The sequence below is a fragment of the Coriobacteriia bacterium genome, assembly GCA_031292615.1.
In the GTDB taxonomy this organism is placed as follows: domain Bacteria; phylum Actinomycetota; class Coriobacteriia; order Anaerosomatales; family JAAXUF01; genus JARLGT01.
Genome location: JARLGT010000102.1, coordinates 1 through 44,256, shown reverse-complemented (window position 1 = coordinate 44,256; position 44,256 = coordinate 1). Strand labels below are relative to the sequence as shown.

Here is a 44,256-nt window from a genome sequence, read left to right as displayed (position 1 = left end):
CGCACCAGGTCCGCCATCCCGTGCTGGACACCTATCACATCGCCGAGGAACCGGCCGAGCCGGTCGGGACCTTCCACCGCGCGCTGACAGACGGCGATGCCGCGCTGGCCGACTCGTTGTTCGAGTCCGACGGCGTCGTTCGCGAGCCCTCGGGCTCGACGTACTCGCATACGGGCGCCGATCGCACCGCCTGGTACGAGAAGATCCTCTCCGACGGCGGAATCAAGCTGCACCTCGGCTCGATCACCGACGACGGAGAGACGGTGGTCTTCGAGTTCCTGGTCGATCAGTGGGGCAGCGAACACCTGACCCCGCAGGCCGGCGCCGCCGCCTACTCGCGCGGCCCGAGCGGCAAGATCGCCTCGGCGCGCATCTACGATGACGTGACGCCGCCAGCGGCGATTGCGGGGTAGGAACCAGGTCGCCGCCGGCCTCTTCGTCCTGAAGGACTGCCTCCGCGCTCAGAGGGGACTCCACACAATCCCCACGCCTGACCCCGTTTCGTCGGCGCTTTGTTCGGGAATTGACTTGACGTCAAGATAAACGCCCGGGCCGAATCGACATAGACGGAGGCGAGAGAGATGGCGCGCACGCCGAGCGGCCCCACACTGTGGCTCTCGCTGTTCCGTACCACCGAGGCCATGCATCGAGTGGCCGCCCGCAGCATGGCCAACGCTGGCTTGGGCTTCAGCGACTTCACCCTGCTCGAGGTGCTGCTTCACATCGGTCCGCTCACTCCCAGCGCTCTTGCCGAGAAGCTCGGGCTGACGAGTGGCTCGATCACGGCCGCGCTCGACCGGCTGGAGTCGCGCGGGTTGATTGGGCGTGGCGTAAACCCTGCCGATCAACGCAGCCGCATCATCGAGCTGACCGACGCGGGGCGCGCGCTGATCGGACCTGCTTACACCGCACACGCCGCCGACATCGAGGCGCTTGTGCGGCGGGCACTGACCGCCGAGCAACGCCGCGAGCTGTTTGGCCTGCTCGGCGCGGTGCGCAAGACGGCCCGAGAGAACACGCCGTGACTGCCGAGGAAGGCGAGCGATTCATGCCTGGTGAAACTGCTTGGCCCGAACTGAACTACGCCGATTGGGCTCCAACCAAGAAGACTCTGCAGATGGTCTTGCAGATGCTTGGCAAGGCTCGGCTGGCGCTAGCACCTTCGCAGCCGGAGTGGCTCAACGCCGCGCTGTATTTGGATGCCCGCGGCTTCGTCACTGGCGCGGTCCCCGTCGGCGAGCGCCTCGTCTCGATGGGCGTCGACGTCTTCGACGGCGTCCTGTGGGTCTCGGCAAGCGACGGCCGAAGCGAGCTCATCACTCTGGGCGGGCGCTGCGTCGCCGAGATATGGCAGCTGTTCTCGGCCGCGCTGACGAAGCTGGGGGTGGAAGCCGATATCTGGACGAAGCCTCAGGAGCTTGCCGACACCACGTCCTTCGCCGAGAACACCCACGACTGCACCTTCGTGCCCCAAGACGCGCAGCGATTTCACGCACTGCTGAGCAACGTGCAGGGAGTCTTCGAGGAGTTCCGCTCGGGATTCTTTGGCCGCAGCGGGGTGCAGTTCTGGTGGGGCGGCTTCGACCTGGCGGTGCTGCTCTTCAACGGCGAGCACGCGCCAGCGCCGGACGACCGCGGCTACATCATGCGCTACGACTTGGACGCCGAGCACCTCAACGCCGGCTTCTGGCCGGGCGACGAGAATGCGCCAGCCGCTTTCTACGCGTACCTGCATCCGCAGCCACCGGGGTGTGCTTTGGCGCCGATCGACCCGAGCGCCGCGGCGTGGGTCGAGCAGATGGGCGAGTGGATGCTGCCCTACGAGGCGGTGCGCACCGCAGACGATCCGCGCGGGTGCGTCGTGAAGTTCCTGCGCAGCGCATATGCGATCGCTGGCGAGCTTGCAGGCTGGGATCTCAGCCGCTTTGAGTACGTGTCACCGCAACCATCCAAGCGCACCTAGCGACAGCCCCGAGAGGAGTCCCTATGGCTACCTGCCAGCATCTACGCACGGTCCCCGTCCCCGAGCCCGAAGCCCGCACCCAGGGCTGCGAGGAGTGCTTGGCCATTGGCCAGGAGTGGGTGCACCTGCGCAAGTGTCTCGACTGCGGACACGTCGGTTGTTGCGATCAATCGATCGGCAAGCACGCGACCAAGCATGCTCAGACCGAAGGACACCCGTGCATTCGTTCGTTCGAGCCGGGCGAGGAATGGCGTTACTGCTACGCGGACGATACGTTCGCCTAGCCGCACGCATAGATTCGGACCACTACTCTTGGAGGCGCCATGACCAGATTTGAGAACGACGAGAGCAAGAGCCACCCGCTCGTCACCGAGCTCGGCGAAGGAACGTACTACTGGTGTCAGTGTGGCAAGACCCGCACCGTGCCGTATTGCGACGGCTCTCACCAGGGCAGCGGAATCACGCCGCTCGCGTTCGACATCAAGGAAGCCGGAACGGTGGCCATCTGCAGTTGCGGACTGACCAAGAACCCGCCGTACTGCGATGGTTCGCACGTCACAATCGAGTAGCCGATGACGGTTCGAGTCGCTGCGCTTTGCGGTTCTCGGCGCAAGGGCAGCTACAACCAGAAGCTCCTCGACAACGTGATTGCGCACGCTCCTGAAGGCCTCGAGGTCTTCCAAGTGGCCATTCGGGACTTCCCGTTCTTCGACCAGGACGAGGAGGCCGAGCCGCCCCAAGTCGTACTCGACGCCAAGGCTGCGATCCAGTCCGCCGACTGCGTCTTGCTGGTGTCGCCCGAATACGACTACGGAGTGCCGGGCTTCCTGAAGAACGCCGTAGACTGGCTGTCACGGCCGTTCGGCGACCCGACGCTGGTCGGGCGTCCCATGGCGGTGATGGGTGCGAGCACCGGCTACATGGGAACGATTCGCGGTCAGTTGCACTGGCGGCAAAGCTGGTACTTCTTCCGCGCTCCGGTGTTCTCGGAGGCCGAGCTAGCGATCGCGTTCTCGGCCGAGTCTTTCGACGAGAGCGGCACGCTGGTCAACGAGCGCTACGTCGCATCGCTCGATCACTATCTCGTCACCCTGACAGCCTGGCTGCAACGGCGCTGCTCGCCGCCGGGGTAGCTACGGGCGCGTTCCAGTTTGCCCCCAGGGACCGCCGGAGAAGCCGAAAATGCGAGTGAACTGCCCACAGTTACGGTATTCTCCTGCACGCCACAGGTGATGAGAGAGGAGACACGATGGAGCCCAAGCGGCAGGTACTCGACGCGATCAAGGGCGTCGGCGAGCCGGTCAACGCCGGCAAGGTCGTCGAACTCACCGGCTTGGATCGCAAGGTCGTCGACAAGGCGATGAACGACCTGAAGAAGACGGGCGAAATCGTGTCGCCCAAGCGCTGCTTCTGGCAGCCTGCCTAGGCTAGCCGGATCGACGCAGAACGCAGCGAAGGCCCGCCGGGAGAAGGCGGGCCTTCGTGCGTTCGGGCCTTGAGGGACGGGCGGCCCGAACAGGAAGGGGGGCGGAGGGGTGGGGTTCCCCGCCATTTGGGCCGGTGCCCGGACCGCCACGTCTTCGTGGCATCGGCTTGTCACTCATTCTTGCGCCGCAGCGGAGTGGCCGCGTCGGCGCGCAGTCGCATCTTGGCGTACCCCATTGGGAGTACGCCGGTGTCTAACGCGAGATTCCGAGCGATGCCTCAAGGCGCGTCGAGCCCAAGTACCCGGCGTTCGCGCTACAGCCCTAGGTTCCGGCGCATCTGAGAGCTGGCGTCTGCGCCGAGGAAGTCGCCGTGGTAGGGCAGCATCCGCTCGAACTCCAGGCGTGCAAGCGCTCGAAGCGAGGCTTCGTTGGTCTCGGCGTCTGCGGTGAACATTGCGGGAGCCCGGGTCACGTCGCCGTTCTCGTAGCGCAGGATGTCGCCGGCGATGAGCAGCGAGAGCTCGGGCAGGTAGAGGCTGATGTGCCCCGGAGTGTGCCCCGGAGTGTGCAAGATCCGGCACCCCCCGAGTACGCCGAGGACCTCGCCGCCCATGAGCCGCAGATCGACTGGCGCTGGCAGGATGCGGTGCATGGACGAGGCAGCGCCCGCAGGCATTCCCGCCGGTGGCTGGCGAACGGTGGTGCCGTCGATCAGGTCCGCGTCGTCGGTGTGCGCCCACACCTCGGCGCCGGTCATCGCGACGACCTCGGGCAGGCCGCCTGTGTGGTCGGGATGATGGTGCGTGATGATCACGCGCCTCACCGCCCCCGCCGAGATCCCTGCCTCGGCAAGCGTCGCCGCGAGTGGCTCGCTGACGCCCGGGAAGCCGGCATCAACCAGGGTCGCGGTGCCGTCGCCTGCGACCAGCAGGCTGACGTTCACGGTGCCTGGACGGCCGGGCATTCCGACGCCGTCGACCAGGAACACGCCGGGCATCAGTTCGCTCATGAGGACTCTCCTTGGCTGGGGCGTATCGCGGATTGTGGGCACGAGCGGATACGTACCCGCACGCGGCAGCATATACGCGCTCGGCTCTGCAGGATACGATGGACGCCGCCACAACGGTGAGAGGTGGGAACCTGCATGGTGGAGTACGGAGTCCATTCCGAGGTAGGGCGTCTGCGCAAGGTGCTGGTGCACCGACCCGGGCGCAGCCTTGAGCGCCTAACGCCTGCCAACCGCCACGAGTTCCTGTTCGACGATCTGGTCGCCGTCGACCGCGCGCAGCGCGAACACGACGAGTTCACCGACGTCTTGCGAGGCCGCGGCGTCGAGGTGCTCTATCTCGAAGACCTCCTTGCCGAGACCCTCGCTCTTTCGCCCGAGGCCTGTCGCCACGTGGTCGAGCGGGCCGTTTCGTCGTTTACCGTCGGGCTGTCGCTCGTCGATGACCTGCGCCAGTGGATGTACTCGCTGCCGCCCGACCGCTTGGCGTCAGTGCTCATCGGCGGGTTGCTGATCTCTGAGCTCGAGGGACTCGACCTCGAGGTCATCAACCGACATTCGCTGGGCGCCGTGCTCTCCGAGGAGATGTCGTTCGTCTTGCCGCCGCTTCCAAACACGCTGTTCACACGCGACTCCTCGGCGTGGATTTTTGGGGGCGTCGTCCTGCCGCCGCTGTTCTGGCATGCACGGCGACTCGAGGTCTCCAACGTCTCGGAGATCTACCGTCACCATCCGCTCTTCACCGAGGCGAGCTTCGACTTCTGGTATCCGCCCGCCGGCGACGCCGAGCGCTTCGCCGTCGAGGACTTCGGGCAGACGGCGTCTCTCGAAGGCGGCGACATCATGCCAATCGGCAACAAGACCGTTCTTGTGGGTCTGGGTGAGCGCTCCACAGGCCGTATGGTCGAGCACATAACGCGCTCGCTGTTCTCGGCGGGCGCAGCGGAGCGCGTCATCGCTTGCCGCATGCAACAGGATCGCAGCTACATGCACCTCGACACAGTGTTCAACTTCGTGGACCGTGACGCCGTGACGCTCTTCGCTCCGGTCGTCGACGCCATGCGCGTATTCAGCATCCGCCCGGGCGACCGCGACGACCACTTCGACATCACCGAGGAGCCCGGTCTGCTGCCGGCAGCGGCTGACGCCATGGGTGTGCCGCAGCTGCGCACGATCCCGACGGGCGGCGACGCTTTTGGAGCCGCCCGCGAGCAGTGGGACGACGCAAATAACGTCGTGGCTATCGAGCCGGGCGTCGTTGTCGGTTATGCTCGCAATACCAAGACGAACGCCAACCTGCGCGCATCCGGCATTGAGGTCATCGAAATCGATGGAACAGAGCTGGGCAAAGGCCGCGGCGGATGTCACTGTATGACCTGCCCCGTCGTTCGCGATGGGTTGGAGTGAGCCCACAGGCGTTCTCGTGGGAAGCGTTGAAGCTCGTGCAAACACGCGCGTGCTAAGAGGGAAGCCGCAAGCGTGCGTCGAACTAAGCGCGCAGGCGGGAGTACTGGCTCGTCTACTGGCTGCAATGCGGGTCCGGCCAACGACCCGCGAACTCGGGTGAGGGGGAACGATGAGTCTGACGACGATCAACGTCTGGCTCGATGTCATTTTCACAGGACTCTACGCGTTCATATTGATCTTCCTGATCTTCCATTTCTCGCTCTTCGTGTACCTCGGGCGATTCAGGAAGTCCTTTATCGAAGGCGAGTGGCCGGAGCATGACTCGAGGCCCCCGGCGGCACCCAAGTTCGTGCACGCGGTGCACATGTTCTCGATGATCGGCTTGGGCTTCACGGGTATGTACCTGCGCTTCCCGTACTTCGCGGATGGGCGCGACTTCATGCGCGGCACGCACTACGTCTTGATGACCGTGGTCATCGTGACCCTGGTCTGGCGCGTTTGGTACGCCTTCTTCTCCAAGACCAACGCCGACTGGCGTGAGTTCGCGATTGGCAAGAAGGATCTCCAGTCGACGCTCGGCGTGCTTGCGTACTACGGCTACTTCAGCAACAACAAGCCGCACGTCGCCAAGTACAACGTGCTACAGAAGATCTCGTACAACCTGTTCCTCTACATGATGATCATCCAGGCCATCACCGGTCTTTGCCTCGTGCGCTACGGCTTCCTCTTCGGCACGAGCTTGAGCCAGATTCTGGTGGGCACGTGGGCCGGCGGTCTGGGAGGCATGGCGCTGTGGATGTGGATCATCCGCACCGTCCACTACGTCATCAACTGGGCGTTCATCTTGATGATGACGATCCACCTGTACCTCGCTGCAACGGCCGACGTGCCTTGCGCCTTGGACTTCTTCGGGATGGAAGAGCTCGAGGTCCATCCCGGTGGCCACGGTCACGACGACACGCCCGCACCGGCGCCAGAGCTCCAGACGTCCTAGCGGTCGGCTCAAGATCACGGCCGAACACTCGGTTGTTTGGCAACACGTGCGCGTGGCCAGTAACGGCCACGCGCACGTCGCGTTTGGCGGCATCGTGTGAGAGTAGAATCGACTGCGTAACCCGATGATTCCGCGCCATCTTGGAGGGCCGCATGGAACAGAGCGCTCGCACGATCGAAGAGCTAGAGGCCGAACTCGCAAAGTCGCGTGCCGAGACGCGCTCCGCGTTCGAAACCCGCGCATACATGTACGCGTACATCTACGAGGAGCTGGTCACGACGATCGGCAAGGACGCGGCGATTGCGCTCATGAAGCGTGCTATCTACCGCCGAGGCATCGAGGTGGGTCGCAAGTACCGTCCGGCGGTCGAAGCAGCCGATCTCGTCGAGGTAGGTAGCATCTTCTGCAACGGATCCCCCTGCCAGGGCGAGTTGTTCGAGCCGGGGATTGAGGAGAACTCCAACGGCCACATCGTGCTTCGCATGACATCGTGCCCGCTCCACGCCGCGTGGGAGGGCATGGGACTTCCCGCCGAAGAAGTCGACACGTTGTGCGAGATCGCGGCGGCAGTCGACGAGGGGACCTTCGCGGGCGCCGGTCTCGATCTGACGTTCCTAAGCCGTCTGGGCGCAGGAGCCGACAAGTGCCTTCTGGATCTGCAACTTCCTGCGGACGAGTAGCAAGGCGCTCTAGCAAGCTCTTCGAGGAGTTCCGCGTTCCGAGCAACCATGAGCGCGGGACTCCTCTCGAGTGCGCTCAGCCTCGACATTGATTCAGCTACGACAGATCGCAGGCTCGATTGAGGCGCCGTTGACGCCCGTGCTACGCTTGATGTTCGCGCCCGCACCCTGAGGTGCTGGCAACCTACCGTACGGAGCTGAAAACGCATGCGCGTCAACGACGTCCGCAACATCGCCATCATCGCCCACGTCGACCACGGCAAGACCACGCTGGTCGACAGGCTTCTTCAGACCACGCACGTCTTTCGAGACAACCAGCAGGTCGCCGAGCGCGTCTTGGACTCCAATGACCAAGAGCGCGAGCGCGGCATCACGATCCTCGCGAAGAACATCTCGATTCGTTACCACGACACCAAGATCAACGTGATCGACACGCCGGGCCATGCTGACTTCGGCGGCGAGGTCGAGCGCGTCTTGAAGATGGCCGATGGTTGCCTGCTGATTGTCGACGCCTTCGAAGGCGCGATGCCGCAGACCCGTTTCGTGCTCAAGCATGCTCTCGAGCACGGCCTGAAGCCGATGGTTGTCGTCAACAAGATTGACCGTCCGGGCGCCCGTCCGCATGAGGTCATCGACGAGGTGTTCGAGCTGATGCTCGACCTGGGCGCAAACGACGCGCAGCTCGACTTCCCCGTCGTCTATACGAGCGCCGTGAACGGCTACGCTCGTGTCGAGCCCGACGACGGCAACATGGACATGGTGCCGCTTCTGGACGCCATCATCGAGCACATCCCCGCACCGGACGTCGACATCAATGGTCCGGTCGCCATGCAGGTCTGCACGATTGACTACTCGAGCTTCGTAGGCCGTATCGGCATTGGCCGCGTGTTCTCGGGTACCCTGCACAACGGCGAGCGCATCCTCGTGGTCAAGAACGACGGCAGTCGTTATCAGGCCAACGTCAAGGACCTCTTCACGTTCGAGGGCATGGGCCGCCAGCAGGCCACCGAGGTCCACGCCGGCGACATCTGTGCCGTCGTAGGTATCGAGGACTGCGACATCGGCGACATGTTCACCTGCCGCATCGAGCCCGTTCAGCTTGACCCGATTCACGTCGAAGAACCCACGATGTCGATCGTGTTCGCGCCGTCGACCAGCCCGCTCATCGGGCAGGAAGGCAAGATCGTCGGCGGTCGCCAGATCAAGGAGCGACTGCTGCGCGAGGCCGAGTCCAACATCTCGATGAACATCACCGAGACCGAGGACAAGAGCGGCATGGAGGTCGCCGGCCGAGGCGTTCTGCATCTCTCCGTGCTGATGGAGACGATGCGTCGCGAGGGCTACGAGTTCCAGGTCGGCCGACCGCAGGTCATCCTGAAGAACGAAGGCGGCAAGAAGCTCGAGCCGATCGAAGAGGCCGTCGTCGACGTGCCGAGTGAGTTCGCCGGCAAGGTCATCGAGATCTTCGGCGCCCGCGGCGGCGAGATGACTGACATGGTACTGCGCGAGGAGCGCACGCACCTGGAGTTCAAGATCCCGACCCGCGGAGTCATGGGCCTGCGAACCAGAATCCTCAATGCCACCCGCGGCGAGGGGATTCTGTTCCACCACTTCAAGGAGTACGGCCCGTTCAGCGGCGATCTGGGCGGCCGTCAGAACGGTTCGATGATCGCCAACGCCACCGAGAAGTCCGCGGCCTTTGCCATCGACACGCTGCAGACGCGCGGCAAGATGTTCATCGGCCCGAACGTCATGTGCTACGAAGGCATGATCGTGGGAGAGGCCGCCAAGGAAGGCGATCTGGTCGTCAACGTCGCCAAGGCCAAGCAGCTTACCAACATGCGCACATCCTCGGCTGACAAGGCAATCGTCTTGCACCCGCCGATCCTGTTCACGCTCGAGGAAGCCCTCGAGTACATCGAGGACGATGAGCTTGTGGAGATCACGCCCAAGAGCATCCGTCTTCGCAAGCGCTTGCTGTCGGCGAACGACCGTAAGAAGGCCGGGCGCAGGTAGCACGCTCCCCCGGGCTGACGCGAGCACGGTTGAACTGATACTGTACGGGTGTCTGTAACAAGTACGTACCTGTTCAACGGGGCTGAACGGGGCGCATCCGAGAGGATTGAGCTACCGTGGTCATTACTCGCGAAGCGGACTACGCGGTCCGGCTGATGGTCGGGCTCGCGAAGCGCACACAAGGAACCGTGGTCTCTGCTCGCGCGCTGTCGGACGAAGCCGGTGTTCCTTACGAGCTTGCCCGCACCATCTTGGGCAACCTTGCTGATGCAGGGATTCTCGAGTCCCGCCGAGGCCGCAGCGGCGGATTCCTCTTGGCGCGCTCGGCGTCGCAGATACAGCTGCGAGAGGTCCTGGCAGTCGCTGGGGAGAACCTGCAGCTTAATATCTGCGTGGCCGATCCTACACACTGCGGCCGGTCGTCCGACTGCCCAGTGCACCCGATCTGGACTGCAGCGTCAGCGGTGCTGCGTGAGTTCATGAGCTCCCAGACGCTGGCCGATCTTGCCAACAGCAAGGAGCCTGTCGAAGCCCCGTGCTGACAGCTCTCATCTCGACGGCGACAGCGGCGTTCTTTGGCGGTTCTGACTTCCTCGGCGGGCTCGCCAGCAGGCGAGGCTCCGCACTCTCGGTGACGGCTGTGGTTTACGGCATTGGCGTCGCCATCTTCGCCGTGGTGCTCGTCTTCGTGCGGCCGGCCGCGTTCACATCCGCCGACTTCGGCTGGGCAGCGGTTTCGGGAGTCGTGGGCACGGTAGGCGTGCTGTCGCTGTACGCCGCTCTTGCTGCAGGCCGCATGGGCATCGTTGCGCCGGTGACCGCGGCGCTCGCTGGCGCAGGCCCGGCTGCGTTCGACCTTTTCCGCGGCTCGCGCGTTGGCTTCGCCCCACTGCTTGGGCTCGCGTTGGCGATCGTCGCCGTCGTGGTCGTGAGCACGGTGACAGACCCCGACGACGAGCACGCCACCCCTCCGCGCGCGGTGATGCTGGCAGTACTTGCGGGCACTGGCTTCGCCTGCTCGCTCATCGCGCTGTCGTTTACCAGCCACGCGAGCGGCCTGGCCCCGCTGCTGGTCGCGCGCTGCACCGGCGCGCTCATCCTGGGCGTGGCGATGCTGGGTCGCGGCTCGTCAGGGCGTGCTCTGAGTCGCTCGGCGCTGGCGCCTGCGCTGCTTGCGGGAGTGCTCGATGCTGCGGCGAACTTCACGATGATCACCGCGCTGCGGATCGGTCCGATGGCGGTCGCCTCGGTGATCGGCTCGCTGTATCCGGTCACCACGATCTTGCTGGCGCGAACCGTGCTGCATGAACGCCTGCACCGCCTCCAGATCCTCGGAGTTTGTCTGGCGCTGGCGGCGGTCGTGCTGACCGCGCTACCCTAGCGAGGGACTGACGCACCGACGGCAAGAGGAGTGAGATGACGCGCGACGAGCTCGGCTCGTATCCAGCAGACCCCGAGGGGTCCTCGGCAAGCGACGTCTCGACTCCCACCGACACTTCGGTCAGTCCTGATGCAACAGCTTCCGCAGAGCTCGCCGTCGATGCGCCCAAGCGCCGAGCGCCCGCTGTCGTCCTGATCGCTGTCGGGGTCGTTGCTGTGTTTGCCCTTGGGCTGGGTGCGTGGTTCTTCGAGAGGGCGACGTTGCCAGTTCCGGTGCCCGCCCTCGTGTCCCTGACTCCAGATGCGGCGAGCAGACTCCTCATCGGCGCGCGTCTCCGAGAGGGGAGGGCGACGTACCGGGTCACGAAGGACTTTCCTGCCGGCAGGATCATCGGCCAATCGCCGGCGCCCTACACCAACGTCGCCCAAGGATCGCCGGTCAACATCGCGGTCGCGATATCGCCGAGGCAGGCAATCGTCCCGGACGTTGTTGGGGCTGTGTCGAGCGACGCCCAAGCGGCTTTGGAGTACGAGCTCTTCGTGCCTACCGTGCTGTACGCATACAGCCCTTCCATGCACTCCGGAGAGGTCATCGAACAACTTCCGCGCGCAGGTGATACCGCCTCGACCGGCTCGGCCGACGTTATCGTGGTTTCGTTGGGGCCGGGAACACCCGGTGTGGTCGTGCCTCAGATGGTCGGCGAGACGTTCGTGCAGGCAAGCCGGGAGGCGAGCAACACGAGGCTGTTCGCGTCGCCGCGCGCCGTCACGGCCACAGGGACGCCGGACGGCGTGGTCGTCGATCAGGCGCCCTCGGCGGGACTGACCGTGCCCGTCGGCAGCAACGTATGGGTCTCAGTGGCCGACTCACGGGCAGGCAAGTAGTCCGAGCCCTAGACTCCCGTCTGCGCCGCGATCCGCCCGCTCTTGACCGCCGTAACGAGCTTCTCGTAGTCGCGCTCGTTCTGATCGGCGTACGTGGCCGCGAAGTCAGCGATTGCCTCGTCGAACACCGAGCCGGCTCCCAGGTAGCCCGCGATGGCAATTCGGTCGCCGCTGCGTGCGTGCGCCCGAGCAAGCGTCCAGCCACACGCACGTGCGTATGGGCCGAACATCCGAGCCGGCATTGTCGCAACGTCAAGCGAGGCCTTGCCGTCCCAGAGCTGACGGACGTAGAAGTCGTGGACGAGCCCGTCGAACGCCAACACCTTGTACCAGCCAAGCAAGATGTCGCTCGCGGCCTGCATCAGGCGCTGCCCCTCGACTACTCGGCGCCCGTGGTTGCGGTAGCGGCTTCGACCAACGAAGCGCTCCATTACGGAGCTCTCCGCCTGCTTGAGCTGTAGGAACAGCGGGTCGTCGGTGTTGCGTCCGAGCGTCAGCACGATCCACGAGCGCATGCCGACGCTGCCTACTCCCACGACCTTGCGCGCAATCTGCTTGAACTCGAACTCGGTCAGCAGATGGCGCCGGTCGTCTGGAAGGCTCGCGGCGTAGTTGGACAGGAACTGGTGGATGACCTCGGTGAAGCGGTCGAACTCGGCGCCCTGCAGCAGCTCGGAGGCCGGGACGATGAGCGGCGGGTTGCTGATGATCCGCGGCTCGCCGTCGACCGTCACGGTGAGCTTCTCCAGCGCGCGGAGGCTGTTCTTCGACTGCGCCTTCTCCAAGCCCTTCGCGACGCGCTTGGCGTCCTTGCGATCGCCAGTGGCTTGCAGGTTCTCCAGCAGCTCAACGGCGTCGAGGCGTGCGTACCAGACGTCCATCGTGTTGAGCTGGGCGAATTCGAGCATGGTCTCGCGATAGGTGCGTGCAGCCACCAGAACCGCGCCGCGCCGTGCCGTCGCATCCATCCCGCGATCGCGCATGGCGACCTCGAAGCTGGCCGCCAAACGCTTCACGTCCCACTCCCACGGCCCGGGCAGCGTCTCGTCGAAGTCGTTGATGTCGAAGACGAGCGAGCGGTCCGGCGACGCGAACACTCCGAAGTTGACCAAGTGCGCATCTCCGCAGCACTGCGCCTTCAGACCGCTGCGCGGAGTCGTCGCCAGGTCGGACGCCATGATCGCGGCGCCCCCGCGGTAGAACGCGAACGGGGATGCCACCATGCGGCCGTAGCGGATGGGCAGAAGCTCTGGCGTGCGATGCGCGCCCTGCTCCTCCAGCACGTCGATCGGGTCTGGCCGGTCGGACCACGTCTCCCACGACGCGTGCGAGCTGCGCGGAGTGTCTTGGCGGGCGGCTCGGCCACGGGCAAGGTGCTCGGCGGGGGTGAAGTGCGGGAGAAGCGTGGTGTACGCGATTGGTGCCGGCGGTGTTGGCTGTTCCGGCTCGGGCGTAGGTGCGGGCTCGGGCGTGGGCGTGTCGGAGGTCATGTTGGGCTCCTTACCCGCGGGCTTCGCGGAAACGTCGGGCATCTAACCATTCCTGTCAGGGCTCGGGTATGCTCAAACGGTGGCGCTGCCTGCACGAACGCGGCCCCACTGGAGTGTATTGCCCCGGAAGTTGCCCGCGTCACGTTTCACATTCGCCGAGCTCGTGGCTTGACCGATGGAGGACCTGTAGATGGATCAGCGGTTTGCGGTACCAGGCGTCGATGCCTTCACGCCGCTTGCCGACGCTGCCCCGGCGCTTCTGCTGGCGAAGGCCGAGCCGCTGTTCGCCCTCGAAGGAGCCGCCTCCAGCGGCGCGGACATGGATGCCGTGCACGACATGCGTGTGGCCTCTCGGCGGCTGAGAGAGACGATGCGACTGCTCGATCCGCTCTATCCGCAGCGCGAGTTCCGCGAGTGGTACGGGCGCGTTCGGCGCATTACGCGCGCGCTCGGTCCGGTCCGCGACGCCGACGTCTTCATCGACGAGTTTGCTGGCTTCGCCAAGAGCCTCGGCAACGGTGGCAAGCGTGCCGTCGCCTTCCTGATCGGCCGCCGAATGGGCACTCGCGAGCAGCAGCTGGTGGCGCTGAACCGCGAGCTATCGCGTCTCGACCTCGCCGAGAACCGCCGCACGCTGCGCAAGCTGGCGCGCTCGATCGGCGGCAGCTCGACGGAGGCCAAGCGGCCGCTGTCCGGCTTCGCGCACGCGCAGGTCGCGCAACGTGCGAGCGTGGTTTTCGGCGCGCTGCCCGGCGCGCTGCCGGAGGAGAACACGCTGCAGCAGCACGCATTGCGCATCGACTTCAAGCGGCTGCGATACGCCGTCGAGGTGTTCGCGCCGGTGTACGGCGACGACTTCGACGCCGTACACCCGGTGCTCACCGAGTTCCAGGACACGCTCGGCGATCTGCACGACCTGCACCTCTTTCTCGATCAGCTGCAGGCGCCGGAGCTAGTCGCACTCGCCGCGCGCGCGGGTGTCTCGGCAAGCGACTTGGGTGACGTGACCACGCTGTTGGAGGAGCGCGCCCGGGCGACGTTCGAGGCGTTCCTGACGCTGACTACCGAGCACCCGGCTGGCGAGCTGCTGCCCGCGCTCTTGCTGCCCCTCTCGCGACTGCCCGAACCCGCGCCCGCCGAGCCCACAGCCGAGGCCGCAGCGGCACACTCGCCAGCCGCGCTGGAGGTGGTGATCGCACCTGCCGAGGGATCGTCCCCGCAGCCTGCGGTCGTGCTGGCGGAGGCAGCCGTCATCTCGCCCGACGGCATGCCGCCGATCGACACCGCGGCGCAGCCCTGGAGTTCGGACGCCGCGGGGCTGGCCATCGAACCACCGGTCGTGATCGGTGCCGAGCCGTGGGTGCGCCCGCAGCTACGCAGCGTCGCGCCAGCCCCAGACCAGACCCCCGACCTCGTCCCGGACGCTGCGCCCGCGCTCGGTGCGCCTGCGCCCGCACCGGAGGAACGCCCGTGAGACTGCTGCAGGTCATCGACGTCGGGACCAACTCCGTGCGTTCGAACATCGTCGAGGTGCCGGTTGGCGGTCCGCACCGCATCATCGACGACGAGAAAGAGATGACGCGCCTGGGTCAGGGACTCGACGCCAGCGGGCAACTCGATCCCGAGGCGGTCGACCGAACCGTCTCGGCACTCAAGGCGATGATGGATATCGGCCGCAACCTCGGGGTGACCGAGGTGCGAGCCATCGCAACCGAGGCCGTGCGCCGCGCGAGCAACGGTCAGGAGCTGGTCGACAGGCTGCACAACGAGGCCGGCCTCGACGTCGAGATCATCTCGGCGGAGGAGGAAGGACGCCTCGTGTGGCTCTCGGCGATGCCGATGACCACCGAGATGCCGGAGTCGGTGATTCTCGACATAGGCGGCGGGTCGGTGGAGATCGTGCAGGGCGTGGGCGAAGAGCCCGTGAGCATCGTCTCGATGCGAATCGGTGCGCGCGTGATATCCGAGCGCTTTCTTGCCGAGGATCCGCCGAGCGAGGCATCGTTCAAGAAGCTGAAGCGTTTCGTGCGACGCACGTTGCTCGCCAGTGTGACGCCACTGCAGCCGGGCGTCTCCGTACTGGTGGGCTCGGGCGGCGCAATCACGACGATCGCCGCAGTGGTCGCCGGCATGCGTGGCCGCAGGTACGAGTCGCTGCAGGGCGTGCAGATCGAGCGGCCGGAGATCATGCAGCTGCTCGGCATCCTTTCTCATTCGACGGCCGCCGAGCGCCTCGCGATGGCAGGCATGCCGGCAGAGCGCATCGACATCATCCTGGCGGGCACGCTCGTGCTCGCCGAGACGCTGAAGCTGTTCGGCGCAAGCAGCGTTCTGGTAAACGCGCGGGGTATCCGAGAAGGCATCGTGCTGGACACGTTGGCGAGCGATGGCGCCATCGAAGCGACCGCACCCGACCACATGGACTCGGTTCGCGACGTGGGCCGACGCTATCGCTTCGACCAGCAACATGCCGAGCACGTCACGGCTTTGTCGCTCTCGATCTTCGACCAGCTTGCGGACGTGATGCACCTGCAGCCGGGCGATCGCCGGTTGCTCGAATCGGCGGCGATGCTTCACGACATCGGCTACTACATCGCCTACGACAGGCACCACCGGCACAGCTATCACCTGATTCTTCACTCGGGGCTGCCCGGACTTACTCGGCGGGAGACCGCGATGGTGGCGGCGATCGCGCGCTATCACACCAAGGCGCTGCCCAAGCGCAGCCACGAGTCGTGGGCGGCCATCGAGCCCGCCGATCGCGCGACGGTACGCCAGCTCGCCGCGATCCTCCGGATCGCGGACGGTCTCGACCGGGGACGCGGCTCTCGGATCGCATCCGTTTCGGTGACCGACGACGGCGAGGTCACTCGGTTCGATGTCGTTGGCGCCGTTGATCTTCATGCAGAGCTGTACGGTGTGGGAAAGAAGAAGGACCTGTTCGAGGAGACGTTCGGCCGACGCGTTGAAGTCGCCGTACTGGAAGGCGAGTAGCGCGTATGCCGTGGTGGTGGCCGTTTGGTGTGGAACGCAGAGCGACGAGGGGAAGCACAGAGATGAACGACGAGACTGTCGGAGCCGGGGGTCTGCCCAGCAGCGTGTTGTCGGGAGACGAGGCTCAGCCGGCCGCGCCATCGCCTGCCGAGGCGGCGACGCGTGTGCGGCCGGAGCCGACCACACCGCCGCAGGCCGGGGTCGTGACCGTCCCCGAGATCGAGCCGATGCCGTTGGTCGCCGAGCCCGAGCCGGCGCTTCCACCGGCGGTCGACCTGACCGCGCCGGCGCTCTACCTGAACCGCGAGATGTCGCTGCTCGACTTCCAGGAGCGCGTACTTGAGGAAGCCGAGGACTCGGCCAACCCGTTGCTCGAGCGCGTCAAGTTCCTCTCGATCTTCAGCTCCAACATGGCTGAGTTCTACATGGTGCGCGTCGCTGGTCTCAAGCAGCAGGTCGCGGCGGGCGTGCGCGATCTGTCCGCGGACGGGCTGACGCCCGCCGAGCAGCTTCAGCTCGTTCGTGACCGCGCCAGCTCGCTGCTGCGCCGTAGCCGCCGCGCGTTCAAGGCGCTGCGCGACGAACTGTGTGCCGCCGGAATCTACATCCTGGACTACGACGAACTCGACGACGCGCAGAAGCGGTTCGCCGACGAGTATTTCGAGAGCTACGTCTACCCCGTGCTCACGCCGCTGGCCTTCGACCCCGCGCGCCCCTTCCCACACATCTCGAACCTGAGCCTGAACCTCGCCATCCTCATACGAACGCCCGAAGGCGAAGAGCGGTTCGCGCGCGTGAAGATGCCGCGCGCCCTTCCTCGGTTGGTGCCGGTGTGTGCGCCAGAGGCCAGCGGGCCGCACTGCGAGCTGAAGCCCGATCAGCCCAGCCGAGGCCGAGCGTTTCACTTCGTATGGCTCGAGCAGCTCATCATCTCGCACATGGACATGATCTTCCCGGGCTCGGAGGTGGTCGAGGCGCACGCCTTCCGCGTGACTCGTGACGCCGAGGTGGCCATCCAAGAGCTCGAGGCCGAGGACCTACTCGAGACGATCGAGGAAGGCGTGCGCAAGCGCCGGTTCGGCAGCGTCGTGCGCGTCACGGTGACACCGTCGCTGCCCGACTTCGTGCGCGACATCCTGGTTGAGAATCTCAAGCTCGATCCCGAGGACATCGTTGTGCTCGAGCCGCCCATCGGTGCCAGCAACCTGATGGAGCTCTACAAGATCGATCGGCCAGACCTCAAAGACACACCCTTCCGCCCAGCTCCCTTGCAGCTACTCGACGACGAGGAGCAGGTCGATCTGTTCGCTGCGATTCGCGAGCGCGATATCTTGCTGCATCGCCCGTTCGACTCCTTCGAGCCGTTCGTGGACCTGCTCAAGCAGGCGGCAAGCGATCCCGATGTGCTCGCCATCAAGATGACGCTTTATCGCGTGGGGAAGGACAGCCCCGTGGTCGAGGCGCTTCTCGAAGCGGCGCAAAACGGCAAGGAGGTCGCGGCGCTCGTCGAGCTCAAGGCGCGCTTCGACGAGGAGAGCAACATCGGCTGGGCTCGGCGACTCGAGCAAGAAGGCGTCCACGTGGTCTACGGTGTGCTCGGCCTCAAGACGCACTCCAAGATCGCGCTCATCGTCCGCCGAGAAGGCAAGCGAATCCGCCGCTACCTGCATCTAGGGACCGGCAACTACAACGTCGTCACCGCCACGCAATACACCGACCTGGACTTCCTCACCGCCGACGAGGCCATGGGTGAGGACGCCACTGAGTTGTTCAACTTCCTGACAGGCTACGCACTGCGCGAGAGTTACGAGAGCTTCTTGGTTGCGCCCAACACCATCCGCAGCGGGCTCGAGGGACTCGTGATGCGCGAGATCGAGCATGCGCGCGCTGGCCGAGGCGGCCACATGATCCTCAAAGCCAACTCCCTCGTCGACGCAAAGGTCACGAAGCTCCTCTACGAAGCCTCGATTGCAGGCGTCAAGATCGAGCTTCTCATCCGCGGTATCTGCCAGGTGCGTCCGGGCGTGCTGGGTGTGAGCGAGAACATCCGCGTCCGAAGCGTCGTGGGCCGCTTCCTCGAGCACAGCCGCGTCTACTACTTCGGCAATGCGGGCGATCCGACCGTGCTCGTGGGCAGCGCCGACCTCATGCGCCGAAACCTCGACCGCCGAGTCGAGATCCTCTTCCCGATCAAGGATCCGTCGTTGATCAAGCGGCTGAAGGCCGACGCGCTCGACATCTACTTCGCCGACAACACGCACGCCCGTGACATGCAGCCGGATGGTACGTACGTCCGAGCGCAGGTGGCCGAGGGCGAGGAGCGAGTCGACGCGCAGCAGACGTTGATCGAGCGCAGCATGCGGCACGCGCCCAGCTCGTAGCTGCACGCGCCCGAGCCCGGTCCGGCGGACGGGCCGCGAGCGTGATGGCACGGCGCCTGGTCGCGAAGCTAGATCGCTTTGTGGCGCCCGAGCACTCTGTCCCACGCGCTGAGCGCCTTGAGCGCCTCGACTCGTGCGCGCTGCGTCTCGAGGTCGGCAGCGAGCTTCTCGGCGCGGGCGAGTTCGGTCTCGAGCGCCTTTTGTTGCTCCTGCGAGATCGCACGCTCCCATGCAACTTGCGCGAGCAGATTGGCGCGCTCGGATTCGAGCTGCGAGACGCGCGCGAGAGCCGCCGTGCCGCCAGCCGAGGGGTCCTCGGCAGCGATGGAGCGCAGGGTGTCAACGTGGGTTTCTGAGAGGATGTAGCGTGCGTTGCGCTTGTCGCTCGATCGCGCTGGGGTCACGACACCGGCCGCAATCTGCGAGCGGACCCATGCGACAGGCACGCCCAGCTCCTCGGCGGCCTGCGCGGGGCTAAAGCCTGTGGGCTTCTCGGCGGACGGCTTGGTCTTGAGCTTGCCCTTGCCCTTGGCCACGCGAGTACTCCCTCCCGAAACGGCGTGCGGCCGCCGGCTGGCGGCGACCGCACCGTGATTCGAGTGTAGCGCAGCGCGCGCGTTAGGCGACGGTCCAGCCGCCATCGATTGGGATGATGGCACCGTTCACGTGCTGGGAATCGTCAGAGGCGAGGAACAGCGCGAGTCGAGCAATCTCGACCGGCTTGAGGAACGCCGGGATGAGCGCCTGGTATGCGCCGTAGCGGGCCGCACCAGCCTGGTCGACCTTCGCCGGGTCAATGCTCTGTTGGATGTTGGTCTCGACGCCACCGCACGCCATCGCGTTGCAGCGGATGCCTTGCAGCGCATAACTGTATGCCGTCGAGCGAGTGAGCCCGATGAGTGCGTGCTTCGAGATTGTGTACGCCGCCCCAGCGGCCCCGCCTCCGATCCCTGCGGCCGACGCGGTCATGATCACGGAACCCCCACCACGTGCGATCATGAGTGGGACGGCCTTGCGCGTCAGGTGGACCGGGCCGTTGATGTTGATGGACATGACCCGCTCGTATACGTCGTCGTCGAGTTCGCCCACGGGCTGGAACTGGTCCATGACGCCCGCGTTGTTGCACAGGACGTCGAGCCCACCGTATGTGGCTACCGCCGTGTCGATGACGCGCTCGCAGTCTGCCTTCAACGCGACGTTTCCCTGCACGCCGACTATCTCTCCGCCAGCCGCCTTGATCTCGGCGACGACTGCGTCGAGCGACTCTTGATGCCAATCGGCCGCCACGATCTTGGCGCCCTCGGCCGAGAACAGCTGGGCCATCGCCTGGCCCATGCCGGAGGCTGCTCCTGTGATGACCGCAACCTTACCCTCTAGCCGCATCTTCACTCCTCCCCGGCGCGCCGGCGCCAGTCCCGCCTAATCGTCTAGAGGGAGCCTTCCCTCGGGCGGGCCGACGGACACGCCCGCTGCGTGTGGATTGTGTGTGCCGATGGCTTCGCCGATACGGGTCGGGTATACCTTGAAGCGAAGATAACCGCAGTTGCCCGCGACAGGAGTGTAAATGGACCCCGCAGCCGGGATGAAGATCAGGGTCACCAAAGACGGACCGTACATCGCGTCCGGGAGGGTTCCTGTCTCTGTCGAGACCATCGTCTCGGACGACGAGGGCGAGTCGCTCGGCTGGGAGCACGGGCTCGAGCTTGAGAAGCGCGAGACGTGCGGGCTGTGCCGCTGCGGCGAATCGGGCAGCAAGCCGTACTGCGACGGCACGCACGCGACCGTGGGATTCGACGGCACCGAGACTGCGAGCTTCGAGGGCTACGAGCAACTCGCCGAGACACTCCCGGGACCCCGAGTCGATGTGCTCGACCAGAAGGACCTGTGCGCCGACGCGCGCTTCTGCCATCGGGCCGGTACGGTCTGGCACCGCGTCAACGAGGACGACGACGAGGCAGCGGACGTCGCCGTCGAGGAGAGCAAGCTGTGTCCAAGCGGCCGCTACACTGCGGTCGACAAGGCGACGGGCCTGGCGCACGAGCCCACGCTCGATCCGGGCATCGGCTTGGTGCAGGACCCGCAGATGGGTGTGAGCGGCCCGGTCTGGGTCAAGGGCGGCATACAGATCGTTTCGGCGGACGGGCGCGAATACGAGGTGCGCAACCGGATGACACTGTGCCGCTGTGGCAAGAGCAAGAACAAGCCGTTCTGCGACGGGTCGCATATCGCGGACGGGTTCCACGACCACCTGTAAGTGCGTCGCGCTGCGCTCTACTTCTTGCTAGCGGCCAGCGCTTGCACGGCGGCCAAGCTGTATGCGGCCAAGCCGGGCCTCGCTTTGTCGATGTTCTTGGTAAACCTGGGGTCGTTGACCCAGATGCACGCCATGTTGACGTAGAACCCGACGGGGCAGTCGTAGAACCACTTGCTGATGATGAGGCGCTTGGCCTCCGCCAGCGCCATGGCCTCGGGGGAGTCGCTCGGCACGCCAGCTTCCATCAGCGCGACGAACGCGGCCGTGTTCGCGTCCTGCTCGGCGGCTATCTGGGCCCAGTCGGCCTTGGTGTATCGCTTGGTGCGCTCGGCGGACTGCTTGTAGGCGTCGGTGTCGCCCCAGCGGTCTTGGACCTCTTCCTCGTAGTCGTTGGGGTTGAAGCCGTCGAAGAGCTCGCCGAACATCTCGGCGCGTTCCTGGTCGCTCATGGTCGCTCCTTCCTCTGTCGTGGCGAGCGCCGCGTCGATCGCGGACAGCATCGCCTGGGTGCGCCGGGCCTTCTCGGCGAGCAGGGCGCGCTGGGCGCGCAGAGCCTCGGCGCGGTCGAAGGTGGGGTCGAGGACGATCTGGCGGATTTCGGGCAGGGAGAATCCCAGCTCGCGGAAGAGCAGAACCTGGTGCAGCCGCTCGAGATCTTCACCGTTGTAGAGACGGTAGCCGGCCTCGCTTCTCGCCGAGGGAGACAGAAGCCCGACCTTGTCGTAGTGGTGCAGAGTGCGCACGCTGACCTTCGCGAGCTGAGCGGTCTCTCCGACCGTCCATGCCATCTCGCTCACCTCCTTGCAGAGGGAGCGTAAACCCTCACGTTACGTCAGGGTCAAGCGTTTCTTGCGAAGCATCCGCGAGGCAGAGGTAAAGGGCCGGCAGCCCACCGGCAAAGAGCATCAGCGCCGGCATGACGACGCCGGAGTCCTCGGTGAGCGCCGCAGCGATGCTGCCGACCACGACGCCGGCCAGCGCTGCCGCCAAGCCGGGCCGCTCGCGTAGCGCGGCCACGAGCGGGCGCGCGCCGATCCAGCGTGTCGCGGACAGGGCGACAGCGCTAGCCAGCGCGAGCCACGTGTAGGGCGTCTGCGAGATGTAGCCGATGTTGTTCGCGGCCTTGCGGAAGGCCAGATCGCCCACCGCCGAGAACTCCCCGTGCAGCGCCTCGCTCATGAAGCGACCCAAGTGCGTCTCGGCGCTTCCGCGCATCATGTCGATCGCGCCGAACGCTGCGATCAGTACCACGATCGCGGCGAGCATCCCGAGCGCGGACTTCCATGTGACGCGCACGCCGTTGATTCGCAGCCAGGCGACGGCGTACGCGACGATGCCCCAGAGCGCCACGCCGGCGTTGGCGCCGGCGAACGGTGCTGCAGCGGTTATGATCGCGACGACCGCGACCAGCGGCATGAGCCCGAGGCGAAGTGATCGGGCCCACCGGCTGCTTGCGTAGAGGTCGCACGTCAGGCCTACTGCGACGATCGAAGCGCCCACCAGAAGCGCTGCGCCCTCATTGCCCATGCCGTAGTAGCGCCAGCCAGCGCGAATCGAGTACGAGAAGAAGCCGGACTCCAGCGGGCGTCCCGTCCACTGGTCGGCGAGGATCACCAACGACGTGAGCGTCGAGAGTGCGAGCACCGGAATCTCGGCGCGTGACTTGAGCGCCGCCGTCAGGCCGAGCACGAGTGCGAAGACGCCTAGCGTCGCGACCCCGAACGCGAGGGCGGCCTGCTGCGACGTGGTTGGGTAGCGGCTGACGAGGAACATCAGCCAGGCGCCACCCGGCACGCAAAGCGCGAGGAGCACGAGCCAGCGAGCGGGGCGGACGAGAAGGCGCGCGGAGGGGACGAGCGCGATGAGTGCCGCCAGCAATGCAACAAACGCGGCGCTCCACGCGAAGTACGGGATGAACAGCAGGTCGCGCAGGTAGTCGATGGCGCCCACCGTCGTTCCGAGCCGGTCGAGCTGCGCGACGCTTGCGTCGATGGCGCCCGCCCCGCCCGCTCCGACTGCGGTCATCGGCTGGCCGACCATCGTCGCGGGCGTTTGGATGCCCAACGCCGAAAGTGCAGTAGGTGCCATGTCGAAGTTGGTGAGCAGCCCGGGCTGATGCGTCGACGACGACGTGAGCTCGCCGTGCATGCCAAGGCCGGAGAGGATCGTCGGGCCGAAGTACGGCGGCTGGTAGTACGGCTTGTCGGTGGCTGGCGTGACGATCATCAGCAGCACCCGCCGAGAACCCACAGCGGCCTGCACGTCGGCGACGACGGTCCCGAGCGACTGCACGGCGGCCGCATGCGAGCTGGCGCTCTGCTCAGGCGATTGCCCGGGGGCGTCGTGCGCGCGCTCCAGGTCGCCCGGGTCGATCACCAGCAGCGCAGGCTGCTCGGCAAGCGCGATTCGAATCGCGGTGCGCATCTGCTTGGGGTCCGCGCGCACTCCGAAGGGTGCGCCCGTGTCTGTAGCCAGAAGCCCCGCCGCGGTGAGCTGCAAGTCGATGGCGCCGTTGCGGTCCATCGCCAAGAGAGCGGCGGGTCGGCGGGTGCCTGAGGGCGTAGAGGTGTCCTCGTCGGAGTTGCCCACGGCAGACGTGCGGTCTCCTGCGCCGCGGATCGCCGCTCCCAGGGCGCCGATATCCGGCGCGTCGAGTGACCCCGCGTTGGCGGCCTTAATCGCCGGGAGATGCGCGGGGTCGGCGGCCGTCCCAATCGGTCCGGCGGTCCAGCGGCTCGACGAGAGAGTGAGCGCACCTCCGGCCACGGTCGGCCAGCCGGCGTCGGCCGTGATGCTGTTCATGTTCGCGACGGCTCCGTCGTGCGCTACCTTCAGCAGCGCCGAGCCAGCGGTCGAGGTGACGTCGCCCCAAGTCAGGAACGGCGAGAGGACGATGACAACCGTGTCGACCTTCGGCGCCGCAACGGTCGTGACCGCGAGTGCAGCCGAGGACGGTGCGAGCGCGAAAGCGACAACGGCGACCGCCGACAGCACGGTGGCAAGACGGCGCCAGATGGTGGCGCTTCGCTGCGGCAGGTTCGGTCTCATGTACTCAGAGTAGCCCAATGGGAGCGACCCCTGTTCCCGGATGACGGAACAGGGGTCGCAGGAGGATGCGCGGACTAGTAGGGAGTCGGCTTCGCGGTGGAGCCGGCTACCTCGATCACGACCTGGCTATCGGGCGGAACCAGAGAGCCGGCGACCGGTAGCTGGGCGAACACGGTACCCGGCGTGGCAGTTGACTGGGGGTCGGGCACGACAACGGCCTTCAGCCCCACATCCGTGAGGGCCGTGGTTGCTTCATCGACGGTTTTGCCCACCACGTTGGGCACGCTGACCCCTTGGCTCGGCGCCTTGCCTGCCGATATCTCGATTCCGACGACCGTGCCGGGTGCCACCTTCTCTCCAGCGGCCGGGAGCTGTCCGACGACATTGCCCTTGGCCACGGTGTCGCTGTACTCGGAGTACGTCTCGACGCCCAGGCCAGCGTTCTTCAGCGCGCTCGTGGCATCGGCTTCGACTTTGCCTACTACGTTGGGGACCGTGACGTTGGTTGGCGTCGTAGGCGCCTTGCCCTTCGAGACCTCGATGGCGACCTCAGCGCCGGCGAGTGCCTGGACTCCGGCACCGGGGAACTGGGAGACAACGAAGCCGACAGCGACCGACGAGCTGTACGCCTCGTAGACCTTGACGCCGAAACCGGCAGTTCTGAGCGCTGTTGTGGCCGAGTCCCTGGACTTGCCGACAACGTTGGGAACCTTGGGGTTGGTCGGTGCGACGCCGAGCGAAACGCCCAAGGCCACCGTCGTGCCACGCGGAACTTGCTGCCCCGGCGGAGGCACCTGGCCAAAGATGTGGCCCGCCGGCGTGGCGGCGTTGTAGTCGCGATATGGCGCGGGGACGAGGCCGGCCGCTGTGATCTGATTGGCCGCCGCGGAGGCCTCCATGCTGGTGACGGTAGGTACCGCCACCAAGGTTGTGGTCGGGGGCGGGACGACCGTGATGTTGATGGGCGTGCCCTTGTCGGCAGTAGACCCGGCGGGGGGATCCTCGGCGGTCACGGTGCCTACGGGTGCGCTCGTTTCCGTCGACTCCGTGCTGGTGCCGAGTTTGTAGCCTTCGGCCTCGATCTTGTGCACCGCGTCTGTGACCGAATCTCCGATGACGTCGGGGACGGTCGACCGGTTGCTGCGGAACGCGAAGAACCAGATTCCCAGCACGACCACGACTACCGCCGCCGCGATCCCGATCCACATCCAGAGCTTCTTCTTGTCCATTGCCGAGATCCCCTGTCCCGTAGGTGATGGGTCTGCGAGCGGTTGCGTCCCTCTACGTTTCTACCCTTGGGAGTGGAAAAGAGTCCCAGCCACGGACGCGTGCCAACGGCTCGCGTGCCTGGGCCCCTAGGGCGCGGCTACTCGCTGAACGTGTTGCTGGTGACCTCGGCGATCGCAGCGCGCACTGCGGGGTCGGAGAGCCAGTGCTCATAGGCGACCGATTCGATGTGCTCGGCGACGTCGTCGAGGAGCTGGAATGTCTGCATGGTGACGGTGCCGTCATCGCTCTCGGTAAGGGAGTCGCCCGCGCGCTGCAGGAACTCTTCGGCCTCGGGATCATCGGCGAGCGCCTCGAGCACGATCTCGCGTATCACCACGGCTGTCGCGGAAACGTAGACACCTGGGGACGCGGTGATCACGCCGGATAGCGACTCTTGATCGTACGCGGTCATGATCAGCGTCATCAGGTCGGTGAGGTGGCCGGAGAACCGGATGCCGTCGCCGTCTACTTCCCAAGGCATGAACGTCCTCCTGCGTGGGGGTAACGCTCGGTCGTCGGGACCGGCACCGCGAGGCTGGCCAAAGCGTAGCACGTGACCCGGCTAGCCCTCACGCTTGCGACGGCCGCCGACGCACTTCGGCGACGGGCAGCCGGGACACGAGCCGCCGCACTCGCCGATCCACTGACGGCACGCCGGGCAGCTGGTCGCGCCCGCGTCGAGAACTCGCCCGCAGTTGGGGCACACCGTCTCCTCGGCCCAGGTGTCGGAGAACAGGTCCTCGGCGTGGGGGATTGAGAAGCGCTCGTGTCGGTGGTTGTCGGGCATACGCACATTGTGCGCGAGACGCGTGCGGGTGCGCTACGCTATCGACCAGCACCGATGTCTGCCGAGAGGACCGCCGCCTTGCAACGCTCGTGGGAGACAGAACGACTGCTGCTTCGACTGCTCGGCCCTGAGTCGGCTGCAGCCGTGCGCGAGTACGGGCTGCGAAGTGCGCAGTTCCAGAAGCCGTTCGACCCTATCCGGCCGGCCGACTTCTGGGAGCTACCCGTCGTGGCCGACCGGCTCGTCTGCCAAGAGTACGAGGCCGAGCAGGACCGGTCGTTGTGCCTGTTCATCTCGCAGAAGTCCGATCCCGACCGGGTGCTGGGTGCCGTCAACCTGCGCAACATCATTCGTGGCGCGATGCAGGGGGGCACCATCGGCTACGGACTCGCCCCAGACGCGGTCGGGCATGGCTACATGACCGAGTCGGTCAAGCGCATCGCCGATATCGCCTTCTACGATCTGGCGCTGCACCGTGTCGAGGTCAACATCATGCCGCGCAACACCGCGTCCCTGGCCGTCGCGCAGCGTGCGGGCTTCGTGCGCGAAGGCCTTTCGCCGCACTACCTGCAGATCAACGGCGTGTGGGAAGACCACGTCCGGTTCGCCCGCATCGCGCCCGAGCCCGGCCGATGACCGCTTTGACTCCCAGCGCATCAACGCCTCTCTTCGAACTGACGGGCGCCACCGTAGTGCGCGACGGGCGGGCGATTCTGGACGTCGAGCATTTCACGATAGCCGAGGGCGAGCATCTCGCGATTCTCGGCCCAAACGGCAGCGGGAAGTCGACGCTCATCAAGCTGCTGACGCGCGACATCCTGCCGCTGTGGACCGAGCCCGCGCCTGTGCTGTTCCAGGGCCAGCCGCGCATCGCGCTCGAGGATGCGCGCAAGCTGCTCGGCGTAGTCTCGGCCGACGCACAGGAGCAGGCCGACGTGGTACTGCCGGCGTTCGAGGTGGTGCTCGGCGGCTTCTTCGGGGCGCTCGGCGTGCCTCGGCATAAGACGCCCACCGCCGAGCAGCGGGAGCGCGCGGCCGCCGCACTCGCCGAGCTGGAGGTCTCGCAGCTGGCCGACCGCGATATGACGACGCTGTCGACCGGCGAGGCTCGGCGCGTACTGTTCGCGCGGGCGCTCGTGCACGACCCTGCGGTCCTCGTGCTTGACGAGCCTACCAACGGGCTGGACCCGCACGCGAGCTACCACGTGCGGCAGGCCGTGCGCACGCTGGCGCGCGGGGGGCGTTCGCTGGTGCTCGTGACGCATCACGTGGAAGACATCGCGCCTGAGATCGACCGCGTCGTGATGCTGCGCGACGCACGCATCGTCGCCGACGGCCCCAAACGCGAGCTGCTCACCAGCGAGCGCTTGAGCGATCTGTTCGAGATTCCAGCCCGGCTAGAGGAGCGCGACGGCGAGTATCGGCTCTGGTAGCTCGGCTCCCCTGCGGCACGCCGGGGTACATCTCCACCAGTCGAGCGAAACGGGTGAGCGCATGTTGCTGGGGACGGCGGAGGTCATGGGCACGGTCTCGATAGCTTTCGAGTGGGTGGGTGTCGCGTGCATTCTCGGAGGCTTCGTGCTGGCTGTGTCGTCGGCAGGGCGGCTTGCGCTGGCCGGGCGCCGCGAGGACGCCTACACCTCGATGCGAAGCCTCTTTGGCCGAGCCGTGCTGTTGGGGCTCGAGATTCTCGTCGCGGCCGACCTCATCCGCACCGTCGCCGTGCAGCCGACGCTGCAGAACCTCACGGTGCTGGGCATGTTGGTCGTCATCCGGACGTTCCTGTCCTGGTCGCTCGACGTCGAACTCGAGGGCGTATGGCCCTGGCGCAAGCGCGAGCTGGGCCTTTGCGAGGACGCGCCGAAGCTGAGCGCGAGGTAGACAGCTCGGCTTGACCCCGTGACCTCACGAGAGAGATACTGACTGACGGTCGGTCAGTCGCGTTCTGGCGCGACAGGATCACCCTCATTGGCAGCCGAATCTTCTCGCGGGAGGTCGCACGTGACCCGCATCGTCAAGGATGCAGACGTACGCCGAGACGAACTCCTGGATACGGCGCTGTCGCTCTTCCTGGAGTGTGGCTACGAACGTACCTCGGTAGAACACATCACGGCCGCAGTCGGGGTGGCGAAGGGGACGTTCTACCACTACTTCGCAACCAAGCAGGAGTTGCTGGAGCAGCTCGTTGGGCGGTTCACGGACGAACTGTTCGTCGAGGCCGAACAGGCGATCTCGCAGGTTGATGGCTCCGCGATCGATCGGCTGCGCGCTTTCTTCGTCGCGAGCAGTCAGATCAAGCTCGGGCGCAAGAACGAGACGCTCATGCTCACCCGTCCGCTCTTCATGCCCGAGAACCAGCTTCTCCTCAGCCGGATGATGGAAGGCTGGATTGACCAGACCCGCCCCATCGTGCTCTCGATCATCCAGCAAGGTTGTGCCGAGGGCACCTTTCACGTGCCCGACCCTGAGGCCATGGCCGAGGTCTGGCTGTCGCTGTGGTTCGACTTCGGCATCAGGGCGTCTCGGCAGTACTTTTCGGCGCAAGATGATGCCAGCGAGATTGATAAGGTCGTAGCCGCTACCAAGGCCCTCCAGCTCGCCGAGGAACGCATTCTCGGGCTGGAAGAGGGCAGTCTGGATATGAACGTTGAGGCGGCGCTGCGCGCCGTTCTTTCCCAAGACTGACACGGAAGGAAACCCCTGTGCCGATCGTTGAAGTTCGCGGGCTGACGAAGGTCTACGGCAGTGGGGATACGGCTGTGACGGCGCTGGACCACGTCAACCTGAGTGTGGACGAAGGCGAGTTCGTCGCCGTGATGGGCCCGAGCGGCTGCGGCAAGTCCACGCTTCTCAACCTCGTGGGCGGCCTGGACAAGCCCACGAGCGGCCAAGTGCTCATCGACGGGATCGACATAGCGACGATGTCGGACCGACACGTCACGGAGCTTCGCCGCCGCAGGCTCGGCTTTGTGTTCCAGTTCTTCAACCTTATCCCGGTGCTCACCGTCGTTGAGAACGCCGCACTTCCCCTCACGCTCGACGGCGTCAACGCCGGGCAGGCACGCGCGAAAGCCGCAGAGTGGCTCGAGAAGGTGGGCCTCGGCACCAAAGGCCAGAGCCGGCCCGATCAACTCTCAGGCGGGCAGCAGCAGCGAGTGGCCGTGGCTCGCGCCCTCGTGACCGACCCCGCCCTCTTGCTCGCCGACGAGCCCACGGGCAACCTCGACACGAAGAGTGCCGAGGAGATCGCCGACCTGCTCAGACAAGCCGCCGAAACGTGGGGCCGGGCCGTCGTGATGGTCACTCACGATCCGCGCATCGCCGCACATGCGGGGCGCATCGTCTTCATGCGCGATGGCAGTGTCGTCGACGACGTGAAGGTGACGGGGGAGGATCACGCCGCCTCGGCGCGCGTCGCAATGGAGAAGGCCGGGCTGCTGTGAACGTCTCGGCGACACTGGCTTGGCGCTACCTCATCGGGCGGCCGGGTCGAACGGTGCTTACGACACTCGCAATCACGCTCGGCGTGGCACTGATCTTCGGGTTGAACGGCATCATTCCGGGGCTGGAAAACGTCTTCACGCAAACCCTGTTCGCCGCTGCGGGTCAGGTCGATCTCACCATCTCCAGCCAGAGCGGCGGCAACTTCGACCCTGTCGCAGTCCAGCAGGTGGCGGGGGTCTCGGGCGTTGCGGTGGCCACGCCCTCGCTCAGGCGGTCGGTGGGCATGCCGAATGGCAGTCCGGTCGGTGCGATCACGCTTGTCGGAATAGATCCGCACACGGCACCGATGGTGCACACGTTCAACGTGGCTGGTGGTCGCCTGCTCAACGAGGGCGATCAGGGTCTGGTGGTCATCGGCTCGGACACCGCTTCGAAGCTTGGCCTGCACGTGGGTTCGACGATGAAGATCCCGACGGTCGGGGGCACCCAGTCCTTCATCGTTGCTGGGCTGCTGGAGAATGGCTCCAACCCGTCGGCGCCGGAGGCCTACGTCACGCTCTCGGATGCGCAACTCATGACCGGCGCCGGCAATACGATCAGCACCGTTGAAGCGCGATTCTCTCCGGGTGTTGACCGCGCGAGCGTCGAAGCCGCGGTACGTCGCAAACTCGGGAGCACTTACGTCGTCGGCGGATTGTCGAATGAGAGTTCGCTGCTGGCATCGCTGCAGACCGCCAACTACATGTTCACTTTCTTGGGCGTGTTCTCGCTCATCATGGGCGGTTTCATCATCCTGAACACGTTCCAGACGCTGGTCGCCGAGCGCCGGCACGACATCGGGATGATGCGCGCCATCGGCGCCGACAGAAGCACGATACTCGGCATATTCATGATGCAGGGTATGCTTCAGGGCATCTTGGGCACCGCGGCAGGTCTCGGTGCGGGCTATCTGTTGACGCTCGTGGCCCTCGCCTTCTACAACCCGCTGTTGGCCAGCCTGCTGCACGTCACCACGACCATCTCGCCCAGCTACACCGCCGGAACGTGGATCATCGCCGTCGGTCTGGGCATCGGGGTCACGGTAGCCAGTGCAGTCCTCCCCGCGCGTCAGGCCGCCCGCGTCACTCCGCTTGAGGCCCTGCGTCCGCAGATCGCAGCGGTCGAGGAACGCCAACGCAGCATGTGGGTCTGGATCGGATGGGCGCTCGTGATCTCGTGCGTTCCTATGCTGCTCTCGAAGATCATCCCGCTGGTGCTTGTCGGTTCGTTCGCCGCGCTCATGGGTTTGGTGCTCGTCGCACCGGTGCTCATCAAGCCGCTTGCGACAGCGCTGTCATTTCTCATCCGGCCGCTTGCTCCGGCGACCGCTGACCTTTCAAGCTCCAACGTGACTCGCCAGCCGGGCCGCGCGGCGGCGACGGCAGCCGCCATACTCGTGTCCCTCGCGGTCATCGTCGCGATTCTCGGCGTCGTGACGTCGATCTATGCCGGCTTCTTCGACTACATCAACAAGTCCTTGGGATCGGACTTCGTCTTCATCCCCAATGGGTTGATCATCGGGGGATCCCATGTTGGCGCCGACCAGAACTTCGTCCAGCGGATAAAGGACACGCCGGGCGTTGGGACGGTCGCCACAATGCGGCTCGGACAGGCGCAGATCGGCAGCGCTCAAGTGCAAGTCGTCGGCATCGACCCGGTCGTCTACCCAAAGGTGGCCTCGTTCACGTTCTCCCAAGGCACGAGCGAGGCCGATATCGGCAAACTCGGAAGTGGCCGCACAATGCTCGTCAACAGCATCACATCGGGGCAGGAGGGGTTGACCGTTGGCAAGCGAGTTCAGCTGCAGACCCCCAACGGGCTCGAGTACTACACCGTGGCGGGGGTCGCGACCGACTACCTCAACGCCAAGCTTTCGACCGTCTACATCTCGCAGGACAACCTCGAGAAAGACTTCAACGTGACGAGCAACGTGCTCGTGCTCGCCAACGCCAAGCCCGGTGCGCCCAAGCCGGCGGTCAAGGCGGCATTGGATCGACTGGTGGCCAACTACCCGCAGTTCGTCCTCTATGACTCGGCGACCTTCAAGGCGACGCAGACGCAGCTCTTCTCGCAAACGTTTGTCATCTTCGATGTGTTGATCGCGATATTCGCTCTGCCAACCCTCCTCGCGCTGCTGAACACGCTGGCTATCAGCGTCTTGGCTCGCACGCGGGAGATTGGGATGCTTCGTGCGGTGGGGACGACGCGCAATCAGGTTCGCGGCATGGTAGTCGCCGAGGCGCTGCTACTGGCCGCTGTGGGCGTGGCGTTCGGGGTAGCCGGTGGCATCGCACTGGGATACGGGCTGGTGTACGCGCTGAACTCGACCCTTTACGTGGAGCCGTACATCTTCCCGTGGTCGGGCATCGCGGTTGCAGTCATTGCCGGCTTCAGCTTCGCGCTGCTCGCCTCCATTCTCCCGGCGCGCACAGCCGCCAAGCTGGACATCGTCGCCGCGCTTCACTACGAGTAGGGGCGTGGTGGGGCCGCCCAGACACCCGCCGAAACCCTTACGCCAGTCGCAGCCGCTTGCGCACTGCGTCACTCTGCAGCTCGCGCAGTGCGTCGCGGGCTATCCATCGGGCGGAGGGCGAATCCGGATGGCACTCGAGGATGCGCTCGGCGGTCGCGCTCGCGGCGGCGTTGAGCGCAGGGTTGCGCTTGCCGATACTGCGCAGCTGCCAGTTCAGCGCCTTCTTCACCATGTTGCGCTCGTCGGCAGCCTCGCGCTCGTCGGCGGCAAGCAGCGGGACGAACGCCGAGTCGGGCGCGGTCTTGGCGTGGACGGCGAGCGTTGCCCCCAACGCGAAGCCGGCTCGCTTCACGAACTCCTCGGGTCGCACGGTCCACTCGGTGGCCTCGGTCCACGCGAGCGGGGTCAGCCGTAGCAGGTTGATGCACAGCTGGTCGCAGACGTCCCACGAGTCAAGGTCGGCGACCCAGGCTTCGGCCTGCGCCTCATCGACGAGGGCCGGCACATCGACGAGCGAGGCCATGATGCGTGCCTCGTGCAACTCGCTTGCCCACAGCAGCGTCGCAAGTTCGTGCCGGCCCGCCGCGTTGCGCGAGCCGAGCCGGCGCTTCGCGTCACGCGCCAGCCCGCGGACGATCGGCATCGAGACGCCCAGCGTGCCTTCGGCGCTGATTGCGAAGCGCGTCATCCCCGCGACGTTGTTTGGGTCGGCCGCGCCTCGCAGCTCGCACAGGAGTTCGGTCGCGAGCGCGGTCGGGTCGGGCGCCGGCGCTGCAGGGGTCTCGGCGGGCATCGTGGGGGTCTAGCCGTTGCGCCGGGCGACGCAGGCGAAGCAGTGCTCGGCGAAGCTGAGTCGGCGCGCGGCCAGCGACATCTGGCCGACCGGCGAGCTGACATAGTCGCCCACGTTGCGGGGCTCCTCGGAGAGCGGGCAATCGGCAGCGAGGTGGTAGTCGCAGTCCCACAGACTCCCATCCCACGCGATCTCGATGCCGCAGCGGCAGGGGAGATTGGCCAACGTGGCAGCGTCGAACTCCTGGCGCAGCTCCGCCTGGTAGCGCTCGGCTTCCCCGGACTCCTTCAGCCAGTCCGCGTAGCCACCCAACGGGGCATGAGGAATCACGACGACCGACCTGACCCCGATTCCGTGCGCGGCCAGGACCCGTCTGTACTCGCGGTTGAGCTCGCCATACGGTCCGGGAAGCTTTCCGGCCATCGGCGTGTACGCGATATCGAGCGGAATGCGGCCCTCGGCCGGGTCGCCATAGCCGGCCGCCGACAGCAGCTTGAGGGCTTCCATGCACTCGCCGACGGTGCGGTCCTCCAGCATCTCAGGAAGAGAGCCAAGCACTTCGGTACGATTCTCGACAAGCGTCTGTAGCGTCGCCGAACCCTCCTGGCCGAGCAGAGCGATCAGGTTGGTGTGAACTCGGACGCGGGGTGCAGCCTGTCCCGCGAGCTGGAGGAACTCACGCAGGTGCCCCCAGACCAACGGCTCGCCGCCGGTCACTTCGATGAGTTCGGGGTGAACCTCGGCGGCGAAGGTCAGCGCGTTGAGCATGACGCCGCGTTCCATAGTCTCGGTTCGATGAGGCGAACACCGCAGATGGCACAGGTCGCACCGCAGATTGCAGTGCAGCCCGATGTTCACGGTAAGCGTGCTCAGGCCTGCGGCCCGATGCGCAGAGGGCATACTCTGAGTTACTCGCTCGTCGAACTCAGACCTCGGGAATCGAGGATGTGTGTGCCGCGCAGTCATGGCGTGATTCTACCGCACGGCCGGCGAGCCCAAGCTCAGGGCGGATGGCACGACAATTGTTACCGTTCCACTCATGATTAATCGCAGAGGAGCTGGGAGCCAAGATGTCAGACCGTATGCCTACGCTGTTCTTGGGCCATGGGTCTCCCGAGAACGCGATCGCCGACAACGCATACACACGCAGGCTCGTAGCGCTGGCCGACGAACTTCCGAGGCCGGAGGCGATCCTGATGGTAAGCGCGCACTACATGACCGAGGGATCGGCTCTCACCAGCGCCGAACATCCCAAGACCATACATGACTTCTATGGCTTCCCCGAGGCGCTTTACGAGGTCCAATACCCTGCGCCAGGCGCGCCGCGCCTCGCCGCGGACGTCGCGGAGCTGGTGGGTGGCTCGCTAGACCCACGCTGGGGCTTCGACCATGGCGCATGGTCGCCGATGCGCCACATCTGGCCGGGCGCCGACGTCCCGACCGTCGAGCTGTCAATCGACCTAGGCATGCCCGCACGCGCGCACTACGAACTCGGCCGCCGACTGTCCGAGCTGCCCGATCGCTGTGTCCTCGTGGTGGGCAGCGGCAACATCGTGCACAACCTGGACGCCATCGACTGGAATCGACCGCACGGCGGCTACCAGTGGTGCGCCGAGTTCGACGCGGCCATCGCCGAGCGCCTTGACGCACGCGACGACGAGGCCTTGCTCGACTACGCCGCGCTTCCGGGTGGACGACAGTCCGTCCCGACGCCCGACCACTACCTGCCGCTTCTCTATGTCGCCGCCGCTGCAGGCCCCGAGGCCGCCGCCACAACCGTCTACGAAGGCCTCGAGATGGGCTCGCTGTCGATGCGTTGCGTGCGCTTCGGCTAGCTCGGCGACGCGCCGAAGCTGTGGCATACTGCGACCACGACGGCCCCATAAGGAACGCCGGACCTGAAAGGTATCAGCGCATGCCCCGCTATAATCGCCAGTTCGCAGTCGCCGGTCTACTTGCCGTTGCGGCGACCATGCTCTTGCTCGGCGGGTGCGGGGGCAAGGCTGCATCAGTTCCGGCAGCGCCGGCGGCCGCTTCGGCCGGGGCGCATCTGACGCTGACGGCCGCCAGCGATAAGGTCTCGCAGATCGCCACAAGCTTCCCGATCGAAGTCCCGGTGGCGGCCGGCTCGGTCGTTCGTGGCGAAGCTCAGGGTGACAGTGCGTGGATCTACCAGATCATCGTCCCTGGAGACGTGCGTGCGGTGCGCGACTGGTACCTGCAGGCGTATCAGAACTCCGAGTGGACCGTCGTCTCGAGCACGGATTCAGAGATAGCGCTCGAAAAGGGCGCCGCTCAGAGCCGCCTGAAGTTCCTGGAGGTCGACAGCGGCAATCAGGCTCAGACAGAGATCACCGCGGCCGTCGGAGTGGGCACGCCGGTGCTACAGACGCAGTAGGTGCGATCGGGGAGCGCCGTTGGGCCTCGCGCCGCGACCACGCTGCTGCTTACAGCCTGCGGCTGCCTCGCCGAGACCCGCTGACCTTGCCACCGAATACCGAGCGTTTCTTCTTGGTGACAGGCCGTCCCTCGAACGGGATGATGCGGCCGTCTCGGTAGGGGAAACCCTCGAGGTCCTCCATCGGAAGCAGCTTGCCCAGCATGTACTCGATCTCGCGCATCTGAACGATCTCGTCCGGGCCCACGAACGTCAGCGCGTAGCCGCTTGCGCCAGCTCGGCCCGTTCGGCCGATGCGGTGGACGTAGTCTTCAGGGTTCTCGGGCACGTCGTAGTTGATGACGTGGCTGATGTCGGAGATGTCGATTCCGCGAGCGACGATGTCGGTCGCAATGAGCACTTCCATCTTGCCGGCGCGGAAGTCCTCGAGCGCGGCCTGGCGCGCACCCTGAGCACGGTCGGCGTGCATGACGCCCACCTTGATACCCATGCGCACGAGAATGGTCTCGAGCATGTCGGCGCGAGCCTTTGTGCGCGTGAACACGAGCACGCGATCGGCGCCGCGACGCTGCAGCACACCCGCGAGAAGCTCGGGCTTCTGCGACTGCTCGACCGGCATCATGGCCTGCTCGACGCCCTCGGCCGTGGTGCCTCGGTGGGCGATCTCGATGTAGGCCGGATCGTGAAGCATGCGGCCGACGATGTTGGTGATGTCTTCGGATAGCGTCGCCGAGAACAAGAGGTTCTGGCGCTCGGCTGGCAGGTAGGCAAGGATGCGGCGGACGCTGGGCCAAAAGCCCATGTCGAGCATGCGGTCGGCCTCGTCCAGCACTAAGACCCGCACGTCCGAGAGATCCAGATCGCCGCGCTGCTGCAAGTCGATCAGGCGGCCCGGCGTGGCAACAAGAATCTCGACGCCGCTCTTGAGCTTCTTGACCTGCGGCTCGTACCCCACGCCCCCGACCACGATGCAGGTGCGCTGGCCCGTGTGCTCGCCAACGACGGCAGCGACCTTCTCGATCTGCTGCGCGAGCTCGCGGGTCGGGGAGATGACGAGCGCGAGCGGCTTGCCGCGTCCGAGCCCCAGACGCTGCATGAGCGGCAGCGTGAAAGCGGCGGTCTTGCCGGTGCCAGTTTGAGCTGCGGCAACGACGTCACGTCCCTCTAGAACCAGCGGAATCGATTCCAGCTGGATCGGGGTCGGCTCGGTGTATCCCATCTTCTCGACCGCTGCGAGAAGGTCGTCGTTCAGCCCTAATTCTTGAAATGTCATGATCTTAGTATGCGCTACCAGCCACGAGGCGTCACGCGGGCGACGTCGCGGTCAGCTCTGAACGGTGGCCGACTGGTCCAATTCGGACTGTCGGCTGTCGGCGACAACTGCCTCGACAGTCCTCAGCGTGGATGGGGGCTCGGGTGGCGCCGCCGGGGGCTCGTCGGCCGCCGTGGTCGCCTCGACTTCGGGCCTGCCGACCAGGTCGCGCAACGCGCCTTCGAGTTCGGGGAAGCGGAACTCGTAGCCTAGCGAGAGCGCCTTGTCCGCGGACATGTGCTGGCTCATGACGGTGTACTCGGCGACCGGGCCCAGCACTATCTCGAGAGCGGCCAGCGGTACCGGCAGCCACGACGGCCTGCCGATGACGCGCCCGAGCATGGCGGAAAGCTGCGCCATTCTTACGGGGTTGGGCGCGCCGGCGTTAAGAGGGCCGCGCACGTCGTCGTGTTCGAGCGCGAAGCGGTACAACCCGGCGATGTCGGCGATGTGCACCCAGCTCACCCACTGGCGCCCGTCGCCGATAGGCCCGCCCACGAAGAGCCGCGCCGGTTTCAACATCCGCGGCAGCACCCCTTCGTCGCCCAGCACGATGCCGGTGCGCAGGGTGACGACTCGGCAACCCAGCTCCTCGGCGCTGCGGGCGGCGTCTTCCCAATCGACGGCGAGCAGGGCGAGGAAGTCGTTGCCGAGAGGCGAGCCCTCGCTGAGCATGCGTTCGCGCGACTCGCCGTAGATGCCGACGGCGCTGGCGCCCACGTAGACGCGCGGCCGCGAACTTCTCGGCGCGGCGCCTATCGCCTTGACTAAGGCGTTGGTCGTGTCGAGCCGGCTCGAAAGCAGGAGCGGCCGGTTGCGGGAGGTCCAGTAGCTTGCGATCGGGTAGCCAGAGAGGTTGACGACGCCGTCAGCCACCACGATCTCGTCGGCCCACTCGGGCGAGCGGCTATCGAGGTCGAACGCAAGCTCACGGACGCCTTCAGGGACGTGGCGGCTTCCCGGCTTGTGCGACAGCCACACGACCTCGTGGCCGGCCGCGCAGAGCTGACTGGTCAGCTCCCTGCCGATAAACCCGTTACCTCCTGCTATGACGACCCGCACCTGTGACTCCCTTTCGTCGTGACAGAACGTACCCCCGAGCTGGCCCTACTCACGTCATTGGGCCTGACCGGTCGGTTTCATGTGTGATGGGCGTGTGTTTTCGGCATTAAGAGCTATGGATATGCAACGGCGACGCATCGCCAGGCGCCTACCTCGCGGCCACGTCTGCCAGTACCTTGGCGGTTCCGCTTGCGGCACGCCGAAGCTGCTCGGCGGCGGGCATGGTCGGATGTGGGTTGTCTCCTGGCTGCAGTCCGTAGTCGCCGAACTGCGCGTGGTTACCGCCCTGCAACTGCTCGTAGGCCGCCGACTCTGGTAGCTGCTTGAGCCCAGCGGCCAGGTTCGCGCGATTGATGACGGTGTCTAGCGTGCCCACCTGCGTCAGCGCGACGATTCCCATCAGCCGCAGCTCCGCGCCGGACGGCGGGTACGCCGCCAGCAGGATGAGACCTCGAATCGAGTTGGCGTGCTTGGCCGCATACGACGCGGCCATTACGCCACCAAGCGAGTGCCCACCGATCGTCCAACGTGCCACCTTCGGGTGCGCCGAGATCACGGCACTGGCCGAGTCGGGCGCCAAGACCGCCAGAGACAGCGGCATCACAGGGATGACGACGAGGTAGCCGCGAGCCGCGACGGCTCGAGCGTACGGTGCGTAGCTGCGGGCATCGAGGTGCCCGCCCGGATAGAACACCAACGCCGAGCTCGGCTCGCCGCTCGGCGGCGCGAACTCCCAGCCGTCTGCGGCGTGAGTGACCTGCACCGAGCTGTCACTCACAAGTGCCGCCAGTGCGCTTTGGGTCGGGCCGAGCGGATGCGTGCCCCACCACACACCGGCTGCAGCTCCGAGCAGGGCGACGACGAGCACTGTGCCGAGCAGCCAGACGAGCGCTCGCTTCCGCTGCGGGCTCATCGGCTGGTATCCGGGTCGAAACGAGCTACGTCGCTGCCCACGAGGTCGGTCCAGCGACCGGTAAGGCCGTGCGCATGGGCCGCCAGTTCGACGTGCAGCATCGCGATGCCGATGTCGAAGCGCTTGGTGACCTTCGGGGTCTCGAACGGCGCGTCTTTGGCGATGACCAGCCCACCGTCCTCGAACCGGAAACGCCACGGCTGTCGGTTCATCGCGGACGGTGCCACGCGCGCCGTCTCGACGGCCGCTACGGCCCAGGTTGGCCAGTCGCCCTGCTCGATACCGGGTGCGATCTCGGTAACACGCTTTCGCTTGCGCGCCCCCGCCATCCCGGCCATCGTGCGCTCAACGAGGCTGTCGCTATTCAATGGCGTGCCGAGCGGGGAGACGGCGTAGGCGCGCTCACCGGGGCCGAGCTCAACTATCTGGGCCACCCGCTTCGCGCTGAAGAAGCCGCCGACCCAACACGTCGCCAATCCCAGAACGGTGGCTTCCAGCACGATTGCCTCGCCTGTATAGCCAACGTGTTGATCGGTGAACTCGGTGCGTTCGTCGCCGATGAAGACGAGCACGTGAGGCGCGCCTTTGACCTTGCCGTAGGAGCCGACGATGCCGGTGAAGATGTCGATCGCCGGATGCGCGACTAGCACGACTCGCGCGTCGGGATACGGATGCCACTCATCGCACAGCGTGCTCAACCGCGCGAGCCTGGATGGTTCGGCGTCGGTCGGCTCGAAGGCCCGGCGCGACCGCCTGCGCGAAGCAGCGCCGAGCCACTCGGCTGCGTACTCGGACAGCAGTGTGTTCGCGGGGTCGGGCAGGGAAGCGTCAGTCACGCTGGTCCTCTCGGCGGGCGGGGTCGAATGAGATTCTACCCGTGGGATAACCCAGCGCCAGGTGCGCGACCATGTCGGTGCCATGCGGTATGCTTCTGCGCGCGTCGGCAGCACGCGGCTGCGACGCGATCGGAGGATCATGGACCTGTTCCACATGCTCATCGGACTGCTTACCAACACGCTGGCGACGCTGCAGTACCTCACGGCGGCGTACGGCGTGTGGATCTACGGCATCCTGTTTCTCATCATCTTCTGCGAGACCGGACTGGTGGTCACACCGTTCCTTCCGGGCGACTCGCTTCTGTTCGCCGCTGGCGTCCTTGCATCCCCTGCGTTGGGACACGCGCAACTCAACGTCTGGGCGCTTTGGGCTGTGGTATTCGCCGCCGCTCTGCTCGGCGACAACGCCAACTACCTGATCGGGCGCTTCTTCGGACACGCGATCATCGACTCGGGCAAGATCAGCGGAGTCATGAAGCCCGAGTACATCGAGCGCACGCAAGACTTCTTCCGCAAGCACGGTGGCAAGACCATCTCGCTGGCGCGGTTCTTCCCGATCATCCGCACCTATGCGCCGTTCATGGCGGGTGTGGGCCGCATGAAGTGGGGCCGGTTCGTCTCGTTCTCAGCGTTGGGCAGCGCCGCATGGATCACGCTGTGCATCGGTGCCGGCTGGTTTCTCGGCGGAATCCCGTTCGTGCAGAAGCACTTCGAGGTGATCGTGATCGCGATCATTCTGGTCACCTTGGCGCCGAGTGTCGTCCACGCGGTCAGGTCGCGCACGTCGTCCCACTCCGCCGAGCAGCCCGCCGAGTAGGTCGCGCCACACGCGTGGGGCCGCCCGAAGGCGGCCCCGGAGTCGTGCTCTATGCGAGCGCCCGCGTCAGTAGCGCAGCACGGCCGCCACTCCACTGACCGGCGCATCCTCGCCGGCAAACGCGTGTATCGCGCCGCCGTGCAGCACGGTCTCGGCGGCCGCCAGGTCGACCAAGTCCCAGCCGCATTCCGCCGCAGCAGCCTCGCCATCGCCAGACTCGCGCAGATAGCGCGGAGCGGCGCTGCATACGGAACTGACCGCGAACAGCTTGCGGTCGAACTGCCCGAAGGGCCCCGTCGACTGGTCAAAGAAGAGTGTCTTGACGCGTCCCGATGCCGCCGCCGAAACGATCTCGGCCGGATCGGTCGACACTAGAGCGCTCGACTTCTCGCGCAGTTCGACCAAGTCCGTGTCCACCGCGTCGGCGAATCGAGGCGCCAGCGCCTGGAGCGCCTTGGCGTGCACCGACTTGTCGGAAAGCTCGTCGGTCGCGCCGAGGACCTGCTCGGCGACGAGGTTGTGGTAGGTGTTGACGCTGCGGTAGGCGGCCAACTGATAGTCGACCCCCAGCAGCACCAGCGGCACCGTGTTCTCGGCGCCGACGATGCCGACAACGGCCTTGTCGAGACCGGCAGCGAATCTTGCGAGCTCGTTCTTGTCGATGTTCTCGCCGCCGTGCCCGTGGAACTGGCCGATCGCTGCTCCGGTGCCGGTGATCGACTCGGGGCTCGCATGGGTGGTGAACTGCAACGACTCCTCACGCTCGTCGTACTTGGTTACCTCGGAGAACGAGGCGATCGACGCATCGAGCGGCAGTTCCGCGATGTGCGCGCGGTCGCCGGAGAACAGCCGCGCGGTTCCGCGGTCAAACGCGAGTGCGAAGAACTCCTCGTTGCCGCGATAGGCAAGCGCGAGCGGTCGCACGTAGAAACGGCCCCCCACCACAACCTGCTCTGGCAGAGGCGTATCGACTCGGTAGATGTGGGTCTCGGCTGCGTCGATGAAGAGCGCCAGGCCGTCGCCCATTTCGCGCCAGAACGAGGGCTCGTCGAGCAAGGCTTCGGCTCGGGAGAGCAGCAAAGCGGCCTCGGGCAGGCGCATGCCGTCGTCGATGAGCGAGGCGGCCGCCGAGGCAAGCAGGTTCTTCAGGCGCAGAGCGTCTTGCTCCTTGGGGGCGCCGGCCCGATGGGTGGGCAGGTAGATCGATACAGCAGGCCGACCGTGGTGGCCCGCGAGCGCGGCGAATACGGTGCGATCGACAATCTCCATGGCGTGACTCCTCAGCTCGAAGGGACTCGCATTCGGTGTCGGCGGCAAGCCGAACCTCACAACCAGTGCATTCCCACCGGGCAAACGGCCGCTGCACGTGACGCATCAGGGCGAGGCGTCGTATACTCGGCGTCCGCGCTTGCGAGCGCGCCGAGCGGGTTCGGGCGGCAGCACGTCACGAACCTGGTCAGGGCCGGAAGGCAGCAGCCATAAGAGGCCTCTGCTGAGCGTCCGGGCCCGCTCGGCGCACTTGCGGCGCGCTTTCGTTGCCACCCGACGCTACGCGCCTGCTACGCGTCTGCTGTCTGCTCGACACGAGGCAGCGACCAGAGGTACCAGAGACTCAGCGCGAACGAGCCGAGAACCAGCAGGTTGCGCACGATGACGAGGAGTATCGGACCGGGAAGCTGGTCGTAGGCGAACGCGAGGTAGTTGGCGGGGAAGAGCACGTGCGTTCCCAGCAGGCCGAGCGCCAGAATCACGCCCAGCACCTTTCTGTCCACCGCGACCAGCGCAGCCGCAGGGATGATCCACACGAAGTACTGCGGCGAGAGGACCTTGCTGCCTACGAGCGAGCCGAGCATCGTGGCGAGAGAGGCGAGCGCGACGAGGCGTTTGTCGGCGAGGATCGCCGAGCGGCGACGCCATACGAGCGCGAACGTGAGGGCGAGCGCCCCCAGCAGCACGAGCGTCGAGACGCTCGCGATCGTCACGGCGGCTTGCGAGACGATCACCTGCGAGCCCGAGCCGGTCACGACGTCAAGCTTCGGGCCTGCGAGCCGACCGATCCACAGCCCTGTCGCCATCACGCTTTCGATCTCGAGCGGTCGCGTGAGGTGGTAGCCGATCATCTCGGCGAGCCTAGCCCCGGACTCCCCGCCCAGCAAGAACACCCAGAGGAACGGAAGCAGGGCCGCCACCGAGAACCCTGCAAGCGCGCGGAGCGCTCGGCGCGCAGGGGCAAGCATCAGCACGAGCGGCACCAGCATCGCGGGCGTGATCTTGAGCGCGAAGCCAACGCCCAGCGCGACGCCCGCGAGCTCCCAGTCTTCGCGCATCGTGAACAGCAGCGCGAGCGCAAGCACGAGGGCGACCACCGCGTCGTAGCGGTTCGCCGTGATCGGCCCGAGGGCCAGCACAAGCGCCGAGAAGACCGAGGCCACCACGTACGGTCGCCGAGAAGAGCGGTCGTCCACCGCGGCAAGCGCGGTCACAACGCCCGCTGCCAGCATGAAGACGACCATCAGCGCCGCAAACCGCATGAGAAAGTCGGATTGCGATCCAGGGTTGCCGAGCGCGGCGAGGAGCGGAACGAACAGTGGCGGGTACTCGATGAAGAAGTCGCGATACGCGGCCATGCCGCCCGCCATACGAATCGCGTAGGGGTAGTAGGTCCCGGCGATGTCGCTGAAAGAGAAGAAGCCGTACGAGTCCCGGGCGATGTCCGCCACACCGACGATCAGCAGCCAGGCCACGCTCTGCATCGCCAGCGCGGCGGCGACGAGAGGAGCGTGGTCACGCCAGCGAAGAGGGACTAGAGACGTAGCCGCGGAGGGCCGCCTCGGCGTCCCGGGGCGCAGATCTGTCACGCGGGTTGCCTCCTCGGTGTCGAGCTCGCCAGCCTCGGCAACGATACCCTTTCGCCGGCATCGTCACCTAGGCGCCGCGAGCGAGTCGCTCCGATGTCGGCCTCGGACTGTATACTTCTCGGCGGATTCCACGCTCGTAGCGAAAGGCCCCTTGTGGCGCACCAGTCTCTCTATCGCAAGTACCGCCCGCAGACCTTCGGCGACGTCGTCGGCCAGGAGCATATCGAGCGCACGCTGAAGAACGCTGTGGCCGACGGCACGGTCGCCCACGCCTATCTGTTCACAGGCCCGCGCGGCACCGGCAAGACCACGACCGCCCGCATTCTGGCCAAGGCGCTGGACTGCGAGAAAGGCCCCACGGGCGAGCCCGATGGCACCTGCGACGACTGCATCGAGATCGCCGAGGGTCGTCACCCAGACGTCTACGAGCTCGACGCGGCATCGCGCACTGGGGTGGACAACGTCCGCGAGGAGATCATCGGCCGCGTGAACTTCGCGCCGCAGCGTGGGCGCTATAAGGTCTACATCATCGACGAGGTCCACATGCTCTCGACGGCGGCGTTCAACGCGCTGCTCAAGACGCTCGAAGAGCCGCCGAGCCACGTCGTCTTCATCATGGCCACTACCCACCCGCACAAGGTGCCCGAGACCATCCAGTCGCGCTGCCAGCGCTTCGACTTCCGGCGCATCAGCATCGACGACATCGCCGGTCGCCTGCGAGTGATCGCCGATGGTGAAGGCTTCGACGTCCCCGACGCCGCGCTCACGCTTATCGCGCGCCACGCCGCGGGCGGGATGCGCGACGCCATCACCACGCTCGAGCAGCTCGCCTCGTTCACGGCCGGCCACATCGGCCTGAACGATGTCGAGGGACTTTTGGGCGAGGTCGACACGGCACAGCTGTTCGAGATTGCTGGCCTGATCGCCCGCCGAGATATCGCGGGTCTGTTCCGCTGGGTGGCGCGCTTCGCCGAGGAAGGCACCGACCTGGCCGAGTTCGTTCGCGAGCTGACGGGCCACGTCCGCAACCTGTACGTAATCGCCGCCGTCGGTGACGGCCAAGGCGTCGTTGACGCCGGCTCCGACGAGCTCGCACAACTCTCGGCGCAGACGGCCGAGTTCGGCGGCCCCGACCGGCTCTCGCGCGTGCTCGATCTGCTCGGCGAGCTTGGCGCCGAGATGCGGTGGAGCAGCGACCAGCGGCTGTCCCTTGAGGTGGCGCTGACTCGCATGGCGCGGCCGCAAGGGGAGATGACGCTCGAGGCGCTCGCGGAGAGGGTCGAGGCGCTGGAAGCGGGGGTAAGCTCGGGGGTTCCCGTCGCTAGCGCGG

The 44,256-nt window shown here is 66.1% G+C and carries 45 protein-coding genes and 1 other RNA gene; 29 read left to right on the top strand and 17 right to left on the bottom strand.

The genetic code is table 11. The features are described 5' to 3' along the window. The 7 genes from P4L93_09270 to P4L93_09240 form a co-directional block, all read left to right on the top strand. A partial coding sequence (locus P4L93_09270; protein ID MDR3687130.1) for a hypothetical protein occupies positions 1-413 on the top strand: 413 nt, incomplete at its 5' end. A 168-nt stretch (positions 414-581) separates the two neighbouring features. Next, positions 582-1,025, top strand: coding sequence for a MarR family transcriptional regulator (locus P4L93_09265; GenBank protein ID MDR3687129.1), 444 nt, complete (start codon positions 582-584; stop codon positions 1,023-1,025). Positions 1,026-1,048: 23 nt separating this feature from the next. Continuing rightward, complete coding sequence (locus tag P4L93_09260) at positions 1,049-1,963, top strand: DUF5996 family protein (GenBank protein MDR3687128.1); 915 nt, start codon at positions 1,049-1,051, stop codon at positions 1,961-1,963. A gap of 23 nt (positions 1,964-1,986) precedes the next feature. After that, on the top strand, positions 1,987-2,247 hold the full coding sequence (locus P4L93_09255) for a UBP-type zinc finger domain-containing protein (protein MDR3687127.1): 261 nt from the start codon (positions 1,987-1,989) through the stop codon (positions 2,245-2,247). Between the two features lie 39 nt (positions 2,248-2,286). After that, on the top strand, positions 2,287-2,532 hold the full coding sequence (locus P4L93_09250) for a CDGSH iron-sulfur domain-containing protein (GenBank protein ID MDR3687126.1): 246 nt from the start codon (positions 2,287-2,289) through the stop codon (positions 2,530-2,532). Positions 2,533-2,535: 3 nt separating this feature from the next. Beyond that, positions 2,536-3,096: an NAD(P)H-dependent oxidoreductase gene (locus P4L93_09245; GenBank protein MDR3687125.1), complete on the top strand. Its 561-nt coding sequence runs from the start codon at positions 2,536-2,538 to the stop codon at positions 3,094-3,096. A 116-nt stretch (positions 3,097-3,212) separates the two neighbouring features. After that, entirely contained in the window at positions 3,213-3,389 is a 177-nt protein-coding gene (locus P4L93_09240) for a MarR family transcriptional regulator (protein MDR3687124.1), read from the top strand. A gap of 314 nt (positions 3,390-3,703) precedes the next feature. On the opposite strand, the gene P4L93_09235 is transcribed toward P4L93_09240, so the two are convergent. Then, complete coding sequence (locus P4L93_09235) at positions 3,704-4,399, bottom strand: MBL fold metallo-hydrolase (protein ID MDR3687123.1); 696 nt, start codon at positions 4,397-4,399, stop codon at positions 3,704-3,706. A gap of 123 nt (positions 4,400-4,522) precedes the next feature. On the opposite strand from P4L93_09235, the gene P4L93_09230 reads away from it, so the two are divergent. The 7 genes from P4L93_09230 to P4L93_09200 all read left to right on the top strand — a co-directional run bounded on the left by P4L93_09230 (position 4,523) and on the right by P4L93_09200 (position 11,758). Beyond that, entirely contained in the window at positions 4,523-5,803 is a 1,281-nt protein-coding gene (locus P4L93_09230) for an arginine deiminase (protein MDR3687122.1), read from the top strand. 169 nt (positions 5,804-5,972) lie between these two features. Continuing rightward, positions 5,973-6,797 carry a cytochrome b/b6 domain-containing protein gene (locus P4L93_09225; GenBank protein ID MDR3687121.1) on the top strand — a complete coding sequence of 275 codons (825 nt, stop codon included), beginning with the start codon at positions 5,973-5,975 and terminating at the stop codon, positions 6,795-6,797. Between the two features lie 152 nt (positions 6,798-6,949). Continuing rightward, positions 6,950-7,477, top strand: coding sequence for an L-2-amino-thiazoline-4-carboxylic acid hydrolase (locus P4L93_09220; protein MDR3687120.1), 528 nt, complete (start codon positions 6,950-6,952; stop codon positions 7,475-7,477). Between the two features lie 207 nt (positions 7,478-7,684). Next, positions 7,685-9,493: a translational GTPase TypA gene (gene typA, locus P4L93_09215; protein ID MDR3687119.1), complete on the top strand. Its 1,809-nt coding sequence runs from the start codon at positions 7,685-7,687 to the stop codon at positions 9,491-9,493. A 116-nt stretch (positions 9,494-9,609) separates the two neighbouring features. Beyond that, entirely contained in the window at positions 9,610-10,035 is a 426-nt protein-coding gene (locus P4L93_09210) for an Rrf2 family transcriptional regulator (GenBank protein MDR3687118.1), read from the top strand. Next, on the top strand, positions 10,029-10,874 hold the full coding sequence (locus P4L93_09205) for a DMT family transporter (GenBank protein MDR3687117.1): 846 nt from the start codon (positions 10,029-10,031) through the stop codon (positions 10,872-10,874). Before P4L93_09210 ends, P4L93_09205 begins: the two co-directional genes overlap by 7 nt. A 35-nt stretch (positions 10,875-10,909) precedes the next feature. Further along, positions 10,910-11,758, top strand: coding sequence for a PASTA domain-containing protein (locus P4L93_09200; GenBank protein MDR3687116.1), 849 nt, complete (start codon positions 10,910-10,912; stop codon positions 11,756-11,758). Positions 11,759-11,766: 8 nt separating this feature from the next. On the opposite strand, the gene P4L93_09195 is transcribed toward P4L93_09200, so the two are convergent. Then, positions 11,767-13,290 carry a DUF2252 domain-containing protein gene (locus tag P4L93_09195; GenBank protein ID MDR3687115.1) on the bottom strand — a complete coding sequence of 508 codons (1,524 nt, stop codon included), beginning with the start codon at positions 13,288-13,290 and terminating at the stop codon, positions 11,767-11,769. A gap of 148 nt (positions 13,291-13,438) precedes the next feature. On the opposite strand from P4L93_09195, the gene P4L93_09190 reads away from it, so the two are divergent. The 3 genes from P4L93_09190 to ppk1 all read left to right on the top strand — a co-directional run bounded on the left by P4L93_09190 (position 13,439) and on the right by ppk1 (position 18,623). Continuing rightward, positions 13,439-14,722, top strand: a complete 1,284-nt coding sequence (locus P4L93_09190; protein MDR3687114.1) for a CHAD domain-containing protein — start codon at positions 13,439-13,441, stop codon at positions 14,720-14,722. After that, positions 14,719-16,242: a Ppx/GppA phosphatase family protein gene (locus tag P4L93_09185; protein MDR3687113.1), complete on the top strand. Its 1,524-nt coding sequence runs from the start codon at positions 14,719-14,721 to the stop codon at positions 16,240-16,242. The genes P4L93_09190 and P4L93_09185 overlap by 4 nt, the downstream gene beginning before the upstream one ends. A 62-nt stretch (positions 16,243-16,304) precedes the next feature. After that, complete coding sequence (ppk1, locus tag P4L93_09180; protein MDR3687112.1) at positions 16,305-18,623, top strand: polyphosphate kinase 1; 2,319 nt, start codon at positions 16,305-16,307, stop codon at positions 18,621-18,623. Positions 18,624-18,691: 68 nt separating this feature from the next. Here the strand turns inward: ppk1 and P4L93_09175 are convergent, their stop codons facing one another. Together P4L93_09175 and P4L93_09170 are read right to left on the bottom strand one after the other, a co-directional pair. Then, positions 18,692-19,159, bottom strand: coding sequence for a hypothetical protein (locus P4L93_09175; GenBank protein MDR3687111.1), 468 nt, complete (start codon positions 19,157-19,159; stop codon positions 18,692-18,694). An 82-nt stretch (positions 19,160-19,241) separates the two neighbouring features. Beyond that, entirely contained in the window at positions 19,242-20,006 is a 765-nt protein-coding gene (locus P4L93_09170; protein MDR3687110.1) for an SDR family oxidoreductase, read from the bottom strand. 181 nt (positions 20,007-20,187) lie between these two features. On the opposite strand from P4L93_09170, the gene P4L93_09165 reads away from it, so the two are divergent. Continuing rightward, the gene (locus P4L93_09165) at positions 20,188-20,877 is read left to right on the top strand and encodes a CDGSH iron-sulfur domain-containing protein (protein ID MDR3687109.1); all 690 of its coding nucleotides are present in this window, start codon (positions 20,188-20,190) and stop codon (positions 20,875-20,877) included. A gap of 17 nt (positions 20,878-20,894) precedes the next feature. Here P4L93_09165 and P4L93_09160 read toward each other — a convergent pair whose 3' ends face one another. The 5 genes from P4L93_09160 to P4L93_09140 form a co-directional block, all read right to left on the bottom strand. Beyond that, the gene (locus tag P4L93_09160) at positions 20,895-21,665 is read right to left on the bottom strand and encodes a MerR family transcriptional regulator (protein ID MDR3687108.1); all 771 of its coding nucleotides are present in this window, start codon (positions 21,663-21,665) and stop codon (positions 20,895-20,897) included. A gap of 34 nt (positions 21,666-21,699) precedes the next feature. Then, on the bottom strand, positions 21,700-23,925 hold the full coding sequence (locus P4L93_09155; protein ID MDR3687107.1) for a hypothetical protein: 2,226 nt from the start codon (positions 23,923-23,925) through the stop codon (positions 21,700-21,702). A 74-nt stretch (positions 23,926-23,999) separates the two neighbouring features. Further along, positions 24,000-25,154 (bottom strand): PASTA domain-containing protein, encoded by a 1,155-nt coding sequence (locus tag P4L93_09150; protein MDR3687106.1) that lies wholly within the window; start codon positions 25,152-25,154, stop codon positions 24,000-24,002. Positions 25,155-25,291: 137 nt separating this feature from the next. Beyond that, positions 25,292-25,675, bottom strand: coding sequence for a hypothetical protein (locus P4L93_09145; protein ID MDR3687105.1), 384 nt, complete (start codon positions 25,673-25,675; stop codon positions 25,292-25,294). Between the two features lie 81 nt (positions 25,676-25,756). Beyond that, positions 25,757-25,981 carry a hypothetical protein gene (locus P4L93_09140; GenBank protein MDR3687104.1) on the bottom strand — a complete coding sequence of 75 codons (225 nt, stop codon included), beginning with the start codon at positions 25,979-25,981 and terminating at the stop codon, positions 25,757-25,759. Positions 25,982-26,059: 78 nt separating this feature from the next. Between P4L93_09140 and P4L93_09135 the strand changes: the two genes are divergently transcribed. From P4L93_09135 to P4L93_09110, 6 genes are all read left to right on the top strand, one after another. Beyond that, on the top strand, positions 26,060-26,617 hold the full coding sequence (locus P4L93_09135; GenBank protein ID MDR3687103.1) for a GNAT family protein: 558 nt from the start codon (positions 26,060-26,062) through the stop codon (positions 26,615-26,617). Next, on the top strand, positions 26,614-27,414 hold the full coding sequence (locus P4L93_09130; GenBank protein ID MDR3687102.1) for an ATP-binding cassette domain-containing protein: 801 nt from the start codon (positions 26,614-26,616) through the stop codon (positions 27,412-27,414). Before P4L93_09135 ends, P4L93_09130 begins: the two co-directional genes overlap by 4 nt. A gap of 61 nt (positions 27,415-27,475) precedes the next feature. Continuing rightward, positions 27,476-27,862 (top strand): DUF1622 domain-containing protein, encoded by a 387-nt coding sequence (locus P4L93_09125; protein MDR3687101.1) that lies wholly within the window; start codon positions 27,476-27,478, stop codon positions 27,860-27,862. Positions 27,863-27,982: 120 nt separating this feature from the next. Then, positions 27,983-28,666 carry a TetR/AcrR family transcriptional regulator gene (locus P4L93_09120; protein MDR3687100.1) on the top strand — a complete coding sequence of 228 codons (684 nt, stop codon included), beginning with the start codon at positions 27,983-27,985 and terminating at the stop codon, positions 28,664-28,666. A 17-nt stretch (positions 28,667-28,683) separates the two neighbouring features. After that, positions 28,684-29,424 carry an ABC transporter ATP-binding protein gene (locus P4L93_09115; protein ID MDR3687099.1) on the top strand — a complete coding sequence of 247 codons (741 nt, stop codon included), beginning with the start codon at positions 28,684-28,686 and terminating at the stop codon, positions 29,422-29,424. Continuing rightward, a complete protein-coding gene (locus P4L93_09110) occupies positions 29,421-31,937 on the top strand; it encodes an ABC transporter permease (GenBank protein ID MDR3687098.1) in 2,517 nt (838 codons plus the stop codon). Before P4L93_09115 ends, P4L93_09110 begins: the two co-directional genes overlap by 4 nt. A 37-nt stretch (positions 31,938-31,974) precedes the next feature. Here P4L93_09110 and P4L93_09105 read toward each other — a convergent pair whose 3' ends face one another. Both P4L93_09105 and P4L93_09100 read right to left on the bottom strand, forming a co-directional pair. Then, positions 31,975-32,730 carry a DNA alkylation repair protein gene (locus P4L93_09105; protein ID MDR3687097.1) on the bottom strand — a complete coding sequence of 252 codons (756 nt, stop codon included), beginning with the start codon at positions 32,728-32,730 and terminating at the stop codon, positions 31,975-31,977. A gap of 9 nt (positions 32,731-32,739) precedes the next feature. After that, positions 32,740-33,513, bottom strand: coding sequence for a DUF3641 domain-containing protein (locus P4L93_09100; protein ID MDR3687096.1), 774 nt, complete (start codon positions 33,511-33,513; stop codon positions 32,740-32,742). Between the two features lie 287 nt (positions 33,514-33,800). On the opposite strand from P4L93_09100, the gene ygiD reads away from it, so the two are divergent. Both ygiD and P4L93_09090 read left to right on the top strand, forming a co-directional pair. Then, positions 33,801-34,565: a 4,5-DOPA dioxygenase extradiol gene (gene ygiD, locus P4L93_09095; protein MDR3687095.1), complete on the top strand. Its 765-nt coding sequence runs from the start codon at positions 33,801-33,803 to the stop codon at positions 34,563-34,565. Positions 34,566-34,645: 80 nt separating this feature from the next. Beyond that, positions 34,646-35,128 (top strand): hypothetical protein, encoded by a 483-nt coding sequence (locus P4L93_09090; GenBank protein ID MDR3687094.1) that lies wholly within the window; start codon positions 34,646-34,648, stop codon positions 35,126-35,128. Between the two features lie 49 nt (positions 35,129-35,177). On the opposite strand, the gene P4L93_09085 is transcribed toward P4L93_09090, so the two are convergent. The 4 genes from P4L93_09085 to P4L93_09070 form a co-directional block, all read right to left on the bottom strand. Continuing rightward, positions 35,178-36,401: a DEAD/DEAH box helicase gene (locus P4L93_09085; protein MDR3687093.1), complete on the bottom strand. Its 1,224-nt coding sequence runs from the start codon at positions 36,399-36,401 to the stop codon at positions 35,178-35,180. Positions 36,402-36,452: 51 nt separating this feature from the next. Beyond that, positions 36,453-37,502: a TIGR01777 family oxidoreductase gene (locus P4L93_09080; GenBank protein ID MDR3687092.1), complete on the bottom strand. Its 1,050-nt coding sequence runs from the start codon at positions 37,500-37,502 to the stop codon at positions 36,453-36,455. A gap of 148 nt (positions 37,503-37,650) precedes the next feature. Then, a complete protein-coding gene (locus P4L93_09075; GenBank protein ID MDR3687091.1) occupies positions 37,651-38,415 on the bottom strand; it encodes an alpha/beta fold hydrolase in 765 nt (254 codons plus the stop codon). Next, positions 38,412-39,251: a nitroreductase family protein gene (locus P4L93_09070; GenBank protein MDR3687090.1), complete on the bottom strand. Its 840-nt coding sequence runs from the start codon at positions 39,249-39,251 to the stop codon at positions 38,412-38,414. Before P4L93_09070 ends, P4L93_09075 begins: the two co-directional genes overlap by 4 nt. Before the next feature lie 139 nt (positions 39,252-39,390). On the opposite strand from P4L93_09070, the gene P4L93_09065 reads away from it, so the two are divergent. After that, positions 39,391-40,068: a VTT domain-containing protein gene (locus P4L93_09065; GenBank protein MDR3687089.1), complete on the top strand. Its 678-nt coding sequence runs from the start codon at positions 39,391-39,393 to the stop codon at positions 40,066-40,068. A 66-nt stretch (positions 40,069-40,134) separates the two neighbouring features. On the opposite strand, the gene P4L93_09060 is transcribed toward P4L93_09065, so the two are convergent. After that, a complete protein-coding gene (locus P4L93_09060) occupies positions 40,135-41,337 on the bottom strand; it encodes a hypothetical protein (protein MDR3687088.1) in 1,203 nt (400 codons plus the stop codon). A 151-nt stretch (positions 41,338-41,488) separates the two neighbouring features. Here P4L93_09060 and ffs point away from each other — a divergent pair. Further along, positions 41,489-41,584: signal recognition particle sRNA small type (gene ffs, locus P4L93_09055), an RNA gene on the top strand. Between the two features lie 43 nt (positions 41,585-41,627). Here the strand turns inward: ffs and P4L93_09050 are convergent. Next, complete coding sequence (locus tag P4L93_09050; GenBank protein ID MDR3687087.1) at positions 41,628-42,926, bottom strand: glycosyltransferase family 87 protein; 1,299 nt, start codon at positions 42,924-42,926, stop codon at positions 41,628-41,630. 153 nt (positions 42,927-43,079) lie between these two features. Between P4L93_09050 and dnaX the strand changes: the two genes are divergently transcribed. Continuing rightward, a partial coding sequence (gene dnaX, locus P4L93_09045) for a DNA polymerase III subunit gamma/tau (protein MDR3687086.1) occupies positions 43,080-44,256 on the top strand: 1,177 nt, incomplete at its 3' end.

What these genes read in the sequence shown, in the direction of transcription:
- P4L93_09265 (MDR3687129.1), top strand. Translation starts at nt 582, where the DNA reads ATGGCGCGCACGCCGAGCGGCCCCACACTGTGGCTCTCGCTGTTCCGT.
- P4L93_09260 (MDR3687128.1), top strand. Translation starts at nt 1,049, where the DNA reads ATGCCTGGTGAAACTGCTTGGCCCGAACTGAACTACGCCGATTGGGCT.
- P4L93_09255 (MDR3687127.1), top strand. Translation starts at nt 1,987, where the DNA reads ATGGCTACCTGCCAGCATCTACGCACGGTCCCCGTCCCCGAGCCCGAA.
- P4L93_09250 (MDR3687126.1), top strand. Translation starts at nt 2,287, where the DNA reads ATGACCAGATTTGAGAACGACGAGAGCAAGAGCCACCCGCTCGTCACC.
- P4L93_09245 (MDR3687125.1), top strand. Translation starts at nt 2,536, where the DNA reads ATGACGGTTCGAGTCGCTGCGCTTTGCGGTTCTCGGCGCAAGGGCAGC.
- P4L93_09240 (MDR3687124.1), top strand. Translation starts at nt 3,213, where the DNA reads ATGGAGCCCAAGCGGCAGGTACTCGACGCGATCAAGGGCGTCGGCGAG.
- P4L93_09235 (MDR3687123.1), bottom strand. Translation starts at nt 4,399, where the DNA reads ATGAGCGAACTGATGCCCGGCGTGTTCCTGGTCGACGGCGTCGGAATG.
- P4L93_09225 (MDR3687121.1), top strand. Translation starts at nt 5,973, where the DNA reads ATGAGTCTGACGACGATCAACGTCTGGCTCGATGTCATTTTCACAGGA.
- P4L93_09220 (MDR3687120.1), top strand. Translation starts at nt 6,950, where the DNA reads ATGGAACAGAGCGCTCGCACGATCGAAGAGCTAGAGGCCGAACTCGCA.
- typA (MDR3687119.1), top strand. Translation starts at nt 7,685, where the DNA reads ATGCGCGTCAACGACGTCCGCAACATCGCCATCATCGCCCACGTCGAC.
- P4L93_09200 (MDR3687116.1), top strand. Translation starts at nt 10,910, where the DNA reads ATGACGCGCGACGAGCTCGGCTCGTATCCAGCAGACCCCGAGGGGTCC.
- P4L93_09195 (MDR3687115.1), bottom strand. Translation starts at nt 13,290, where the DNA reads ATGCCCGACGTTTCCGCGAAGCCCGCGGGTAAGGAGCCCAACATGACC.
- P4L93_09190 (MDR3687114.1), top strand. Translation starts at nt 13,439, where the DNA reads ATGGATCAGCGGTTTGCGGTACCAGGCGTCGATGCCTTCACGCCGCTT.
- ppk1 (MDR3687112.1), top strand. Translation starts at nt 16,305, where the DNA reads ATGAACGACGAGACTGTCGGAGCCGGGGGTCTGCCCAGCAGCGTGTTG.
- P4L93_09170 (MDR3687110.1), bottom strand. Translation starts at nt 20,006, where the DNA reads ATGCGGCTAGAGGGTAAGGTTGCGGTCATCACAGGAGCAGCCTCCGGC.
- P4L93_09165 (MDR3687109.1), top strand. Translation starts at nt 20,188, where the DNA reads ATGGACCCCGCAGCCGGGATGAAGATCAGGGTCACCAAAGACGGACCG.
- P4L93_09160 (MDR3687108.1), bottom strand. Translation starts at nt 21,665, where the DNA reads ATGGCATGGACGGTCGGAGAGACCGCTCAGCTCGCGAAGGTCAGCGTG.
- P4L93_09155 (MDR3687107.1), bottom strand. Translation starts at nt 23,925, where the DNA reads ATGAGACCGAACCTGCCGCAGCGAAGCGCCACCATCTGGCGCCGTCTT.
- P4L93_09150 (MDR3687106.1), bottom strand. Translation starts at nt 25,154, where the DNA reads ATGGACAAGAAGAAGCTCTGGATGTGGATCGGGATCGCGGCGGCGGTA.
- P4L93_09145 (MDR3687105.1), bottom strand. Translation starts at nt 25,675, where the DNA reads ATGCCTTGGGAAGTAGACGGCGACGGCATCCGGTTCTCCGGCCACCTC.
- P4L93_09140 (MDR3687104.1), bottom strand. Translation starts at nt 25,981, where the DNA reads ATGCCCGACAACCACCGACACGAGCGCTTCTCAATCCCCCACGCCGAG.
- P4L93_09130 (MDR3687102.1), top strand. Translation starts at nt 26,614, where the DNA reads ATGACCGCTTTGACTCCCAGCGCATCAACGCCTCTCTTCGAACTGACG.
- P4L93_09125 (MDR3687101.1), top strand. Translation starts at nt 27,476, where the DNA reads ATGTTGCTGGGGACGGCGGAGGTCATGGGCACGGTCTCGATAGCTTTC.
- P4L93_09105 (MDR3687097.1), bottom strand. Translation starts at nt 32,730, where the DNA reads ATGCCCGCCGAGACCCCTGCAGCGCCGGCGCCCGACCCGACCGCGCTC.
- P4L93_09100 (MDR3687096.1), bottom strand. Translation starts at nt 33,513, where the DNA reads ATGGAACGCGGCGTCATGCTCAACGCGCTGACCTTCGCCGCCGAGGTT.
- ygiD (MDR3687095.1), top strand. Translation starts at nt 33,801, where the DNA reads ATGTCAGACCGTATGCCTACGCTGTTCTTGGGCCATGGGTCTCCCGAG.
- P4L93_09090 (MDR3687094.1), top strand. Translation starts at nt 34,646, where the DNA reads ATGCCCCGCTATAATCGCCAGTTCGCAGTCGCCGGTCTACTTGCCGTT.
- P4L93_09085 (MDR3687093.1), bottom strand. Translation starts at nt 36,401, where the DNA reads ATGACATTTCAAGAATTAGGGCTGAACGACGACCTTCTCGCAGCGGTC.
- P4L93_09075 (MDR3687091.1), bottom strand. Translation starts at nt 38,415, where the DNA reads ATGAGCCCGCAGCGGAAGCGAGCGCTCGTCTGGCTGCTCGGCACAGTG.
- P4L93_09065 (MDR3687089.1), top strand. Translation starts at nt 39,391, where the DNA reads ATGGACCTGTTCCACATGCTCATCGGACTGCTTACCAACACGCTGGCG.
- P4L93_09060 (MDR3687088.1), bottom strand. Translation starts at nt 41,337, where the DNA reads ATGGAGATTGTCGATCGCACCGTATTCGCCGCGCTCGCGGGCCACCAC.